Source organism: Anoxybacillus sp. ST4, from assembly GCF_019448545.1.
GTDB classification, from domain to species: Bacteria; Bacillota; Bacilli; order Bacillales; family Anoxybacillaceae; genus Anoxybacillus; species Anoxybacillus pushchinoensis.
Window position 1 is genome coordinate 1 of the sequence record NZ_JAHZOE010000020.1, and the last position, 40,736, is coordinate 40,736.

Below are 40,736 nucleotides of genomic sequence, written 5' to 3' on the forward strand. Positions count from 1 at the left end.
AAGTTACGATCCCTTCAATCACATGGTATAGATTTAAGTTACCACAAATAAGGAAAAAAGAAAAGAAGAAAAAATTCACGAGGAAAGTGAACTTTTTCTTGACTCCCCACTTTTTCAACACTTTGAAGCAAGAGGGACATCACCTCTTGCTTTTTAATTTTTCCATTTTTGCATTAAACGCATCCATAGTAAAATAGCCCCTGAAGCTAAACCGACAATAAGACCAAGCCAATACCCGAACGGTCCAGCGGTTGTGTAATGTGCGAATACATATCCAACAGGTAAACCGACTAACCAATACGACACGAGCGCAATGAAAAATGGGAAGCGAACATCTTTATAACCACGTAACGCTCCTTGGATCGGGGCAGCAACGGCATCTGAGAATTGAAAAAATAAAACATATAACAAGAACTGCTTCGTCCATTGCAAAACAAGATCGTCATTCGTATATAGCGAAGCAATTGTTTCACGAAACAATAATAGGACGATAGAGGCAACGACAGCCATCATAACAGCTGCCGAAATGCCGATAATACAGTAACGCTTCGCATGCTCTAACCGCTTTGCTCCGACTTCAAATCCGACAATAATGGTCAAAGTGAGAGAAACGCTTAGTGGAACCATATACAAAAGTGAACCGAAGTTTAGTGCGGCTTGATGTGCCGCGATCGTTGCTGTTCCGAATTGACTCATCAACAACGTGACAGCAGAAAAAATACTTGTCTCAAAAAAGATAGCTAATCCGATCGGTGTACCGATTGAAAATAATTGTTTCCACACGGGAAACGAGATTGGACGCACCTTTTTTAACACATGATATGTTGAAAAAGGCTTACGGAAACGAATGAGTAAAAACACACATAACAATAAGCACCAATATGTGATGCTTGTCGCGTACCCTGCGCCCACTCCGCCGAATGCCGGTATACCCCATCGTCCAAAAATGAATACGTAGTTCAGTAAAATATTTAAAGGCAATGAACATAGTGTTAGCATCATTGTAACGTTCGTTCGCCCGAGGGCATCGATGAAAGAACGAAGTACGTGATAAATAAAAATAGGGACAATACCAATACATAATGCTTTCAAATATTCATAAGCGACAACTTGCACATCATGTTCGATCGGCATATGTTGCAGTAAAAAAGGAACGAGATAATAAATGATTACAAGTACAAAGCAGGCAAAGGTGATCGCTAAGTATATTGCTTGTTCTACCGTCCGAGTAATGCGTTCACTGTCTTTTGCCCCGAATGCTTGGGCGACGATTGGAGTTAAACCAGTTAACACCCCTCCAATTCCTGTAAATAGAGCAACCCAAATGTTTGAACCAATGGCTACACCAGCTAAATCAATTGCGCGATATTTTCCCGTCATCATGACATCAAAAAAATTCATCATATACAGACTGATTTGAGTAAGAAAAATAGGAAGTAAAATATATGAAAACTGTTTTATTTTTTCTTTTAACGTATATGTTTCTTTCATATGTTCCTCCAAATACATGTGAAAAATGTAGACAAATGACATTATAACATATCATTTTTATATATTCATAGAGAACCCCTCTTGCTTTTCATGTTAAGTTTTGTTACATTAAAAAAGTCGTTTTTATTACGAACATCATGTGAGGTGACGGATATGCAAGTATTACAAACGATTGTATCATTTTTGAACAACATTTTATGGTCGTATGTTCTCATTGCCCTTTTAATTATTTTAGGATTGTACTTTACATTCCGTACGAAGTTTGTTCAGTTTCGCTATTTTGGTGAAATGGTTCGTGTCATTACGGAGACGCCAGAAAAAAAAGGTGCCATTTCATCGCTACAAGCATTTTTCATGAGCACAGCGTCTCGTGTAGGTACAGGGAACTTAGCGGGCGTAGCGTTGGCCATCTCCGTCGGTGGACCTGGGGCGGTATTTTGGATGTGGCTTATCGCTTTAATTGGTGGTGCATCGAGCTTTGTGGAAAGCACGCTTGCTCAAGTTTATAAAGTAAAAGATAAAAATGGATATCGTGGTGGACCTGCTTATTATATTGAACAGGGGCTAAAAAAGCGTTGGCTAGGTGTATTATTTGCAGTTTTAATTACATTTGCATTTGGTCTTGTCTTTAACTCTGTTCAGGCGAATACGATTACGTTTGCGTTTGAGCATGCATTTCAAATGGATCGGATCGTCATCGGTATTTTACTTACTGTTCTGACGGCATTTATTATTTTCGGTGGTGTGCATCGTGTTGCGAAAGCATCGTCGATCATCGTTCCCGTTATGGCCGGTTTATACTTATTGATTGCGTTTTATGTTGTGTTGACAAACATTGCTGAATTGCCATCTGTATTTGCTTTGATCTTGAAAAATGCATTTGGTGTTGAACAAGCTGTAGGTGGAGGATTTGGTGCAGCAATTATGATGGGGATTAAACGAGGTTTATTCTCTAACGAAGCCGGCATGGGAAGCGCGCCGAACGCCGCGGCGACAGCAGAAGTTTCCCATCCTGTAAAGCAAGGTTTAATTCAAACATTAGGTGTATTTGTAGATACGTTAGTAGTTTGTAGCGCAACAGCGTTCATGATCTTATTATCAGGCGACTATATGAAGGAAGGGCTTGATGGAATCACGTTAACACAAACGGCATTGAGCACACACATTGGTGAGTGGGCACAAGGATTTGTGGCAGTCAGCGTATTTTTATTTGCATACAGTTCGATTATTGGAAACTATTATTACGGTGAAACAAATATTGAATTCATTCGTTCGAGTAAGGTATCATTATTGATCTATCGTTTAGCTGTATTATTCATGGTTATTTGGGGATCTGTATCGAGCATTCAAATCGTATGGGATTTAGCTGATTTATTCATGGCGTTTATGGTGGTTGTAAACTTAATTTCGATTTTCTTGCTCGGTCGTGTTGCTTTTGCTGCCTTACAAGACTATACAACACAACGAAAACAAGGAAAAAATCCGGTATTTTACGCACGTAATATAGGTATGGACAATCAGGTAGAATGCTGGAAAGAGGAACAAGCGGAGCAGAAAAAAGAAGCGTAAAAATGAGGCTGCGATGAAGCAGCCTCATTTTTTTAAATAAACGGGCAGTTCGATAATAAAACATGTGCCACGCCCGAATTCGCTTTGCACACGCATCGAACCTTTATGAAGTTCAATAATTTTTCGCGACAAAGATAGGCCGAGACCTGTTCCCGTTTGTTTCGTCGAAAAAAACGGATCAAAGATGTGATGAATAATTGTAGGAGGGATGCCAGGTCCATTGTCGTGAACGTAAATTTGAACAAGGTCATTGTGCAAAGCTGTTTGAATGTGTACATTCAATGATTTTTCTGTTTTTGCTTCAATCGCATTGCGCAATAAGTTAATAAACACCTGCATCAGTTGATTTTTGTCAATATAAACACCATGATGTTGTAGTTTTTCATCTAGACCGTATGAAAGCTCTACATTGTGAAGAAGGGCTTCGCTTCGTAATAAAAGATCTAAATCGTTTTGAATAAATTCGTTTATGCCAATCCACTCTGCTTTCATTTCGTTTGGTTTTGCAACGTTTAAAAAGTCTGTAATAATATCGTTTGCTCGATCGAGTTCGGGAATTAACAGTTGTTCGATAAGTGTGACAATATGTTCAGGTAGTTGCTCTTTCAAAAACTGTAAATATCCTCTTACGGTAGTTAACGGATTTCGAATTTCATGCGCAATCCCGGCAGCAATTCGCCCAGCGATCGCTAATTTTTCAGCTTCTTTCATTTGATTAAGCGATTGAAACATACTAATGACGCGTTTAATTGATCCATCTTCATTGTATAAAATACGTGTATTAATAATGCCATAGTACCGATCAAGCACTTCACAATTGTAAAGTGGTTGTTTTGTCCGCAATGTTTTTAGCGTCATAATCTGTTCATCAGGAATGTTTAACAACTCCCGAATATGTTTTCCAATGATTTCATCTCGATTGACGCCAACGTCGTTCGCTGCCTGTAAGTTACATAATGTAATGATTCCGTCCGCATCAACAAAGACGATATGATGGGAAACAAGATCAAAAATAGGCGCTAAAAATTGTTCAACTTGTTCAAATGGATAATCTTTTTGTAAATCCATTTTCCATTGTATTATTGGTTTTTGCCGCTCATTTTTTTCCACTTTTTCGACGGTCGGGGGAGATATATCATTTTCCTTTTTCAACATCTTTCCTATCTCGTGATCGACGTACGAAAATGGAAAAGGAATGTGTTCGATAAAACGTTTATATAATTTCACTTCTTCTTCAAGAGCGTTTATTTTCCGTTTTAATTGCTCATGAGTTTCCATCGTTCTAACTCCTCGTTTCACTATTTCTATGTTGAAGTTTATCGTAAAACAAATAAATCGGCTAGTATGTATTTTATTTTTTTATAAAACTATGTTCTAAATGAAAAATGTAATAAACACAAATACGAGTGAATAAACTGGAAAAGAAAAGCTAGAAAGGGGGAGGAAAATGACACCGCAATTTATGGCTTTCATCGACCCTTATGTTTATCAAACGTTACAAACGATTAAAGGAAGGGAAGTAGTAATCGAAACGGTGCGTGGAAATATGCAAGGCATAATTCAAGATGTAAAACCAGATCACATTGTATTAAAAAGTAGCGATACCCTCTTTTTTGTTCGCATTCAGCAAATTATTTGGATTATGCCAAAATAAGAGGGGGAGTGCAATGTTTACAAGAGTGAACAAACTGCAGATTGAATTGCCGAAATCTACGTACGCGGATGCAAATGCCGCAGCAGCAGTACAAGAGTTGCTCGGCGGAAGATTCGGGGAAATGTCAACGTTAAATAATTATTTGTTTCAGTCGTTCAACTTTCGTGAAAAGAAAAAATTAAAACCTTTTTATGATTTAGTTGCAAGTATTACAGCAGAGGAATTAGGTCATGTCGAACTTGTTACAACGGCGATTAATCTATGTTTGACGGGAACAACGTTTGAAGGGGATCCGGATGTTACTCCGATGCAAAGCGGGGGAGATAAACGAAATACGTACCATTTTATCGCGACAGCACAAACCGCTTTACCAGGGGATTCAATGGGGAAATCGTGGTCAGGGGATTACGTCTTCAACAGTGGGAACTTAGTTTTAGATTTGCTGCACAATTTTTTCTTAGAATGTGGTGCTCGTACACATAAAATGAGAGTATATGAGATGACCGATCATCCTGTCGCAAGAGAAATGATCGGTTATTTACTTGTGCGTGGAGGAGTGCACATTATCGCTTATGCGAAAGCACTTCAAATTGTCACAGGTGTTGATGTGACAAAAATGTTGCCAATCCCTAACTTAAGCAATGATAAATTTGATGCAGCACGTAAATACGAACAGCAAGGATGGCATCGGAAGTTGTACACATTTAGTGAACATGATTATCAAGACGTAAAGCAAATTTGGAAAGGAACGCATCCGCTTGATGGGGGACAGCTCGAAGTGATTCAAGGAACACCAGCGGGAGCGCCGATCCCCGATTTGGAATCGGTCGAGGAAACATTTGCCCCAGGAATTTCATACGAGGATTTTCTCGAAATTGCAAGACGTCTTCAACAATCAGCGGGGTTGTGAGCTGTGCAATACGCATAGCTTTTTTTTTCTTTCCAAATTTAAATAATAGAACTATGTTCTAAATAATCAATTAAAAATCAAAGAAAGACAATAGGCGATTGCTTGTTTATGATCAAATAACATATAATGAAAAAGACGCAAAGGAGGATGAGATGAATTGATCACGCTACAACACATATACGAAGCGCAACAACGAATGAAAACAGTTGTTCACAAAACTCCTCTTGAATTTTCACAAACGTTTAGTCGACTATCAAATAATCGAGTGTACATGAAATTAGAAAACTTACAGAAAACAGGTTCATTTAAAGTTCGAGGATCGTACAATAAAATCATTTCATTGAGCGAAGAAGAGAAAAGGCGTGGGGTAATTGCAGCTTCAGCGGGCAATCATGCACAAGGGGTAGCTTATTCTAGCAGCATGATCGGAATACCATGTACCATCGTCATGCCGAAGGGGGCGCCATTAAGTAAAATTCAAGCGACACAAAGTTATGGCGCAAACGTTATTCTACACGGTGATGTATTTGACGAATCGTTAGAATATGCCCGAAAGCTTCAGCAAGAAACAGGTGCAACATTCGTTCATCCGTTTGATGACCCAGCCGTTATTGCTGGACAAGGTACAATTGGTTTAGAATTATTTGACCAGCTTGACCATATTGATGCAGTCGTTTGCCCTGTTGGTGGCGGTGGGTTACTTGCAGGATTAGCTATTGCTATGAAACAAAAAAAGCCTACTATCCGCATATATGGCGTTGAATCTGCTGCTTGTGCAAGCACCACAGCGGCTAAACAATATAATCAACCCGTTATGATTACTCCATCAAATACAATTGCGGACGGGATCGCTGTTAAACGAATTGGGGATTTAACGTTTTCATACATACAAAAATATGTGGATGATATTGTTTGTGTGGAAGAAACAGATATTTCACGAACGATGTTATATTTACTCGAACGAAATAAATTGCTTGTTGAAGGGTCTGCGGCTTGCTCACTAGCAGCTTTATTATATAAAAAAATTCCGCTTGAAGGAAAAAATATTGTAGCCATTTTAAGTGGGGGAAATGTCGATGTAACGCTCATTTCACGAATTATTGAACGAGGGCTCGTTGAATCAGGACGATTCGTCACATTTTCAACAGTCATTTCTGACAAACCGGGACAGTTAAATAAATTGTTGCGCATTATCGCCGACTTAGAAGCGAACGTCATGTCCATTGATCATCAACGAATGGGGACAAACGTTCTCCCAGGGCAAGCAGAAGTGCGATTTTCCCTTGAAACAAAAAATAGGGAGCATATTGATCAAATTCAGCGTGTGTTGATACAATCCGGATACGCGATTCGTCGCCTTGATTAAAAACGTAAATCGTACATCTTTTTCTTCACATAAAACAATGCTTTTAAAATGACGCCTTTTTTACTATTATTAAATTAAATAAACGATTGACATTAAAGGTGGGGAGAACAAATGAAACAAATAGAGTTTTTTATCGTTCCGCACCCAAGGGGAACCGTACGAGTAGATGTATATAAAAAAAACGGGTCGTACGAAGCGCACGCCAAATTTAAAGATGTGGCTACAGCGCAAGCAAGCGGAAACGATAAACATTTTGCGGTACTACAAGCGCTGCATGAGCTTGCTAAATTTTTAAATAAATATAAAGGATCTTGAAGGAGGAATCAATCATGATTCATTTAAACTGGCATGAAAGACCAACGATAAAAACGGTTGTATGTAACCATACAAATGCCGAAAAGTACATCGTACATAACGTGTTAACACCCGGCAAAGAATATGAAGTAAAAAATGAAACAGATGACTTTTATTTTATTATCGATAATCGAGGCAAAGTCGGGGGATATTATAAGCATTATTTTACAGAAAAAGCGGTGTAATGCCGCTTTTTTTCATTTTCCACACAACATTCTCAAATAAATTTCACAATTATGTATTATACTCGCTTACGGATTGAATGAAAATAAGGGGGATCTTAGTGATGAAAAAATGGATCGTGCTGTTGATCGGTGCACTTTTCTTCGCTCTAGCAGGATGCAACAATCAAGCGGAGAAGAAACAAGAAGAAACAAAACAAGCAGAGGAAAAACAAGCAGAACAAAACAAAGAACAGTCAAATGAAGAAGATGTGTTTGAGAAAGCAGCGATGGCTGAACCAGATGAAAACACTGTGTGTGTATTTTGTAATATGAAAGTGTATCCAAAGGAACACGAGCTTGGCAAATTTACAGCGAAATCTGCAACAGAAAACGGTGACGTCTTGTTTTTTGATGACATCGGGTGTTTATTTAACTATGAGCGCGATCACGGTGAGGCTGCGAAAAAATATGTACGCGACTACAATACGTTAGAATGGATTGAATTACAAAACGCGACAGTGGTGAAAGCTGACATTAAGACACCGATGAATTATGGATATGCGTTTTTTGCAAAAAAAGAGGATGCTGACAAGTTTGTAAGTGAACAACCGGGCGCGATGATCGTATCATGGGAAGATGTTGACAAAGTCGCCCATGAACGTTATATGAAAAAGAAACAGATGATGCAAAACAAAAAAGATGGCCATGGGAACAACATGGATCAACATGGTCATGACAATGGAGATATGAAACAAGATGGACACAGCCATAACTAAAAAGCTGCCTTTCTGGCGGCTTTTTCATTTTTTGAAAACTATTTTTTAGAAACTATTTACAACAACTGTATTATTTAATATAATACAGTTATTACAGTTGGTACAGATAGGGAGGAGGTGGGGATATGTTTGATCTTGATTTACGAAGCCGAAAACCGATTTATGAACAGCTTATAGAAAAAATGAAAGAAATGATCATTCATGATGTGTTAAAACCAAATGAGCAACTACCGTCTGTTCGCTTGCTAGCAAAACAATTAACCATTAATCCAAATACGATTCAAAAAGCATATCGAGAGCTAGAAAGAGAAGGATACATTTACTCTATTCCTGGGAAAGGGAGTTTTGTCGCTAATAAAAAAGAGGCGATTTACGATGAAAAAGTAAAACAACTAGAAGAAAGTATATTCAAACTATGTCAAGAAGCATTTTATATCGGGGTAAAAAAAGAACATATTTTTTCGATTGTGGAACGTGCACAAAGCACGATGCGAGGAGGAGAGGAACTTGATTCAAATTAATCATGTAAGCAAGCGATTTGGAGAATTAGAGGCGATTAAAGATGTGACATTTTCCGTTCCAAAAGGGTCGATTTATGGATTACTTGGATCAAATGGTGCTGGGAAAACAACACTGTTGAAAATGATTGCAGGTATTTATAAACAAGACAAAGGAACGATTACTATTGATGGTGAGCCGATTTTCGAAAACATTAAGCAAAAAGAACGAATCATTTTTTTACCTGATGCACTCTATTTCTTCCCACATACAACAATTGGACAAATGGCTGACTTTTATCGTCATATATATCCAAAATGGAACGAAGAGCGTTTTCGCAACATGCAAGAACTATTCCTGATTGACGTAAATAAAAAAATTCACCGTATGTCAAAAGGAATGCAGCGGCAAGTTGCATTTTGGTTAGCATTTTCTACTATGCCTGATGTGCTCATTTTAGACGAACCACTTGATGGGCTAGATGCTGTCATGAGACAAAAAGTGAAAAACATTTTATTTCAGGACGTAGCGGAAAGAGAAATGACCGTTGTTATTTCCTCGCACAACTTATTTGAAGTAGAAGATTTATGTGACCGTATTGGCATGTTACACCGCGGTTCGCTCATCATTGAAAAAGAGGTAGATAACTTGAAAACAAACATTCATAAAGTGCAAGTAGCATTCCAAGGACAAATTCCTTCCTCTTTTCTACAACATATAGATGTCGTTTACCAAGAACAACGTGGTAGCGTTTTACTTTGTATTGTTCGTGGGGAAGAAGAACAAATCATTGCACATATTGAGAAACATGAGCCAATTTTGTTTGATTTATTACCACTAACATTAGAAGAAATATTTATTTATGAAATGGGGGAGCAAGGATATGCCATTGAAAACATTCTTGTTTAATCGTGGAATATTTACTCAAATTGTTCGCAACGTCGGATGGGTTGCACTTGTTTATTTCGTCGGCCTTCTTTTTGCACTACCTATCCATATTTTTATGATGACTGAAGATGAAAATTGGCTTATGCATCATCAGACGGGTCGCATATTTGATATCGGAAGTATAATTCAATTTTCCCTTATGTTCACACTTCCTGTGTTGCTTGCCATCTTTTTATTTCGCTATATGCAAGTGAGATTGTCTGCAGATTACATTCACAGTCTGCCAGTTAAACGGGAGGCACTGTTTCTTCAGCATATTGTTGCTGCGATGATCATTCTTACTGTGCCCGTCGCAATGATTGCGGGATGTTTAATAATCATGAAACCGCTTCTTCCTGTTTCGCTATATTCACTGAAGCATATAGCCATTTGGTTTACAGGTACGGTAGCAATGAATGTATTATTATTTTCTGGAACGGTGTTTGTTGGGATGTTTACTGGCATGTCCATGCTACAAGGCGTATTTGCTTATGTTCTGTTTTTCTTCCCAGCAGGAATATTCGTTTTACTTATGTTTAACTTGAAATATTTTTTATACGGTTTTGCATATGAATATTATTTATCCTATAACATTGACAAAATCGTGCCTTTTATTCGGGCATTGAACTGGGAATCAAAACCTATTCAACTAATCGAAATATGTATATATATTGTGCTCGCTTTTATATTTTATGTATTGAGTGTATGGCTATACAAAAAACGACATGTTGAAGCAGCAACAGATGCGATCGCTTTTCGTCCGCTCCGCCCCGTATTCACATATGGTTTTACATTTTGTGTCATGCTTGTCGGTGGAGCATATTTCGGGGAGATGCAACAACGAATAACTTGGATCATTTTTGGATATGTATTCGCTTCATTGATCGGCTACTTCATTGCCCGTATCATTTTAGAAAAAACATGGCGCGTGTTCACGCATTGGAAAGCATACGTTCAATATATAGGTTTTATTGCCGTTGTCAGTTTATTATTTGCATTTGACTTATTTGGTTTTGGGAAATACCAACCCCCGTTAAATGACATTGAACGAGCATATTTTGGTGATCATATATACTATTTTGAAAATGATAATGAAAACGGGGAGAATGCGTTTTTCTACGAAAGAGACAACATCGAGCACATTTATTTGTTCCATCAGCAGTTAATGAAGCAGCAAAAATTGCAAACTGAAAATACTAAACATGTTGTCATTGGTTACGACTTGAAAAACGGAAAACGGATTGTTCGTCAATATGCTGTACCATTAGAAGTATATAATCAGTTTTACAAACCTATTTTTCATTCGCTTGAGTTTAAGAAAAATCACTATCCAATTTTGCGTATAAATGATTTCAAAAACGTTTTACAAGTACGAATAGATTCTAATTTAGGAGGGAAAGCCGTTCGATTGCGTGATCGTGAGGAGATCGAATCGTTTTTACACATACTACAGCGTCAGTTGGTAGATGAAACATTTGATCCAATCGCATGGAATCGAGAATGGGGAGCAATTACCGTCACGTATGAAAAACAAAATGGAATAACCGAGGAAACTATGATCAAGTGGAAAAAGTCGTATCATCTCGTAGATGAATGGTTGCAGCAGCGCGGTTTATTGCAGCAAGCACGGGCGACAGTAGAAGACGTGAGCGAAGTGAAAATAATTAAAAACACAAAACGGTTGAAAACATATGAGTGGACAGATGACATGATTGAACGAGCCGAGGGAATCGTCGTAGAAGATAAAACAAAAATAGAACAATGTATGCAAATGGCTGGTTGGGATGAACGTGCGGATTATATTGTCGTTACCTACTATAAAAGTGGATATGCCGACATACAGTCATTTACTAAACATTTTATCCCTCCATTCCTTCATTGAAGACCTGAGTGCTCAGGTCTTTTTTTCGTTGTTGGCAAAAGCCACGTATCATGGCTTGAAGAATCGATCGTGATAACGGATGGCCATGTTGTAGTGCTTAATGAATATAGAATTCTCAAGAATGACAGTTCACAATTATTACATATTTCTTCGCTCGTGGTGAAATATTTTTGAAAAAAGAAGGAATTAAGAGAATGAATGGAGAACGGTATCCGTGAAATGAATATTTTAGGGAGAGAGGAAATTATGAATGTAAAAAGAATTTTATTACTTATTCCCTCGCTAGCTTTTTTACTACCAACCATCCTAGTTAGTGCCCACTCAGATCACTATAACCCTAATGGATATGCTGGGGCACAAAATCTTAAGTATTGGCGTGATGCTAGCGTTTCCAGTACAGGTTATCATAACCGTGCAGACACCGCATATGCAACTTGGAATAACATTTCTTCAAAGGTTGCTATTTCACGAGTCACTTCTGAGCCTACATATTATAGCATTGTTGTTTATGCAGGAACTATCTCCGGCTCAACCGTTTATGCGGTCGCAGACTATTGGACGTATGGCTTTTTCGGATGGAGTCAAGTAAATCCGGGGGATGCAAGGGATCGTTCAAGAATCCGACTCAACACACCTCAAATGAATACACTAACTTCTGCTGAATCAACTGACGTTATTATTCACGAATTTGGACACGCGCTAAGTTTGAGACATAATGACGATTCAGGTGCATCTGTAATGAAGGAGTATGAACTAACAACATACGGATCGCCTCAACAAACGGATAAAGACCATTTAAAACAAAAATGGGGATATTAATAGATAAGCGGGGATATTACGAATATGAAAAGAAACAAGATTATCATTGCTTCGGTAGCTCTGTCAGGTTTTATTTCTCTCGTCTTGAGTCTATGGTATATGTCGGCTGATAAAAAAGTAAGTTTATCAATTATTCATGCTAAACAAGTATCCTTTAACACAGTAGATGAAATAATTAACTTTTCTCAACTTGTTGTCACTGGAAAACCACTTGAAAGTGAGAACTTCGTAACATTCGATGAGAGAGGGTTTACAGTAGATGCGTATACAATTACTCAGTTTAAAATAAACAAGGTTCTTGAAAATAAAACTACCTACGATTATAAAGCTGGAGATATTATCAAGGTAGCTGAACCAAGCTACATTTACGATAATGGTATTATGCCAGGAAAGACTAAATTTTCAATTAACAACTACCGAAACATGGATAAAAACCATAGCTACCTGCTGCTTCTTGTGCCTGATTTTAAATACGATGATCTGTACGTAATTTCTGGTGTCAATGAGGGTAAACACAACATTGATATTCCTGGTAATGATGGCGAAAAAGTTGGTGTGCCTCATGGAGAAAAGAATTATAAATTTAAAGAGGAATTAATGAAAAAGTTTAATTTAAAGTAATTCAGATTTTGACATTCAGTTCTTTTCAAAACATCTTGTTCCCCCATTTATTCATCGTCTTTGGCGAGGAGACCTCTACTTCAAGCGTTAGCTAAGTGAGGTAGTTGACTAGAAGACCTGTACGTTCAGGTCTTTTTCTTTGTTGGCAAACGAGGGGGATATTCGGTAATATATTGTTGTTCATGATAAAAAATAGAGAGGTTGACCAGCTGTGAGAAAAATTGAACTGTTAGCGCCGGCGGGAGATTGGGATTGTCTTCGTGCTGCTGTTGCCAATGGAGCAGACGCCGTTTATTTTGGTGTGGATAAATATAATGCACGTGTACGGGCGAAAAATTTTCGCATGGAAGAATTAAAAGATGTGATGGCTTATTTGCATAAATACAACGTTCGTGGATATGTTACTTTTAATATTTTAGTGTTTGAAAATGAGCTAGAAGAAGCAAAGCAGCTCGTTGAAGCATGTATAGATGCAGGAGTAGATGCACTGATTGTCCAAGATTTAGGGCTTGTCAAACTTATTCGCGATATGTCGCCTGATTTTCCGATTCACGGATCAACACAAATGACCGTTACATCTCCGGAAGCAGTCGAGTTTTTGAAGCCTTATAACTTGGAAGTGGTGGTGCTCGGTCGCGAAAATAATTTAACACACATTCAAAAAATTGCTGAGAAAACGAACGTTCCTTTAGAAGTATTTGTTCACGGAGCACTTTGCGTATCATATTCTGGGCAATGTTTGACGTCAGAAATGTGGGGTGGGCGTTCAGCCAATCGCGGAGAATGCGCCCAAGCTTGTCGCCTCCCATACGATTTAATCGTTGATGGCGAGCAAAAAGAAATGGGAAACGTCGCTTACTTACTTTCACCAAAAGATTTAGCTGCTCTTGATCTCGTTCCGGAACTTATCGAAGCAGGGGTAAGCACGTTTAAAATCGAAGGGCGATTAAAGTCACCAGAATATGTAGCGAATGTTGTCAGCAAATACCGAAAAGCTATTGATGAATATTTAGCAGGACGCCATTATACTCCTTCAACGGAGGAAATACGTGAACTACAACAAAGCTTTAGCCGAGGATTTACACATGGCTTTTTAAAAGGAACGAACAACAAACAGCTTGTTGACGGAACGTTTCCGAAAAGCCGTGGTGTATTTCTTGGAACGGTCAAAAAAGTATTAAAAGACGGGGTTTTATGTGAACTGCAAGCTCCGTGAAAACGTGGAGATGGTATCGTATTTGATGCAGGCCGCCCAGAGGAAAAAGAAGAAGGCGGACGCGTGTATGACTTACGAAAAAACGGAAAAAAAATCGAAGGAGAAGTCGAAAAAGGGCTTGTTGAAATCATCCCAGGTCGACATGACGTCAATTTAACGCGCGTGCGTGTAGGAGATCGTATTTGGAAAACGAGCGACCAAGAGCTTGATCGTCGTTTGCGTAAAACATTTGAAACCGAGCGACCATATCAGTTGTTTCCGCTAACGGTGCATGTGTACGGTGAAGCAGGAAAACCGCTCATTTCAACGTGGCGTGACGAAACAACAGGGAATGAAGTCGTCGTTCAATCCGAACAAATGTTAAATGTTGCGCAAAAACGGCCATTAACATTAGATTTTATAAAAGAACAGTTCGGCAGATTAGGTGGAACTATTTTTGAGCTAAAAGACGTTGATATGCATATGAATGGTGACGTCATTCTTCCGGTTAAAGAATTAAACCAAATGAGAAGAAAAGCGGTTGAACAGCTCATTAAGAAACGTCAACAACCACGGTTGTATATAAAACAAACAGTGGATTTGACATCCCCTTATCGACAAAAGCAACGAACTACAACCCCTGCCTTAATGGCCCTTTGCCGTACAATGGAGCAAGTAGAAGTTGCATGTCATACAGACGTAGACATGGTATATGCGGATTTTGAGTTTACAACCGACTATCCGAAAGCCGTCCAGATGGCAAGGGCTGCAAATAAACCAATTGCCTTAGCTACTCCTCGTATTCATATGCCTGGGGAAAATGGAATTTTGAGAGGGATTTTAAAGGCTGAGCCGGACGCTATTTTAGTTCGTAGTTTAGGGGCAGTACAGTATTATACAAGTCAATCGGTACAACAACAGCTGATTGGAGATTTTTCGCTTAACATTTCAAACCATCTGGCTGCACAGTTGTTTTTATCTCGAGGGCTTGATAGGATCACCCCTTCATATGATTTAAATATTCAACAAATGATTGATTTACTTGAAGCGGCACCAACAGAACATATCGAAATCGTTATTCACCAACATTTACCGATGTTTCATACTGAACATTGTGTATACTGTACATTTTTAAGTGAGGGAACCGATTTTACGAACTGTGGACGACCATGCGAAAAGCATCGTGTATCTTTACGTGATCGAATCGGCATGCTTCACCCTGTTCGTGTAGATATCGGTTGCCGAAATACAGTGTACAATGCCATTGAACAATCTGGGGCAGAATATATTCCACACTTTTTATCCCTTGGTGTTTGCTCGTATCGTGTCGAGTTTTTGGAAGAGTCAGCGAAAAAAGTAGAAGAAGTCATCACATTATATCGCGAAGCGCTCGAAGGCAAACGGAGCGGTACAAGCGTATGGCGCACGTTAAAAGCTATTAATCAACTCGGCGTTACAAGAGGGCAGTTAATAAAAAAATAAGCGGGCTCAAGCTCGCTTATTTTTTGTTACTTGTACATTTTGCTATAATAGTAAATGAACGAAAAAAGAAAGGGTGATTTGTATGCCAGCTGTTGAATCAAACATGTTCCCACTAGGAGAGAAAGCACCATCATTTGAACTTGTTAACGTGATCAACGGACAAATCGTTCGGTTAGAAGACGTCAAATCCGATATTGCAACAGTCATCATGTTTATTTGCAATCATTGTCCATTTGTTAAACATGTTCAAGAGGAACTCGTCCGTCTCGCCAACGATTATCAACCAAAAGGGATTTCATTTATTGCCATTAATTCAAATGATGTGGAAAAATATCCGGACGATTCCCCAGAAAAAATGAAAGAGATAGCTGAACAACTTGGATATCCGTTTCCATACTTATTTGATGAAACACAAGAAGTAGCAAAAGCATATCAAGCTGCATGCACACCGGACTTTTACATATTCGATGGTGCGTTACAATGTGTTTACCGTGGTCAACTCGATGATTCACGACCAAGTAACGGGATCCCAGTGACTGGATCTTCTATTCGTACGGCTTTAGATGCATTGCTATCAGGGAAACCTGTCCCGAAAGAACAAAAGCCGGGCATCGGTTGTAGTATCAAATGGAAAGAAAAATAAAAAACATTTGACATTCTCGTTTCGAGCCTATATACTAAAGAAGTACCATTTCGTTCGTTATATCAATGATCGTTATAAGCTGCACCTTTGTCGGGTTCATCTTATAAGGACTTGGCAAAAGTGTAGCTTTTGTTTTATGAGTAATGCAACGGTGGTCAATCTTTAAAATTGTTTTGGAGGAATTTCACATGAACACAGGTAAAGTAAAATGGTTTAATGCAGAAAAAGGTTTTGGATTCATTGAGACGGACGGAGGTACAGACGTATTCGTTCACTTCACAGCGATCCAAGGTACTGGATTCAAAACGTTGGAAGAAGGCGAAAAAGTAACATTTGACATCGTGAATGGCAATCGTGGGCCGCAAGCGGCAAACGTCCAAAAAGCATAAATCGTCAAACGTACGGGGTCTCGCTTTTCGTGGGATCCCGTTTTTATATGCAACAAAACAAATTCACACTGGCGCAGCTTCGGAGCTGCAAGGACGGAGGAGAGGTAGGGGTTCCGTCGTTTTTGTTTGTTCAAACACGCTTATGAAAAGCGTGTCTTTTTTTAAATAAAAATACAGAAAATTTGATAAAAAACTATTGAAAAACGATAAATGATTCCATATAATAAACTCATGTTATAAAAATATACATAAGAATGTGAGGTAATGTAACATGAGTGAATTACTTGTCCCTGAACAAACAAACACTTCGACGCTTGAACAAATTAAAGAAATCATCAAGCAAAAACATGTTGAACTATTACATTTACAATTTGTTGATATTGAAGGTGTTTTAAAGCATGTCACGGTGACAGCGGAACAACTAGATGATGTAGTAGAAGGAAAAATAATGTTTGATGGATCTTCTATCAAAGGTTTTTCACCAATCAATCGCTCAGACTTATATTTACTTCCTGATTTACAAACGTTTGCGGTACTACCGTGGACAGTAGAAGATGGATACGCAGAAGCACGTTTTCTTTGCTCTGTGATGAATCCAGACGGAACGTTATTCGATGGCGATCCACGTAACGTATTGAAAAAAACAGTTGAACGAGCGAAACAAAAAGGATATACGATCTCCGTTGGTCCTGAATTAGAATTTTTCTTGTTTAAAACAGACGAAAATGGAAATCCAACAACAACACCACAAGATAACGGCGGATATTTTGAGCCATCACCAAAAGACCTCGGTGAACGCGTTCGCTTAGACATTTATCGTGCATTAAAAGCAATGGGATTTACGATTGAGGCTTCGCATCATGAAGTGGCTGAAGGTCAACATGAAATTAACTTTAAATATGCGGATGCGCTTAGTTCCGCTGATAATGCAACAACATATAAATGGGTTGTAAAAACGATCGCTAAAAAATATGGATTGCATGCGACGTTTATGCCAAAGCCGATTTTCGGTATTAACGGTTCAGGTATGCACGTAAACATTTCGCTATTTAAAGATGGAGAAAATGCGTTTTTTGATCCAGCGGATGACAATCAATTATCTGAAACGGCATATCAATTTATTGCTGGTTTATTGCACAACGTAAAAAGTTTCGCAGCCATTACCAATCCACTTGTAAACTCATACAAACGTCTTGTGCCAGGATACGAGGCTCCATGCTATATTGCTTGGTCGGCGTCAAATCGCTCAGCATTAATTCGAATCCCAGCTAAACGTGGATTAGCAACACGCGTTGAACTTCGTTGTCCAGACCCGTCCGCAAACCCGTATTTAGCTTTTGCAGTCATTGCTGAAGCAGGACTGGACGGCATAGAAAAAAGTAGCACTTGCCCTGCGCCAATTGATGAAGACATTTTCCACATGACAGCTGAACGTCGTGCAGAGCTTGGTATTGAAAACCTCCCAGGCAGTTTAGGAAAAGCGATTGAACAATTGGAAGGTGGGTTGATCGGCCGTCACACACTAGGTGATCATGTATTTAACGAATATATCGCAATGAAAAAGAATGAATGGGATAGCTATCGGACAGCTGTTCATACTTGGGAAATTGAACATTATCAAACGAAGTTTTAAAAGCGAGCACATTGAGCTCGCTTTTTTGCATGTTTTCATTATGTGTTTACACAACACATGGTATATGATGATAGGTAGAAAAAAGGAAAGGGTGATATCGTGGCTAAACGAATCATTTCAATCGTTGTCGCCATTTGCGTTGCCACAACGATGTTATGGATTTTCGGTTTAATCGTTACTATTCAAGACCAGTTTTTTTATGAAGCTTCTTCATCAACAAAACAAATCGAGGCGACAAATTCAAACTCAAAACAAAAAGATGCGCTTTCGATTGTCGCTCTCGGCGATTCGTTAACGCGTGGAACTGGAGATGAAACAGGAAAAGGATATGTCGGTCATGTGATGGATGAACTTAAAAAACGAACGGACAAACAAATTCAATTTACTAATTTAGCAATTAAAGGGCAACGGTCTGCACAGCTTATTGAACAGTTGAAACAAAAAGAAGTGCAACGTCAAATAATAGAAGCAGACATCATCTTGATGACGATTGGAGGAAATGATTTATTTCGCGGTGGTGAAGCATTGCGCGATTTGTCGACAACACAAATAGAAAAAGAAAAGAAAAAATTTATTGAACAACTAAATACAATTTTCCTACTTATACGTAAGATAAACGAAGATGCACCTGTATTTTATATCGCTCTATACAATCCATTTAACGATTTAGACAACGGAAAAGAAACGTCGGCGATTGTTAGAAATTGGAACTATGCCGCATCCGAAGTGGCCGCCCAATACAAGTCCATCATTTGTGTTCCAACGTACGATTTGTTCGAACTTCAAGTAAACGACTATTTATATACGGATAAATTCCATCCAAATAAAGAGGGATACAAACGAATGGGTGAACGCGTCGCCGCACTTATCACATTAACGGAAGGAGAGAAATAATGGAAGAAACGTTAGTTGTACAAAACGTAAAAAAAACGATTGGAAAAAGAGAAATTATTAAAGGACTTTCGTTTTCTTTAAAAAAAGGAGAAGTGTTCGGCTTTTTAGGCCCAAATGGCGCAGGAAAAACAACGACGATTCGTATGCTCGTCGGATTAATCAAGCCGACATCCGGGAAGATTTTTGTTTGCGGATATGACTTGCAAAAACAATTTACAAAAGCCATTCAACATATTGGCTGTATCGTTGAAAATCCTGAACTTTACCCATATTTAAGCGGATGGGAAAATCTTGAGCATTTTGCACGTATGTTGCCATCCATTTCTACAACACGCATTCAAAAAGTTGTTGAGCTCGTCGGCTTACAAAATCGGATTCATGATCTCGTTCGAACATACTCTCTTGGCATGCGGCAGCGTCTCGGTATCGCACAAGCGTTACTTGGAAAACCTACCGTGCTCATTTTAGATGAGCCAACGAACGGTCTAGACCCTGTCGGCATTCGCGAAATGAGACAATTTATTCGTACACTTGCCGAACAAGAACAGCTAACCGTTCTCGTTTCTTCCCATTTGTTAAGCGAAATACAACTGATGTGTGATCGGGTGGCCATCATGTCTAAAGGGGAAATTATTCGCATTGATACAGTTGAACATTTATTGAAAGAACAAGCACGGACATACTGGAATGTTCACCCGATTCATATCGCAAAACAAATATTAAAAAACGAAACAACCGTTCTAGGTGAAAAAGATGACTTCATCGTTACAGTTTACGAATCAAACGAAGTCATCGCCCGTTGTAATGCCCGCCTAATTGAAGCTGGAGTGAGTGTGAGTAGTATTGAGCGCAAACTTCCAACACTCGAAGACTTATTTATCGAATTAACAGGAGGGGAAACGATTGATTAATCTCGTATACAATGAAATGTTAAAAATCGTTCGTAAAAAACGGTTGTTTATTATCGCAGCAATTGTTGCTGTTCTCGTTAGCTTATTTACATATGCGCAATTTAAACAGGTCGAAACGATTCGAGAACGAATCGGAACAACAGATTGGCGCACACAACTACAACAACAAATCATCGATACACAAAATCGGTTAAATTCGACAGGAATTTCTGAAGAGTGGAAAAAATTCCTTAAAATTCGTTTACAACAACAACAATATTATTTAGACAATGACATTAATCCGATGGCACCTGGTGCACCGACGTTTATGCGCATGTTCATCGAAAATTCGATTGAACTGTTTTTGCCGCTTCTTGTTATGGTCATTGCCGCTGACCTTGTCTCGTCAGAAGCAAGCGGGGGAACAATTAAACTATTGTTGACACGTCCTGTGAAACGATGGAAAATTTTAATGAGCAAATATATCGCTATGATTTTATCTACATCCTTTATCGTGTTTTCCGTTGCAGTTTTATCGTATGCCATCTCGGGCATTGTATTTGGATATGGCGGATGGAATTTACCTCTTTTAACAGGATTTTCGATTCAAGGTGAAGAATTAAATACAGCGGGTGTTCACCTCATTCCTCAATGGAAATACTTACTTATTGAATTTGGACTTGCTTTTTTTGTTTCACTCGTCGTCGGCACGCTTACATTTATGCTTTCCGTGTTGCTGCGTAGCACAGCAGCAGTAATGGGAATCATGCTCGCCGCTCTTATTTCTGGAGCGATTTTATCAAGCATGGTGTCGTCATGGGAATCCGCAAAATATTTGTTTATGGTCAATTTGCGACTCACAAGCTACGTTAGTGGCATGGCACCGCCTATTGATGGAATGACACTTTCATTTTCGATGACTGTACTAGCCATTTGGGCGCTTGTAGCGCTTATCATTTCTTTTTATGTATTTACGAAAAGGGATGTTTACTGATGAAAAAAAGGTTGTATACCGCGATGGAGAAGTTGCAACAGCGAACGCCAACGATCATGGACTTTGACACATTTGCTACATATGCCGTACTTCTCCCGCTCGTCCGTCAAAATGACGATATATTTGTTTTATTTGAAGTACGCTCATTACATTTGCGTCGTCAACCGGGGGAAATTTGTTTTCCAGGTGGAAAGATAGACGAATGCGATCAAAATCCGAGCGATGCCGCTGTTCGTGAAACGTGTGAAGAGCTAGGTATTCAAAAAGAAAATATTACACACATCGTTCCGCTTGATTACATGTTGTCGCCGTTCGGTATGGTCATTTATCCGTTTGCTGCGTTTGTAGATATGACGTGCATGAAAATAAATGAAAAAGAAGTGGCAGAAGTATTTACCGTTCCGCTATCCTTCTTTGTTGAAACAAAGCCAGACATATATCACGTTCAGCTTGAACCGAAACCCGAAGAGCATTTCCCGTTCGAACATATCCCAGGGGGAAGGCAGTATAATTGGAGGCCGCGACAAATTGAAGAACATTTTTATTATTACAAGGATAAAGTTATTTGGGGACTGACAGCAAAAATTGTTCATCATTTCACCCGACTCATTCAAACAAAGGAAGGAGAATACGCATGACAAAACCGGTTGATTTAGGGTTTAGTATTTCGCTTATTGATTTATATGACTTACAAACTGCTCAACGAACAGGAGCATATGTGTTTCAAGAAGAAGAAGTGACAATTATTGAAACGAGCGCAAGCCCCTCGATCCCACATTTAATTAAAGGGTTAGAAGCATTGTCCATTAAATTACACGATGTGAAAAATATTATCGTCACTCATATTCATTTAGATCACGCGGGCGGGGCGGGTGTGTTATTGCAGCATTGTCCAAATGCTCGCGTATTTGTCCATCCAAAAGGTATGCGCCATTTAGCTGATCCGTCTCGTCTTATTCAAGGAGCAAAAGCGGTTTATGGTGAAAAATTTGACGCATTGTTTGACCCGATCGTTCCAATTCCTGAAGACCGATTAATTGCAAAGGAAGATGGAGAGACGCTACAAATTGGAAAAGATCGCACGCTAACGTTTATGCATACACCAGGACATGCGAATCACCATTTTTCCATTTATGATCCAAAAAGCAACGGTATTTTTACAGGTGATACAGCTGGCGTTTTTTATCCGCAACTTCTTTCATACTACGTAGAGCTATACTTGCCATCTACATCACCAAATCAATTTGATCCCGAGGCGATGCTTGCATCCATTGAAAGATTTAAGGCATTACGTCCAGGTCGTATATATTTCGGTCATTTTGGCATGTCGCAGCAAGTGCAAACGGTTTGGGAACAGTTGCACTACTGGCTTCCTATTTTTGTTCAAGTAGGCAATGAAGTCGTGAGTGAACAAGCCAATCAATCGTTTACAGAAAAAACCGAGGCCGTTTTCAATCGTTTATTTGAGATCGTTCGTACCTTTTTGCGTAAACAACAAGTACCAGATGATGCTGATGTATATCAACTACTTCAACTTGATTTACAAGTATGCGCAATGGGGCTTGTTGATTACGTTGAGAAACAAAAAAGGTAATTGACGAAATATAACGTTTTCGCTATAATTTCTTTGGCACCCCCACTGTACGGAGGAGTACCCAAGTCCGGCTGAAGGGGTCGGTCTCGAAAACCGATAGGGGTGTCAAAGCCCGCGGGGGTTCGAATCCCCCCTCCTCCGCCATCTTCCTCTTCCTGTTCCTTCTTTAGTAATCTTCATCTTGTTTTTTATTTCAACTGCGAGGATGTGGCATATTGAAAAAGTATTATGTCGTTTGGCAAGGAGCAAAAACAGGCATTTTTTCATCTTGGGATGAGTGTAAACAGTACGTCATTGGCATTCCCGGGGCAAAATATCGCTCATTTTTATCGAAAGAAGAAGCGGAGCAAGCATTTGCATCTGGTCCAATGATGGGCGGCGCGAAGAAGAATAAGGTCGTCGAACGTTCAATGAGTTATATAGAAGAAAGCTTGTGCGTAGATGCAGCATGTAGCGGCAATCCTGGTGCAATGGAATACCGAGGAGTACATACGAAAACAAGGGAAGAGTTTTTTCGTGTTGGACCGATGATCGGTACGAACAACATTGGTGAATTTTTAGCCATTGTACACGGACTAGCATGGTTACAGAAACAAAACAAAAATTGGCCGATTTATTCAGACTCCGCTACGGCTATAAAATGGGTGAAAGAAAAAAAAGCGAATACGACGCTTGCCTGTACTGCTGAAACGGAACGTGTTTGGCAGCTCGTTGAACGCGCCGAAGCGTGGTTGCGCACACACCATTATACAAACGAAATTATAAAGTGGGAAACGGAACAATGGGGAGAAATTAAAGCGGACTTTGGACGAAAGTAAAAGGAGAGGGAATCAACCTTCTCCTTTTTGCATGTCATCAAGTTCTATTCAACGACGAATATGGACGGCTGAAGAAATAGAACAAGAACAGCTCATTCATCAACTCGAAGAAGAGATTATGGATCGCAAATGTTCAATGTACCAATGGTTTTAATTTAGAAAACAAATACATGTTGAAGGGGGAATGAAAAATGAAACAACAACCTAAAACGAATATCACATGGACGGTAGATGACGATTAGTTTTACACCAAAAGAGTTAATCAATCGATCAGCTCTTTTTTAAGTTTACAAAATCTTTACTTGTCTATATAAGTACATGCTTATATAATGATTATCGAATGAAGGAGGGAGGTATATGTGTCAAATCGAAGAAGTAGCTAACATTTTAAAACTACTAGGTGATAAAACGAGGCTGAAAATCATGGCTATATTAAATGAAGCGGATTGTTGCGTATGTGAGCTCGTTGATATTTTACAAATGAGCCAGCCAGCGATTAGTCAACATTTACGGAAATTAAAAGATAGTGATTTAGTGAAAGAAACGAAAAAAGCGCAATGGGTGTTTTATTCACTAAACAAACAACATGAATTTTATTCATTAGTTCAAAACATTCTCGTTCACTTACCGAATCAGAAAGAAGAAATTCGTAAGCTTGAGGCAAATGGAATGCGCATCCGTTGTGAATAAGATGAGAGGAGTGTTTTTTTGCTTTCTGTTATTCTCGCATCATTGATTTTTCTCGTGACACTTTTGTTTGTCATCTGGCAACCACGGAATTTATCGATCGGTTGGTCGGCATGCGGTGGTGCGATATTAGCGCTGCTCGCTGGGGTTGTTGATTTTCAAGATGTAATTGACGTGACAAATATTGTATGGAACGCCACACTTGCGTTTATTGCAATTATTATTATTTCATTAATTTTAGATGAAATCGGTTTTTTTGAGTGGGCAGCTTTACATATGGCACGAGCTGCTAATGGGAATGGCGTTCGTATGTTTGTATTCGTTTCCTTGCTTGGTGCGCTCGTGTCAACGTTTTTTGCTAACGATGGGGCGGCATTGATTTTAACACCAATTGTTTTGGCGATGGTGCGCGCGTTGCAATTTGACGAGCGAAACGTACTGCCGTTTATTTTAGCGGGGGGTTTTATTGCGGATACGACATCGTTGCCGCTTGTTGTGAGCAATCTTGTCAACATTGTATCAGCGGACTTTTTTAACATTAGTTTCGTTGAATACGCAACACGGATGATCGTTCCGAACTTTTTCTCACTTATAGCGAGCATCTTAGTGTTATATGTATACTTCCGAAAAGACATTCCGAAGCGCTACGAGTTGTCTCATGTCAAGCGACCGTACGAAGCCATTAAAGATGTACGCATGTTTCGATTGTCATGGTTCGTCCTTAGTGTTTTGTTAATCGGTTATTTTGTCGGTGAATTCGCAAACATTCCTGTTTCATTTATTGCTGGCGCTGTCGCTTTATTATTTTTATGGATGGGGAGACGCAGTCCCGCTGTGCATGTAAAACAAATATTAAAAGGGGCGCCTTGGGCTGTCGTTTTTTTCTCGATCGGGATGTATGTTGTTGTATACGGATTGCGTAACGTCGGATTGACGAACATTCTAGCTGATATGATCGAAGCGGCCGCCAATCAAGGACTGTTTATCGCAACGATGGCCATGGGCTTTATCGCAGCCATTTTATCATCTGTGATGAACAACATGCCAACAGTAATGATTGATGCGCTAGCCATTGCCGATACAAATACGACAGGAATCATTCGTGAAGCACTCATTTATGCGAATGTAATTGGCTCTGATTTAGGGCCGAAAATTACACCGATCGGTTCACTTGCTACACTTCTTTGGTTGCATGTACTTTCAACAAAAGGAGTAAAAATCACGTGGGGCGCTTATTTTAAAAATGGTTTAATTTTAACCATCCCAACGTTATTTATTACTCTCGTTGGGTTATATATATGGTTACTTATCATTCATTAAAAGGAGTCGAGGAGTAATGAAAAAAGTAATTTATTTTTTATGCACAGGAAACTCTTGCCGTAGCCAAATGGCAGAAGGATGGGCAAAAACATATCTTGGAGACGAGTGGGAAGTATATAGCGCTGGGATTGAAGCGCATGGTTTAAATCCGAACGCAGTCAAAGCGATGAAAGAAGTGGGGATTGATATTTCGAACCAAACATCTGACGTCATCGATCCAGAAATTTTAAACAAAGCCGATTTAGTCGTGACATTGTGCGGACATGCGGCTGATCATTGTCCCGTAACGCCGCCACATGTCAAGCGTGTTCATTGGGGATTTGATGACCCAGCTAAAGCAGAAGGGACAGAAGAAGAAAAATGGGCTGTTTTCCAACGCGTGCGCGATGAAATTGGAGCGAGAATTAAGCGGTTTGCCGAAACGGGAGAGTAAGAAACGAAGGTGAGCAGAAGACGTTCTCCTCGCTTTTTTTCTCAATATAACGAAAACATATTGTTTTCAGACAAAAAAGAACATACAATGATAAAGGGTGAACATAACAATGAGGAGGAACATAGCCTCCTCATTGTTATTTTCCTTTTTAGCCGAGTTTTTTATGAACAAAGGGAGAGGATGTTTAGTGCCAGTAAAAAATATAAAAACGTATATTCTTTTATTTTTGACTGCTACGATTTGGGGTGGGGCCTTTGTTGCTGGAAAAATCGCAACGACGACTTTACATCCTGTATCAGTTGCTTTTTTTCGCTTTTTCGGTGCTAGTTTGATTTTATTTCCATTATTATACTGGAAAGAGCCGAATAGACCAACTCCGACGAGAAAAGATTGGGTCGTGTTAGCGCTCCTCGGTTTAACGGGTGTGTTTTTATACAACATTTTCTTTTTTATAGCTACAAAATACGCACCAATTGTCAAAAGCTCATTAGTTATTGCGGTCAATGCCCCGTTGATTACATTGTTGTCTGCACTATTTTTGAAGGAAAAATTGAACGGAAGAAGTATATTTGGTATGTTGCTCGCTGTATTTGGAGCTGTATATATCATCACAAACGGCCATCCGTCCATACTTATCGAGATCGGTGTTGCTCCGATCGATCTCGTGCTAGCAGGGGCATGTCTCAGCTGGAGTACATATTCGGTTATTGGAAAAGTGGCAATGAAAAAATATAGTCCGCTCGCAGCAACAACGTACGCAACAGGTTTTGGAACGTTGTTTTTAGCACCGTTTGCGCTATACTATACTTCTTTTACATCTGTCAAGATGAGTGGATGGGATGTGTGGTTAAGCGTACTGTACGTTGCCGTTGTCGTTTCGGCTATCAGCTTCGTTTGGTGGTATAATGGTATTCAAAAAGTCGGAGCTTCAACCGCTTCCGTTTTCATTAATGTCATGCCTATTTCTGCTACGGTGATGGGAACGATCTTTTTTAATGAACATTTGACAATCACTCATATCGTTGGAGCGGCATTTGTATTTAGCGGTATTTTGTTTAACATTTACAGTAAACAAGAAAAAGTGATGTTCCCTCTCATTAAGAAAGGGGCGAATATATGATTTGGGGTGAAGGGAAATTGTGGAAAGGATATAGCCTCGTATTGTTATCGGCAACAGGATTTGCGTTTATTCCCATCTTTGCATTATACGCATATGACAGCGGTGTCACTGTGACAACCCTGTTGTTTTTACGCTTTGCATTGGCTGCGCTTTTCTTTTTTCTGTATTTATGGTTAAAAGAAAAAAACTGGAAGGTTTCGCGATCACATTTATTGTATTTATTTTTACTAGGTGGCATTTTCTATATGATGCAATCTTCTTTTTATTTTCAGGCAGTGAAATATATTCCATCTTCACTCGCTGCTTTATTGCTGTATTTAAATCCTATATTTGTGGCTATTTTTTCGTTCTTTATTAATAAAGAAAAGCTAACAAAACACATCATCATAGCGATTCTCATTTCTTTTTTAGGTATGTTGCTTGTATTAGGGGCACCAGAAGGAAAAATTCAGCCGCTCGGTATTGCGTTAGCCATTGGGGCAGCGATTGTTTACTCAATGTACATTATCGTTGGAAATAAAGTGACCGCACACGTTCCACCCATTACAGCGAGCGCCTACATTGCACTCTTTGCCGCTTTGTCTTTTTTTATTTTTGGAATCGGTTCGGGAACATTACATTTTCAATTTGGCACAAAAGGATGGCTTCCAATTATCGGAACATCGTTCGTCTCAAGCGTTTTGGCGATGTTGACGTTTTTTGCAGGAATGAATATCATCGGTCCGACAAAAGCAGCGATTTTAAGTATGATAGAACCGATCGTGACGTTCCTTCTATCGATGGTATTTTTACATGAAAGCATATCGTCTATCCAAATGATTGGGGGACTGATTGTGTTGAGTGGAGCTATGCTTGTTGTCACAACAAAAGAACTTAAACCAAAGAAAAAATCGACCTCTATCAGTGCGTGATGGGGGTCGATTTTGCAAAATGGCAGGAATATTGCCCATCGTTATCTAATTCCAATAAATGTGTCTTTATAGTAGTGAGGAGGATTGTTGTGAACCAAAATGTAAACTCCCCGTCGGTGGCGCTAGTGACAGGAGCCTCAAGCGGGTTTGGGCTACTTGTAAGTGTTGCACTTGCGCGCGAAGGATATCAAGTGGTTGCTTCGATGCGAAATATACAAAACAAAGAAATGCTTGCAACAGCAGCGTGTGAAGCAGGCGTGTACGATCGGATAGAAATCGTACCTCTCGATGTCACCGATTTCGCTTCGGTAGAATCGGTTGTACACGATGTAATCAATCGCTACGGACGGATCGATGTATTAGTTAACAACGCAGGGTTTGCCGCCGGCGGTTTTGTAGAGGAACTCTCACTTGAAGAGTGGGAGCGTCAATTTACGACAAACTTTTTCGGGTTAGTTGCCGGTACAAAAGCTGTTTTGCCAATTATGCGAACGCAACGTAGCGGTAAGATTATTAACATTAGTAGCATTAGTGGACGAGTCGGTTTTCCGGCGATGAGTCCATATGTCGCTTCAAAATTTGCTGTCGAAGGATTTAGCGAATCGCTTCGTTTAGAAATGTTGCCGTACGGAGTATATGTCGTCTTAATTGAGCCTGGGTCATTCAAAACAAACATTTGGTCGAAAGGACTTCAAAGAGTGTACGTCCGTCCAGGTTCGCCATATGAAAAAGAAATGAAGACCGTTATGCAATACGTGAATCGTGTAGCCAGAACAGCACCACCCCCTGACGAAGTCATTAGGCAAATCATCAAAGTCGTCCAATCGCCGACTCCTCGTTTGCGTTATCCTGTAGGGAGAGGAGTGAAACTGACGTTAATGCTGAAAAACTGGTTGCCATGGAAGTGGTGGGAGCGGATTTTCCTGAAAACGTTTAATAAACAGAAATAAGCACAACCTTCATGTAGAGCTGTAGAAAACATACATTTGGAAGTAGGAGTTTTGTCAATTTTAGCGAAATGATGTGTAAAATCGTTGGAGATTGATCGGTAAAATGCTTTAGACCAAGAATTAAGCAGGTGGCGAAAGAGATGGGAAATGTTTATTTTTTCACCGGATTTCCGGGATTTATTTCGTCGATGTTGCTTGAGAAGCTTGTAAAGAAGGGGGAAGAGGAATGATTGTTGAGATGAAAAATGTTTCATTGTATTAGAGAAGGGCGCGTCATTTTAGACCGTCTACATTGGGAAGTGCAAGAAAACGAACAATGGGTCATTCTTGGGTTAAATGGTTCGGGAAAAACGTCGCTACTTAATATTTTATTAGGCTATGAATATTATTTGTCAGAAACGTTTCAAATAGATGTGCACGTCCGTTGGGAACATAATCGGCCGTGGGTATCGATAAAAAAGCCCTGCACTTCAGTGAATAGGAAAATAAAGGAGGACGAAAGGCGTAAAATGAATGAGAAAAGGGAGGAAAACTTCACTTCAATGTCCGTAAAGAAGCCAACAAATATACTAGAGAAATTACAAGCGCGATTAAAAATTTCCTTACGAATCATTCGATTTATTCAAACGGGCATGGAGCTTTTATCAAAACGAATTAAAAGAAACGCCTTATCGTGTTCGTGAAATAAGCGAATGGGAAAGAAAAATGTTCGTTTTAGAAAAAGCATTGAAAAAGATGAAGCTCGAACTTCCTCTTTGGAAGAAATTATCTTTCTGTTTCGTTCCGTTTTCAATCGAAGAAACGAAGATAACAGATTGTTGGCTAACGATGATTAGAGAATATTTAACGGAAGGGAAGGTAGCTCTGCCGCCTATCCTTACGTCGGTCGATGCAATTGATGAATTGGAGAACAGCTATAAACAGCTTATGTTATTTACGTCATTTGCTTATTCTCAATCGTTGTCTTTTAACGAAGAAGAGGTTTTTGAACTAAAAGAAAAAATTTCTGAAAAAATATTTGAAGTACTATCTAAACATTTGATACGCTATATGAAAAAATGTAAAATTTGCAATCAGGAATTGCCTTGGGATTTTCCATATCCACATTGCCATCATTGTCATGAATATATGTATGTGGAGATGTCTTTTTAATTTGCTGCTTATCTTTCTAGGAGAATTTTTCATAAATGAACAATATAAAAACTTATTTCCTTCTATATAAAAGCGGATGAGATAAAAATAAGCTGTTGAGCTTGTGTCAACAGCTTATTTTCTTCTAGCTACTAATTTCCGAGAGACAGTTGCCATGATACACCGTATCGGTCTTCTACCCATGCAAACTTTTTGCAAAATGGATAGGCACCTAGCGGCATGAGCACTTTTCCTGATTGGGATAGTTGTTCAAAAGCACGGTCAATTTCTTCTTCTGTATCACACGTGACACATAGAGACATCGCAGGCGTAAACTCGTGATGTTCGACGTGATTATCAATCGCCATCAACCGTTGCCCTTTTAATAGAAACGTGGCATGAAGCACCATTCCGTTTTCTTGATGCACGATTTGTTCGATTTCTGCCGGAGAAAAAACGGACATATACAAACGAATCGCTTCTTCTGCCTGCCCAGAAAACATGAGGCACGTCATAATTTTTTGTTCCATAAATACACGCTCCCTTATAATTGTAGAACACCAAAAACGAATATATGTTCTTGTATCTAATTATCTTGAATATCCAGTACGTTGTCAACGATTACATTTCCCCCCCTTGACTATGTACTATACAATGTTTATACCTAATTTAAAAGGTGATTAGGTGTAATATATTGAGTTTGTATCAAGAAAAGTGAGGAAGTTACAAAGACAAATCGAAGACTTACAGCGAGTAGTACATGTGCTACAGGACTTGCAAAAGCTGTCGAAAAACTATCTTGTTGCGCAGGATGAGCCACTTCCATGCGGAAGCGGCTCTAGTTTTTTTTCTTATCTAACGCTTGTTTTAACAAATCCCCTAAGCTTGTACCAAACGAATCATTCTCGGCACTATATTTTCTTAGTAGTGCCCGTTCTTTTTGCCCAAGTTTTGCTTTTTTCTGCTCCTCCGCTTTTTCAATGACATTGCAAGGGCGACATTGGAAGTAGACGCCTGCTCTTCCTTCATGAATTTCCATTCGCTTTTTACATTGCGGACACCGTCGATTCGAAAGCTTTGGATCTTTTCGTTTTCGGAATCGGCATGTCATATTCGAGCATACAAGCATGCGACCTTCTTTTGTCACTCGTTCTTTTAAAAACGAGCCACATTCTGGACACATCGAGCCAGTTAAATTATGGGGGCGGTACGTTCGATCGCTCTGCTTTATTTCTGCGACTAGACGCTCCGTTTGCTTGCGGATGTTTCGGAGGAAAGCTTTCGGATCCCCATTTCCACGAGCAATGGCTTCTAGTTGTTTTTCCCACCTTGCCGTTAACTGTGGTGATTTTAATTCCTCATTTACAAGTTCAATTAACTGTTTTCCTTTCGACGTTGGATAAAACCGCCCATTTTTCCGCTCGACCGTTTCTGTTTCAACGAGGCGTTCAATAATTTCCGCACGTGTCGCTGGCGTACCTAGTCCGTACTTTTCCATTTGTGACAGAAGATCTGCTTCAGAATAACGAAGAGGGGGGTCTGTTAGTGATTCCCTTTTCTCTAACATAACAGAAACCCGTTGCCCTTTCGTAAATGTAGGGAAGGTCGGTTGCTCCTCTTGCTTTTCTAAGATGCGGCGGAATCCAGCATTCACGATTCTTGTTTCCCGCGCGACAAACGATTCTCCATCAATAGAAAAAACAACATGAATCGTTTCGTATTCGCAAGCTGGATAAAAAAGAGCCAAAAAGCGATGAGCGATCAAGTCATATAGTTTTCGTTCATCAGCAGAGAGCTTGCTGATGTCAAGCCGTTCTTCTGTCGGAATAATCGCATGATGATCTGTTACTTTTTCGTTATCAAAAACTCGTCGAGCCATCACTTTTCCCTTATTCTTTAACAACGGGATAACTTCGTCTACATATCCAGATTTCATTGCCTCTAACCGCTCAAGCATCGTGTTTTCCATATCGGTTGTTAAATAGCGCGAATCGGTGCGCGGGTAGGTGACGAGTTTGTGTTGTTCATATAGCCGCTGCAACACGCTTAACGTTTTCTTCGCTGAAAAGCTAAATCGTTTATTTGCGTCTCGTTGCAATTCGGTCAAATCGTAAGGGAGCGGCTGTGCTTCTTTTTTTACTTTTCGCGTAACAGAAATAACCGTCGCTTGCTTGTTTTTTAGTTTTTCATATAGCTGTTCCGCTAGTTCCTTTGAAAATATTCGCTTTTCTCCATTATGCTCTAAAGTAGCAACAACAGAGCCGATGTTAGCATGAATCGTCCAGTATGGTATTGGTTGAAATGACTGTATCTCTTTTTCCCGCTCGATGATCATCGCAAGCGTCGGTGTTTGAACACGACCTGCAGAAAGAGGTTCATTGTATTTAGTCGTTAACGCTCTCGTCACGTTTAACCCAATAAGCCAATCAGCTTCTGCGCGACAAACAGCCGATTCGTATAAACGCTCAAACTGTTTTCCTGGTTTTAAATGTTGAAATCCATCCCGAATGGCTTGATCAGTTTGGGACGAGATCCAAAGGCGAAGGAGCGGCTTTTTCCAACGGATTTTTTGCAAAATCCATCGTGCAACAAGTTCGCCTTCCCGTCCGGCATCGGTGGCAATGATGCAGTTTTTCATATCCGGACGTTTTGCTAATGTTTCGATCGCCCGAAACTGATGACTCGTTTGGCGAATGACGTTCAGTCCCATGTTTTCCGGGATAATCGGTAAATCTTCCAGCCGCCACGTTTTATAGGCGGGATTATAATGTTCCGGCATTTTCAATTCAATTAAATGCCCGAGCGCCCATGTGACGACATATTTCGACCCCTCAAAATAATGTTTATGTTGTTCCCGACAGCCAAGTACGCGAGCGATTTCCCGCGCTACGCTCGGCTTTTCAGCAAGAACAAGTGATTTCATCCTATTTTCCTCCTAAGCACTAGACTACTTGTTCAGTATAGCGGAAAGGGGAGAGGTTTGCATACTTGACACTTCAAACGAAAAAAGGATTGCGATAAAATGAGATAAGATTGCCAACAACTAAATTTTCATGATGTTCAATTGCGAAACTTATACAAACGGGAGGGGCAGGCATTTGCATTCAAACTGCATAAAATACATGCAAAAACTTTGGGAAGTATGGAAAACAGCAGCTCGGTTAGGGTTTACTTCGTTTGGAGGACCAGTTGCTCACTTAGGGTATTTCCACGAAGAATATGTGAAACGAAAACAGTGGATTGATGAGAAAACGTATGCCGATCTAGTTACGTTGTGTCAGCTACTCCCTGGACCAGCAAGTAGTCAAGTCGGGATTGGCATTGGATTTTTGCGAGCAGGGTTGCTCGGAGCGATTGTGTCATGGTTAGGATTTACCTTTCCATCAGCACTCATTCTTTTGTTGTTCGCTTATTTCTCAGCGGAGGTTCCTCTCAATTGGCTGCACGGGCTACTCATAGTAGCTGTAGCTGTTGTTGCCCATGCCGTATGGGGAATGATGAAAACATTTGCTTCCGATCGTTCACGTGCGACAATTGTTGTTGCTTCAACTATTTTGTCTCTTTTACTTCCGAAAACTGGGGGGCAAGTTGCTATCATTGTTGTTGCTGGAATAGTAGGAAGTTTTTTATATCGCCATCATTCACAAGCAAATGTTCTTTCTGTGCCGACTTTTCGACGGAAAACAACGGGCTTTTTGCTTATATTTTTTATATTACTCGTTCTACTTCCAATTGTCGTTCGATTGACGAATTCTCCGCTTATCACACTTTTTGACAGTTTTTATCGCGCTGGGGCGCTAGTTTTTGGCGGAGGGCATGTAGTACTTCCTTTGTTGCAGACGGAAGTAGTGACAAAAGGGTGGATGACAATCGAGCAATTTATAGCGGGATATGGAATGGCTCAAGCAGTACCTGGACCGTTGTTTACGTTTGCTACGTATTTAGGGATGGTGAGTTTCGGATGGAAAGGGGCGATTGTCGCAACAATTGCTATTTTTCTCCCAGCTTTCTTATTAGTCATCGGCTCGCTTCCGTTTTTCGAATGGATTCGTCAACATACGCGGTTTCAAGCAGCTTTTCATGGTATTCACGCAGCCGTAGTAGGCATTTTGCTTGCGGCGCTGTATCACCCAGTATGGACAAAAGCCATTCAGACACCGGCTGATTTTTGTCTTGCACTAGCGGCATTTTGTTTATTGGCAATCTGGAAATGTCCTCCTTTAGTCATCGTTATCGTTTCCGCTATGATTGGGGCGTTAATTTAGAAGAGGAGTCGTGCTCATCGATCCGTTAATAGCTCATAAGATTAAGATCGGGATAAAACGAAGAAAACAAGGTGAAATCCACTGTTGCAAAGTTTATGTAAGATCCGGAAAAAGCAATTAACGAAGGATATAGTGCGATTTAATTCGATGCGAAAAATATCCTCAGAATGCCCAGATGATTTTGAGCATAGGATGAACAACATAAAAATAGCGGATTATACGACAAATATTCCGACGCGTAGCGACAGACGAATCCTAACCATGAAAGGGCAGCATAAAATGCGCCTTTCTTTTTTTATACGTTTTTAGTTTACATAACATAAATTATAGGAAGTAAAATAATTTTAATCTCAATATATAAGTAAACTTTTTATTTTGAGACAGAAAAAAATATAAAACGCAGCTGCTTGTATTTTATAACGGATCAACAGCTGCGTTTTATAATATGCTATACACCACACAATCCGTCCTTTCTCACTTCATTCATAGCAACTAGGCAATATCTTCGCTATAATAGCGGACACCTTTGTATTGAACGCGGATTGGAATTTGTTTTTCGTGCTCATATTGACGACATAGCTTCTTTGCTTTTACACACGCATCCATCATTCCGTTAGCAATAATTGCTTCTTCCCAAACAATCGGTTGTTGGTGATGTGTGCTAAAAGTAAAAATATACTGTTTCATATAGAACCTCCTTCCATAATTCCTTATATCCATTTCACTCATTATTATAATGTAAATCTGTATTATAATGAATATCGAACCTGTTACAACATTGTAAACTTTTTTCATGATTTTTGTAAATAAAACAAGCCTGAGGCAACACCCCAGGCTTGTTTATACAATCATTTTCCAACTGCTTTTTGCGACTGTTCCACTTGACGAGTCGGCCAGCATTCAACACCTTTTAACCCTTCAATGTCGTCTGCATAAAACACAGGGTCTTCCCCACGCTTACGTTTTGCCATGTAGTCATCAAGTGCTTTAAATGCGATCCGACCAAGTAAACCAATTGCCACTAAGTTAGTTAACGCCATAAGCGCCATTGCTAAGTCAGCTAAATCCCAAACGATCTGCAAGCTAGCAAGTGCTCCGAAAACAACCATTCCAATGGCTAATACGCGATAAACGAATAATGCAGTTTTTCCTTTGCTAATGAATTCAATATTTGCTTCACCGTAATAATAACTCCCGATGATAGAACTGAACGCAAACATAAAGATAGCTGCTGATAGGAAAATACCTGCCCAAGAACCAAAGTGCTCGGAGAGAGCTGCTTGTGTTAATTCAATTCCAACAAGCTCCCCAGTTTTATACGTATCCGATAACAAAATGATAAATGCTGTTGCGCTACATACAAGTAACGTATCGAAAAATACTCCTAACGCTTGAATAAACCCTTGTTTTGCTGGGTGAGAAACAGTTGCTGTTGCCGCTGCGTTTGGTGCACTACCCATACCCGCTTCATTTGAGAATAATCCGCGTTTTACTCCCATCATGATCGCGGCACCCATACCGCCACCTACAACTTGCTCTAAACCAAAAGCACTTTTGAAAATTAAAGCAATGACCGCTGGAATTTCAGTAATGTTCGTAACCATGACATACAATGCTAATCCGATATAGAAAAACGCCATGATCGGAACGATAACTTCAGAGAAACGGGCAATTCGTGTAACACCACCAAAAATAATCACCGCTGTTAGCGCCGCTAGTAAGAAAGCGGTTACATAAGGGTTCAAACTGAATGAATTTTTGAACGCTGTTGCAATGGTATTGCTTTGTACGGCGTTAAATGTTAATCCGAAGCTTGCGATGATTGTGAAAGCGAAAATTGTACTCATCCAACGTGCACCCAATTGCTTCTCCATGTAGTATCCTGGGCCACCTTTAAAACCAACATCGCTTTTTACTTTAAAAATTTGTGCTAATGTACTCTCAACAAACGCGCTTGCACCACCTAAAATTGCAACAAGCCACATCCAGAATACCGCTCCTGGACCTCCGATCGCTAACGCCATTGCAACACCGGCAACGTTTCCTGTTCCAATTCGAGTAGCCGCTCCAATGAAAAATGCCTGGAGGGAGGAAATTTCTTTTTTCCCTGCTCCTTCTGGAGATTTTTCTTTTAAGACTCGGAACATTTCTCCGATCAAACGAATTTGTGCAAATTTCGTCCCGATTGTGAAATATAAACCGAGACCGAGTAACAAACCAATAATAACATAAGACCAAAGAATGTTGTTTAAAAATCCAACTACTTGATTAATGAGCTCCATACACTTCCTCCTTAAAATAAATAATTAAGATAATTAGTAAGATTATTAATCTTGCAATAGTATTATCTGAAAATTAAAATTATGCGTCAATAGTAAAAAATAGAAAAACGTATACAATTTACAGCGTTAAAGGAACAAAATTGAAAATAAATTATCTTAATATACTATTTTAAAACAAATAGGATTACGTTTTTACTTATTATTTATATACTATTCCTCCATAAAATCTTTTCATAAAAAAAATTTCATTGTTAACAAAATTTTTTTTGTGATTAACATAAATTATAAAGCACCCAGGTCTTCACGGGTGCTTTATAATTTGTATAACAATAATTTTCTCAGTAATGGAGCTAAGAACGTCGGCAAATATTCGACGTTTGGGACAAGAACACTATAATGTCCGTATATATTTTCAATCGTTTTTTGTTGACTTTCGGTAATCATCCCATTCGCCAAAAACACATTTACTACTTCGATTCCTAATCTTTTTGCCTCCATAACTGCTTCGTGTGTATCAACAATTCCATTTTGATCATATCCGAAAGCAGCTGGTTCCCCATCAGAAAAAACAAGTAAAAACTTTTGTTTTTCAACTCTTTTTTGCAACTCTTGCGTCATTAAGCGAATGGCCAAGCCGTCACGATTATCTTCCTTCGGCTCTAATTGCATAATTTCCGCACCACGTCCCTTTTTTAAAGAAACATTAAAATCAATAACCGTTTGAAAATAATTCGGCTGATAGAGCTGTGTGGCCTCATTCGTATCTTCCCAGAAACCAACGATTTTGTGTGGAACACGGAGCGTTTTAAGCGATTCATGGAACAAAACAATTCCTTTCTTTGTCTCTTCCATTTTGTCATACATTGACGCTGAACAGTCAACAAGTAGTACGAAAACAGCATCTAGTATTGGAGAAATCTCGTGTTTTTTGTAAAATAAACGTGGATGTTCATCCATAAAAAAACGTAATAGCTTTTTGTTTAAACGTCCTGCGTGCAAATCCGTGCGTGGATGAATTTTTTTATGTTCGAGCACTTTCTCAATCGTCCGTGTCAATTTTTTTTGATATGGTCCAATTGCTTCACGATCGCGCTCGTACTGTCTCATTTGTTCAACTGTCGGTGAAGAAGGATAAATAAATATCGGTTTAGCATAGCGATTTTCTTTTCCATACTCATACTCTGAACGCCCACTGAGCTCCTGACGATCCGTTTGTTGTTCTAAATGTGTATAATCGCTATGCGTCGTCTTTTGTGATGAACCTTGTACAATGCCGAGTGCTTGATCCCCCGCTTCCCCTTGACGAACTCCTTCTCCAAGCAAATCTGTCTGCGAACCTTGTTCTAGGTCAAACTGCAAGAAACTGTTTGTCATATCGCTTGTTTCGCGATGCCACGTATGCATCACCTCTTCAAAAATCTCTTCGTCGTCGGATTTTACATCAAGTACGTCATCATTTTTTAACGGATCTTTTCGCCGAATGTCTTCCCTATTCTCTCGTCGATCAACGTAAATGTACTCTGGAAGATGAAAATATGTGTTTAACATATCGGCATCTAACAATTCATTCAACACATCAACAATAGTAAGCACAATACGAACAATATCGGCAGTCGATTTCGCATCATATACATAACGTATTTCACGATCAATAAACGGAAGCGTCAATCGCAAATGCTCGGGAAGCACGGCGTCTTGCCCTGGATGTTCTGCCGTTAATAATAAATATAAATAGTTGAACAACGCATCTGTATGGATGCTTTTCACGCTATTGACATTCCATTGCGTTTGAAAATAGTGGCGATACACGTCCTTTCGAACTATAAATGCCTTTTTTGTTCCACTACGCACACGCCGACATATATCTTCCAGTCGAATATCTTCAAGAAGCACAAAGAGTTGTTTGGCAAAATTAGGGATGGAGTACGTCTTTATTTCTTTAAGAAAAAAAATAATATCATCGTCATTTGTATGATGAAAATTTCCGATTGTTCGTAAAAAAACATCGCTTTTCAATCCATACACGTGCTGTTCTTTCGGCCGGTTGTCCCAAAAATGACTTACAATAACCTTCTTATGCTGTCGATCAAGATACGACTGATAACCAAATTCTAGTTCAATTTGTTCATCGTTTGCTAAAGTTTTCGCTAAATCCGATAGTTCCATAAATAAAGAAGAATCCACTTTTTTATCGTTAAACATAATGAAACGGTTCATTTAGACACCCTCATTCGTCAAACAGCGTTTCAGCTACATTGCGTACTGCAGCTTTTTCACGATCGTCTTCTAATTTTTCGACGATCGCTCGTTCGATCGCCCGCAATGGCGGAATGTACACAGCTAAATCACAAGCATCAATTAATGCGCGAATAGATGCTGCTTCTTCGGACACATACCCTTGTTTTACTTGGACAATTAAATCAGCCGACAATGTAACGAACCGGTCTATTAAGTCTTCGTCTGTTAACTTCGTTTGTTGCTGTAAGACACGCTTCAACGTTTCTCCTTGAACATATGGAACATCAATAACGACAAAACGATTTTTTAACGCTTCGTTAAGCGGGACGGTTCCGACGTATCCCTCGTTGATAGCTGCAATGACACCAAATGTCGGTTTAGCTTTCACAACTTCAGCGGTAAATGGGTTTGTAATCGTTTTTCGATAATCAAGCACCCCGTTTAAAATCGGTAACGTTTCCGGCTTAGCCATGTTAATTTCGTCAATGTACAATAAATGACCTTTCGTCATCGCTTGAATGACAGGACCCGGGATAAATTCAATCGTCGCTTGTCCATTTGCTTGTTGAATCGTTTTAAATCCGAGCATAGCCTCAGCGTCTAAATCAACCGAACAGTTAATACTATGCATCGGTTGACCAAAAAAAGCTGACAACGTTTCAGCTAGCTTCGTTTTTCCAGAACCAGTTGGCCCTTTTAACAATATGTTTTTTCCTAGCGCTAAAGCAATAATCGCATCATATAAAATGGACATATGAGCTGGCGTATACTCAACATCTGCGCTCTGTCCACTTCCTTCATGTTTGAACATCTCTCTTCTCTCTTCTACAATTGTCTCAATTGCTTTTGGGAATGAAGGAAATTGTGTGCAAATCATCTTGTCAATCCTTTCTTTGTTGTCATACGTACGTATTGTACAAAAAATAAACGGATTTGTACAAATAAAGAGATTGTTAATCATAATTATATTATGTAAACGTATATTAAAAAAAGAGCCACTCGGCATTATCGACTTTTAACGAGTAGCTCGACCGCTTCTTGAATAAGCTTTTCACTTTCTAACGAACCGGTTTCAATGTCTTTGCGAATGCAACGTTCTAAATTTGCGCTTACTACGACAGCAATTGCACGGTCTACAGCACTACGGATCGCAGATAACTGCGCGACAACTTCTTTGCAGTCTTTTTGCTCATCCATCATTTTAAGGACTCCACGAACTTGTCCTTCAATTCGTTTTAAACGATTTTTCACTTGGTTATCGTAAGTCATGGTTATTCCATCTCCTTTTTTCTATACCCTTGTAAGTATATTAAATGAAACATACTTCCTTTGTCAACTAAAATTATCTTTAATGGCTTTCCGAATCAATGCTTCACAACGATCTAGTTCTGTTTTTAGTTGTCGTTTATATAACTGGGCCTTTTTATATCCTTCTTCAGTAAAGCGATAGTAAACAACTTCCTGATATTTCATTCCTTCCTTTTTCTTTTTCACTTGCTCTAAAATTCCATCTTCTATTAAGTCGTGTAGTGCTTTATACACTTCAGAATGATTTGGACGATATCCAAACGGTTGAAATTCCTCACGAAGCACATCCAATAATTTAAGCCCATACAACCGCTCTTGTTCCGTTAAAGTAATCAAATATAGTTTTAAAAACGCCCGTTGTTTTAACAAAAATCCACTCGGTTTTCTTTTTTCGCTCATTTTCTCTCCTCCCTCTAAAAATGTTGATATATCAAGGTTTCTTGGCATCTTAGGGGTGCCAAAAAAATATTTTTCGACAAAACTCATCACATACTTTTTCATTTTTGTTTATATCTAACAACCCATAGG

General features: G+C 39.3%; 40 protein-coding genes, 1 tRNA gene and 2 pseudogenes. 33 read left to right on the top strand and 10 right to left on the bottom strand.

Features of this window, described 5'->3' with window-relative positions:
• Nucleotides 1–153 precede the first annotated feature (153 nt).
• On the bottom strand, nucleotides 154–1,491 hold the full coding sequence (locus K1I44_RS11445; protein ID WP_219986197.1) for an MATE family efflux transporter: 1,338 nt from the start codon (nucleotides 1,489–1,491) through the stop codon (nucleotides 154–156).
• 153 nt (nucleotides 1,492–1,644) lie between these two features.
• Here K1I44_RS11445 and K1I44_RS11450 point away from each other — a divergent pair, with 153 nt between their 5' ends.
• The gene (locus K1I44_RS11450) at nucleotides 1,645–3,060 is read left to right on the top strand and encodes an alanine/glycine:cation symporter family protein (RefSeq protein ID WP_003398687.1); all 1,416 of its coding nucleotides are present in this window, start codon (nucleotides 1,645–1,647) and stop codon (nucleotides 3,058–3,060) included.
• Between the two features lie 24 nt (nucleotides 3,061–3,084).
• Here the strand turns inward: K1I44_RS11450 and K1I44_RS11455 are convergent, their stop codons facing one another.
• Nucleotides 3,085–4,338, bottom strand: coding sequence for a two-component system sensor histidine kinase NtrB (locus K1I44_RS11455; RefSeq protein WP_219986198.1), 1,254 nt, complete (start codon nucleotides 4,336–4,338; stop codon nucleotides 3,085–3,087).
• A 169-nt stretch (nucleotides 4,339–4,507) separates the two neighbouring features.
• Between K1I44_RS11455 and K1I44_RS11460 the strand changes: the two genes are divergently transcribed.
• The 31 genes and pseudogenes from K1I44_RS11460 (at nucleotide 4,508) to K1I44_RS11610 (ending at nucleotide 30,136) form a co-directional block, all read left to right on the top strand.
• Nucleotides 4,508–4,714: a YuzF family protein gene (locus K1I44_RS11460; protein ID WP_003398689.1), complete on the top strand. Its 207-nt coding sequence runs from the start codon at nucleotides 4,508–4,510 to the stop codon at nucleotides 4,712–4,714.
• 13 nt (nucleotides 4,715–4,727) lie between these two features.
• Complete coding sequence (locus K1I44_RS11465; protein ID WP_219986199.1) at nucleotides 4,728–5,624, top strand: manganese catalase family protein; 897 nt, start codon at nucleotides 4,728–4,730, stop codon at nucleotides 5,622–5,624.
• Nucleotides 5,625–5,781: 157 nt separating this feature from the next.
• On the top strand, nucleotides 5,782–6,990 hold the full coding sequence (gene ilvA, locus K1I44_RS11470) for a threonine ammonia-lyase (protein ID WP_219986200.1): 1,209 nt from the start codon (nucleotides 5,782–5,784) through the stop codon (nucleotides 6,988–6,990).
• Nucleotides 6,991–7,101: 111 nt separating this feature from the next.
• Nucleotides 7,102–7,305: a hypothetical protein gene (locus K1I44_RS11475; protein ID WP_021094053.1), complete on the top strand. Its 204-nt coding sequence runs from the start codon at nucleotides 7,102–7,104 to the stop codon at nucleotides 7,303–7,305.
• 14 nt (nucleotides 7,306–7,319) lie between these two features.
• Nucleotides 7,320–7,529, top strand: a complete 210-nt coding sequence (locus tag K1I44_RS11480; protein ID WP_006318546.1) for a DUF6501 family protein — start codon at nucleotides 7,320–7,322, stop codon at nucleotides 7,527–7,529.
• Between the two features lie 101 nt (nucleotides 7,530–7,630).
• Nucleotides 7,631–8,284, top strand: a complete 654-nt coding sequence (locus K1I44_RS11485) for a nitrous oxide reductase accessory protein NosL (RefSeq protein ID WP_219986201.1) — start codon at nucleotides 7,631–7,633, stop codon at nucleotides 8,282–8,284.
• A gap of 125 nt (nucleotides 8,285–8,409) precedes the next feature.
• Nucleotides 8,410–8,805, top strand: a complete 396-nt coding sequence (locus K1I44_RS15615) for a GntR family transcriptional regulator (protein ID WP_035066385.1) — start codon at nucleotides 8,410–8,412, stop codon at nucleotides 8,803–8,805.
• Nucleotides 8,792–9,691 (top strand): ABC transporter ATP-binding protein, encoded by a 900-nt coding sequence (locus K1I44_RS11495; protein WP_219986202.1) that lies wholly within the window; start codon nucleotides 8,792–8,794, stop codon nucleotides 9,689–9,691. The genes K1I44_RS15615 and K1I44_RS11495 overlap by 14 nt, the downstream gene beginning before the upstream one ends.
• On the top strand, nucleotides 9,666–11,591 hold the full coding sequence (locus K1I44_RS11500; RefSeq protein WP_219986203.1) for a DUF6449 domain-containing protein: 1,926 nt from the start codon (nucleotides 9,666–9,668) through the stop codon (nucleotides 11,589–11,591). The genes K1I44_RS11495 and K1I44_RS11500 overlap by 26 nt, the downstream gene beginning before the upstream one ends.
• A gap of 198 nt (nucleotides 11,592–11,789) precedes the next feature.
• Entirely contained in the window at nucleotides 11,790–12,410 is a 621-nt protein-coding gene (locus tag K1I44_RS11505; RefSeq protein WP_219986204.1) for a zinc metalloprotease, read from the top strand.
• A 24-nt stretch (nucleotides 12,411–12,434) separates the two neighbouring features.
• Nucleotides 12,435–13,031 carry a hypothetical protein gene (locus K1I44_RS11510; protein WP_219986205.1) on the top strand — a complete coding sequence of 199 codons (597 nt, stop codon included), beginning with the start codon at nucleotides 12,435–12,437 and terminating at the stop codon, nucleotides 13,029–13,031.
• Nucleotides 13,032–13,242: 211 nt separating this feature from the next.
• Nucleotides 13,243–15,708 (top strand): annotated as a pseudogene (locus tag K1I44_RS11515) (U32 family peptidase).
• A gap of 82 nt (nucleotides 15,709–15,790) precedes the next feature.
• A complete protein-coding gene (locus K1I44_RS11520) occupies nucleotides 15,791–16,351 on the top strand; it encodes a thioredoxin family protein (protein WP_219986206.1) in 561 nt (186 codons plus the stop codon).
• Between the two features lie 188 nt (nucleotides 16,352–16,539).
• Nucleotides 16,540–16,740 (top strand): cold-shock protein, encoded by a 201-nt coding sequence (locus K1I44_RS11525; RefSeq protein ID WP_003398700.1) that lies wholly within the window; start codon nucleotides 16,540–16,542, stop codon nucleotides 16,738–16,740.
• Between the two features lie 271 nt (nucleotides 16,741–17,011).
• Nucleotides 17,012–18,373, top strand: coding sequence for a type I glutamate--ammonia ligase (gene glnA / locus K1I44_RS11530; RefSeq protein WP_219986207.1), 1,362 nt, complete (start codon nucleotides 17,012–17,014; stop codon nucleotides 18,371–18,373).
• Nucleotides 18,374–18,472: 99 nt separating this feature from the next.
• Nucleotides 18,473–19,267: an SGNH/GDSL hydrolase family protein gene (locus tag K1I44_RS11535; RefSeq protein WP_219986208.1), complete on the top strand. Its 795-nt coding sequence runs from the start codon at nucleotides 18,473–18,475 to the stop codon at nucleotides 19,265–19,267.
• On the top strand, nucleotides 19,267–20,178 hold the full coding sequence (locus tag K1I44_RS11540; protein ID WP_219986209.1) for an ABC transporter ATP-binding protein: 912 nt from the start codon (nucleotides 19,267–19,269) through the stop codon (nucleotides 20,176–20,178). Before K1I44_RS11535 ends, K1I44_RS11540 begins: the two co-directional genes overlap by 1 nt.
• Nucleotides 20,171–21,151, top strand: coding sequence for an ABC transporter permease (locus K1I44_RS11545; RefSeq protein WP_219986210.1), 981 nt, complete (start codon nucleotides 20,171–20,173; stop codon nucleotides 21,149–21,151). The genes K1I44_RS11540 and K1I44_RS11545 overlap by 8 nt, the downstream gene beginning before the upstream one ends.
• Nucleotides 21,151–21,789 carry an NUDIX hydrolase gene (locus K1I44_RS11550; RefSeq protein ID WP_219986211.1) on the top strand — a complete coding sequence of 213 codons (639 nt, stop codon included), beginning with the start codon at nucleotides 21,151–21,153 and terminating at the stop codon, nucleotides 21,787–21,789. The genes K1I44_RS11545 and K1I44_RS11550 overlap by 1 nt, the downstream gene beginning before the upstream one ends.
• Nucleotides 21,786–22,745, top strand: a complete 960-nt coding sequence (locus tag K1I44_RS11555; protein ID WP_219986212.1) for an MBL fold metallo-hydrolase — start codon at nucleotides 21,786–21,788, stop codon at nucleotides 22,743–22,745. The genes K1I44_RS11550 and K1I44_RS11555 overlap by 4 nt, the downstream gene beginning before the upstream one ends.
• 51 nt (nucleotides 22,746–22,796) lie before the next feature.
• A tRNA-Ser gene (locus K1I44_RS11560) sits at nucleotides 22,797–22,889 on the top strand.
• A gap of 71 nt (nucleotides 22,890–22,960) precedes the next feature.
• Nucleotides 22,961–23,563: a ribonuclease H1 domain-containing protein gene (locus K1I44_RS11565; protein ID WP_219986213.1), complete on the top strand. Its 603-nt coding sequence runs from the start codon at nucleotides 22,961–22,963 to the stop codon at nucleotides 23,561–23,563.
• A 31-nt stretch (nucleotides 23,564–23,594) separates the two neighbouring features.
• Nucleotides 23,595–23,717, top strand: coding sequence for a YrzI family small protein (locus tag K1I44_RS11570; RefSeq protein WP_219986222.1), 123 nt, complete (start codon nucleotides 23,595–23,597; stop codon nucleotides 23,715–23,717).
• Between the two features lie 203 nt (nucleotides 23,718–23,920).
• The gene (locus K1I44_RS11575) at nucleotides 23,921–24,253 is read left to right on the top strand and encodes an ArsR/SmtB family transcription factor (protein ID WP_219986214.1); all 333 of its coding nucleotides are present in this window, start codon (nucleotides 23,921–23,923) and stop codon (nucleotides 24,251–24,253) included.
• 18 nt (nucleotides 24,254–24,271) lie between these two features.
• Nucleotides 24,272–25,570 carry an arsenic transporter gene (locus K1I44_RS11580; RefSeq protein ID WP_219986215.1) on the top strand — a complete coding sequence of 433 codons (1,299 nt, stop codon included), beginning with the start codon at nucleotides 24,272–24,274 and terminating at the stop codon, nucleotides 25,568–25,570.
• A 16-nt stretch (nucleotides 25,571–25,586) separates the two neighbouring features.
• Nucleotides 25,587–26,003 (top strand): arsenate reductase (thioredoxin), encoded by a 417-nt coding sequence (arsC, locus tag K1I44_RS11585; protein WP_219986216.1) that lies wholly within the window; start codon nucleotides 25,587–25,589, stop codon nucleotides 26,001–26,003.
• Nucleotides 26,004–26,190: 187 nt separating this feature from the next.
• Entirely contained in the window at nucleotides 26,191–27,123 is a 933-nt protein-coding gene (locus K1I44_RS11590; RefSeq protein ID WP_219986217.1) for a DMT family transporter, read from the top strand.
• Nucleotides 27,120–28,034, top strand: a complete 915-nt coding sequence (locus K1I44_RS11595) for a DMT family transporter (protein ID WP_255573396.1) — start codon at nucleotides 27,120–27,122, stop codon at nucleotides 28,032–28,034. Before K1I44_RS11590 ends, K1I44_RS11595 begins: the two co-directional genes overlap by 4 nt.
• A gap of 89 nt (nucleotides 28,035–28,123) precedes the next feature.
• Nucleotides 28,124–28,984: an oxidoreductase gene (locus K1I44_RS11600; protein WP_219986218.1), complete on the top strand. Its 861-nt coding sequence runs from the start codon at nucleotides 28,124–28,126 to the stop codon at nucleotides 28,982–28,984.
• Between the two features lie 226 nt (nucleotides 28,985–29,210).
• Nucleotides 29,211–29,667 (top strand): annotated as a pseudogene (locus K1I44_RS11605) (ATP-binding cassette domain-containing protein).
• A 22-nt stretch (nucleotides 29,668–29,689) separates the two neighbouring features.
• The gene (locus tag K1I44_RS11610) at nucleotides 29,690–30,136 is read left to right on the top strand and encodes an SUV3 domain-containing protein (RefSeq protein WP_003397190.1); all 447 of its coding nucleotides are present in this window, start codon (nucleotides 29,690–29,692) and stop codon (nucleotides 30,134–30,136) included.
• Between the two features lie 131 nt (nucleotides 30,137–30,267).
• On the opposite strand, the gene K1I44_RS11615 is transcribed toward K1I44_RS11610, so the two are convergent.
• Both K1I44_RS11615 and K1I44_RS11620 read right to left on the bottom strand, forming a co-directional pair.
• Nucleotides 30,268–30,645, bottom strand: a complete 378-nt coding sequence (locus K1I44_RS11615) for a VOC family protein (RefSeq protein WP_003397191.1) — start codon at nucleotides 30,643–30,645, stop codon at nucleotides 30,268–30,270.
• A gap of 308 nt (nucleotides 30,646–30,953) precedes the next feature.
• The gene (locus K1I44_RS11620) at nucleotides 30,954–33,038 is read right to left on the bottom strand and encodes a DNA topoisomerase III (RefSeq protein ID WP_219986220.1); all 2,085 of its coding nucleotides are present in this window, start codon (nucleotides 33,036–33,038) and stop codon (nucleotides 30,954–30,956) included.
• 199 nt (nucleotides 33,039–33,237) lie between these two features.
• Here K1I44_RS11620 and chrA point away from each other — a divergent pair, with 199 nt between their 5' ends.
• The gene (gene chrA / locus K1I44_RS11625) at nucleotides 33,238–34,380 is read left to right on the top strand and encodes a chromate efflux transporter (RefSeq protein WP_219986224.1); all 1,143 of its coding nucleotides are present in this window, start codon (nucleotides 33,238–33,240) and stop codon (nucleotides 34,378–34,380) included.
• A gap of 492 nt (nucleotides 34,381–34,872) precedes the next feature.
• Here the strand turns inward: chrA and K1I44_RS11630 are convergent, their stop codons facing one another.
• The 6 genes from K1I44_RS11630 to K1I44_RS11655 all read right to left on the bottom strand — a co-directional run bounded on the left by K1I44_RS11630 (nucleotide 34,873) and on the right by K1I44_RS11655 (nucleotide 40,607).
• On the bottom strand, nucleotides 34,873–35,067 hold the full coding sequence (locus tag K1I44_RS11630) for a hypothetical protein (RefSeq protein ID WP_003397195.1): 195 nt from the start codon (nucleotides 35,065–35,067) through the stop codon (nucleotides 34,873–34,875).
• Between the two features lie 161 nt (nucleotides 35,068–35,228).
• On the bottom strand, nucleotides 35,229–36,662 hold the full coding sequence (locus K1I44_RS11635) for an alanine/glycine:cation symporter family protein (RefSeq protein WP_003397196.1): 1,434 nt from the start codon (nucleotides 36,660–36,662) through the stop codon (nucleotides 35,229–35,231).
• 312 nt (nucleotides 36,663–36,974) lie between these two features.
• Nucleotides 36,975–38,879 carry a vWA domain-containing protein gene (locus K1I44_RS11640; RefSeq protein WP_219986221.1) on the bottom strand — a complete coding sequence of 635 codons (1,905 nt, stop codon included), beginning with the start codon at nucleotides 38,877–38,879 and terminating at the stop codon, nucleotides 36,975–36,977.
• A 10-nt stretch (nucleotides 38,880–38,889) separates the two neighbouring features.
• Nucleotides 38,890–39,861: an AAA family ATPase gene (locus K1I44_RS11645; RefSeq protein ID WP_080629217.1), complete on the bottom strand. Its 972-nt coding sequence runs from the start codon at nucleotides 39,859–39,861 to the stop codon at nucleotides 38,890–38,892.
• A 44-nt stretch (nucleotides 39,862–39,905) separates the two neighbouring features.
• Entirely contained in the window at nucleotides 39,906–40,169 is a 264-nt protein-coding gene (locus K1I44_RS11650; protein WP_003397198.1) for a metal-sensitive transcriptional regulator, read from the bottom strand.
• 63 nt (nucleotides 40,170–40,232) lie between these two features.
• Nucleotides 40,233–40,607: a replication termination protein gene (locus K1I44_RS11655; protein WP_003397201.1), complete on the bottom strand. Its 375-nt coding sequence runs from the start codon at nucleotides 40,605–40,607 to the stop codon at nucleotides 40,233–40,235.
• Between the last annotated feature and the right edge of the window lie 129 nt (nucleotides 40,608–40,736).

Coding starts and splice junctions, on each gene's coding strand:
- K1I44_RS11645 (WP_080629217.1), bottom strand. CDS start 39,861: ATGATTAACAATCTCTTTATTTGTACAAATCCGTTTATTTTTTGTACA.
- glnA (WP_219986207.1), top strand. CDS start 17,012: ATGAGTGAATTACTTGTCCCTGAACAAACAAACACTTCGACGCTTGAA.
- K1I44_RS11465 (WP_219986199.1), top strand. CDS start 4,728: ATGTTTACAAGAGTGAACAAACTGCAGATTGAATTGCCGAAATCTACG.
- K1I44_RS11510 (WP_219986205.1), top strand. CDS start 12,435: ATGAAAAGAAACAAGATTATCATTGCTTCGGTAGCTCTGTCAGGTTTT.
- K1I44_RS11460 (WP_003398689.1), top strand. CDS start 4,508: ATGACACCGCAATTTATGGCTTTCATCGACCCTTATGTTTATCAAACG.
- K1I44_RS11455 (WP_219986198.1), bottom strand. CDS start 4,338: ATGGAAACTCATGAGCAATTAAAACGGAAAATAAACGCTCTTGAAGAA.
- K1I44_RS11450 (WP_003398687.1), top strand. CDS start 1,645: ATGCAAGTATTACAAACGATTGTATCATTTTTGAACAACATTTTATGG.
- K1I44_RS11620 (WP_219986220.1), bottom strand. CDS start 33,038: ATGAAATCACTTGTTCTTGCTGAAAAGCCGAGCGTAGCGCGGGAAATC.
- K1I44_RS11655 (WP_003397201.1), bottom strand. CDS start 40,607: ATGAGCGAAAAAAGAAAACCGAGTGGATTTTTGTTAAAACAACGGGCG.
- arsC (WP_219986216.1), top strand. CDS start 25,587: ATGAAAAAAGTAATTTATTTTTTATGCACAGGAAACTCTTGCCGTAGC.
- K1I44_RS11480 (WP_006318546.1), top strand. CDS start 7,320: ATGATTCATTTAAACTGGCATGAAAGACCAACGATAAAAACGGTTGTA.
- K1I44_RS11630 (WP_003397195.1), bottom strand. CDS start 35,067: ATGAAACAGTATATTTTTACTTTTAGCACACATCACCAACAACCGATT.
- K1I44_RS11520 (WP_219986206.1), top strand. CDS start 15,791: ATGCCAGCTGTTGAATCAAACATGTTCCCACTAGGAGAGAAAGCACCA.
- K1I44_RS11615 (WP_003397191.1), bottom strand. CDS start 30,645: ATGGAACAAAAAATTATGACGTGCCTCATGTTTTCTGGGCAGGCAGAA.
- K1I44_RS11570 (WP_219986222.1), top strand. CDS start 23,595: ATGTCATCAAGTTCTATTCAACGACGAATATGGACGGCTGAAGAAATA.
- K1I44_RS11640 (WP_219986221.1), bottom strand. CDS start 38,879: ATGAACCGTTTCATTATGTTTAACGATAAAAAAGTGGATTCTTCTTTA.
- K1I44_RS11540 (WP_219986209.1), top strand. CDS start 19,267: ATGGAAGAAACGTTAGTTGTACAAAACGTAAAAAAAACGATTGGAAAA.
- K1I44_RS11575 (WP_219986214.1), top strand. CDS start 23,921: ATGTGTCAAATCGAAGAAGTAGCTAACATTTTAAAACTACTAGGTGAT.
- K1I44_RS11525 (WP_003398700.1), top strand. CDS start 16,540: ATGAACACAGGTAAAGTAAAATGGTTTAATGCAGAAAAAGGTTTTGGA.
- K1I44_RS11595 (WP_255573396.1), top strand. CDS start 27,120: ATGATTTGGGGTGAAGGGAAATTGTGGAAAGGATATAGCCTCGTATTG.
- K1I44_RS11650 (WP_003397198.1), bottom strand. CDS start 40,169: ATGACTTACGATAACCAAGTGAAAAATCGTTTAAAACGAATTGAAGGA.
- K1I44_RS11555 (WP_219986212.1), top strand. CDS start 21,786: ATGACAAAACCGGTTGATTTAGGGTTTAGTATTTCGCTTATTGATTTA.
- K1I44_RS11550 (WP_219986211.1), top strand. CDS start 21,151: ATGAAAAAAAGGTTGTATACCGCGATGGAGAAGTTGCAACAGCGAACG.
- K1I44_RS11500 (WP_219986203.1), top strand. CDS start 9,666: ATGCCATTGAAAACATTCTTGTTTAATCGTGGAATATTTACTCAAATT.
- chrA (WP_219986224.1), top strand. CDS start 33,238: ATGCAAAAACTTTGGGAAGTATGGAAAACAGCAGCTCGGTTAGGGTTT.
- K1I44_RS15615 (WP_035066385.1), top strand. CDS start 8,410: ATGTTTGATCTTGATTTACGAAGCCGAAAACCGATTTATGAACAGCTT.
- K1I44_RS11445 (WP_219986197.1), bottom strand. CDS start 1,491: ATGAAAGAAACATATACGTTAAAAGAAAAAATAAAACAGTTTTCATAT.
- K1I44_RS11635 (WP_003397196.1), bottom strand. CDS start 36,662: ATGGAGCTCATTAATCAAGTAGTTGGATTTTTAAACAACATTCTTTGG.
- K1I44_RS11485 (WP_219986201.1), top strand. CDS start 7,631: ATGAAAAAATGGATCGTGCTGTTGATCGGTGCACTTTTCTTCGCTCTA.
- K1I44_RS11610 (WP_003397190.1), top strand. CDS start 29,690: ATGTTCGTTTTAGAAAAAGCATTGAAAAAGATGAAGCTCGAACTTCCT.
- K1I44_RS11505 (WP_219986204.1), top strand. CDS start 11,790: ATGGAGAACGGTATCCGTGAAATGAATATTTTAGGGAGAGAGGAAATT.
- K1I44_RS11475 (WP_021094053.1), top strand. CDS start 7,102: ATGAAACAAATAGAGTTTTTTATCGTTCCGCACCCAAGGGGAACCGTA.